Source organism: Paraburkholderia sp. BGA-UO-ETr-F12 (assembly GCF_059567945.1).
In genome coordinates this window covers 519,044-574,990 of record NZ_JCAQOZ010000056.1, presented here as the reverse complement: position 1 = coordinate 574,990, position 55,947 = coordinate 519,044, and the positions used below count along the sequence as shown (strand labels likewise).

Sequence of the window (55,947 nt, the reverse complement as noted above, 5' to 3'; positions counted from 1 at the left end):
AATTTCCGGCTCGGCCGCCGCGATACCCAGCCCTTCGCTGAACGCAACGCGCGCCGGCCGCCGCGGACTGCGTGCATGATCCAGAAACGAGGTCGCCGGTTCGCTCAGAGACAAGGGCGCACAATCAAGCTCTCCGCACATCGCATCGAGTAACAGTGCGACGTCCGCCACGTTACGCGCCATCGGTCCATGAACGCTCATGGTCTCGTACGGGTTGGCAGCCGGCCCGTACGACACGCGCCCCGGCGTGGGACGCATGCCCACCACGCCGCAAAACGCCGAGGGCGTGCGCAACGACCCCGCCAGATCGGAACCTTGCGCGACCCATGCGGTGCCCGACGCCAACGCGGCCGCCGCGCCGCCCGACGAACCGCCCGCCGAGCGCGACAGGTCCCACGGATTGCGAGTCACGCCGAACACACCGTTGTACGTATGACCGCCCGAGCCGAACTCCGGCGTGTTCGATTTCGCATAGACCACGCCGCCGCGCGCCTCAAGAAGTGTCACGCCGGCGTCGGATGTCTCCGGAACGCGGTCGCGATAGACGAGCGAACCGCGTGTGGTGCGCACCCCGGCGACATCGGTCAGATCCTTGATCGGCACCGGCAGCCCGCATAGCAGACCGCGCTCGGCGACCGGCTTTTTCAGCAGTGCATCGGCATGGGCATGCGCACGCTCGAAACACAGCGTGGGCAACGCGTTGACCCGCGGTTCGACGCGCGCCACCTGGGCGGCCAGCGTGTCGAGCAGATCGTGCGGACTGACGGCCTCCTCACGCAGCAGATCGACAATTTCGCACGCGCTTCGCTCAACAAGACTCAAATCGACGGACATGGCAGCTATCGGCTCCGAAGTAGGCATGCCCGTCAGTTTCGCATGCCGCGTGCGTTCGTATCGCCAGAACGCTCAACTCTTGAGCCGATACCCGGTCTTGAAGATCCACGCGACGATCGCGAGGAACACCGCCAGGAACAACGCGGTCATCCCCAGGCTGACACCGACATCCACATCGGCGAGGCCATAGAAGCTCCAGCGAAATCCGCTGACCAGATAGACGATCGGATTGAACAGCGTGACGACTTTCCAGAACGGCGGCAGCATATTGACCGCATAAAAGCTTCCGCCGAGGAACGTGAGCGGCGTGATGATCAGCAGCGGCACGAGTTGCAGTTTCTCGAAGCCATCCGCCCAGATGCCGATAATGAAACCGAGCAGGCTGAAGGTCACCGCGGTGAGCACCAGAAACAGAATCATCCAGAACGGATGCTGCACCTGCAGCGGCACGAACAGGCCGGCGGTGGCCAGAATGATCAGCCCGAGCAGAATCGATTTGGTGGCCGCCGCGCCCACATAGCTCACGACGATCTCCAGATACGACACCGGCGCCGACAGCAATTCGTAGATCGTGCCGGTAAAGCGTGGAAAGTAAATGCCGAACGACGCGTTCGAAATGCTCTGCGACAGCAGCGACAACATGATCAGACCCGGCACGATGAACGCGCCGTAACTGATACCGTCTACCTCCTTGATACGCGAACCGATGGCCGCGCCGAACACGACAAAGTAAAGCGAGGTTGAAATCACCGGCGCAATGATGCTCTGCATTAGCGTGCGCCAGGTGCGCGCCATCTCGAACTTGTAGATCGCGCGGATTGCGTAAATGTTCATGCGTTACCTCGTACCAGACTGACGAAGATGTCTTCGAGCGAGCTTTGTGTCGTATGCAGATCCTTGAAGCGGATGCCGGCATCGTCGAGCGCTTTGAGCAGTGCGATGATGTCGGTGCGGCCGCCGTCGCCTTCATACGTGTAGATCAACTCGTTGCCGCCCTTGGCAAGATCGAGCCCATATCCGCCCAGCGCCGAGGGTACTTCGGCGAGCGGACTCTCCAGTTGCAGCGTCAACTGCTTCTTGCCGAGCTTGCGCATCAACGCGGTCTTCTCTTCCACCAGCATGATCTCGCCCGCATTGATCACGCCGATGCGGTCAGCCATTTCCTCGGCCTCGTCGATATAGTGCGTGGTGAGAATGATCGTCACGCCGCTGGCCGTGAGCGAGCGCACCAGCTTCCACATATCGCGGCGCAACTCGACGTCGACCCCCGCGGTGGGTTCGTCGAGGAACAGCACGCGCGGTTCGTGCGAGAGCGCTTTCGCTATCAGCACGCGGCGCTTCATGCCGCCCGACAGCGTAATGATCTTGCTATTGCGCTTTTCCCACAGCGACAGATCACGCAAGACCTTTTCGATGTAAGCAGGGTTTTTCGGCTTGCCGAACAGGCCGCGGCTGAACGAGACGGTCGCCCAGACGGTTTCGAACGAGTCGGTGGTGAGTTCCTGTGGCACGAGCCCGATCAGCGAACGTGCGCCACGGTAGTCCTGCGCGATATCGCGGCCGTCCACCGTCACGCTGCCCTCGCTCGCATTGACGATGCCGCAGATGATGCTGATAAGGGTAGTTTTGCCCGCGCCGTTGGGGCCCAGCAAGGCGAAGATTTCTCCGCGGTTGATCGCCAGATTGATGTTTTTGAGTGCATGAAAACCCGTGGCATAGGTTTTCGACAGATTCGTGACCGAGACGATTGGCTGCATGGATTCGACGATGGCAGACACCGGTTTTTGATTGGAAGGGGGCGGTGCGAATAGGCGGCCGCACCCGCAATGTAATTGAAAGTGCGAAAGCGTGCAGCATAACCCCGATAATCCGGAAAACCGCCGGGCGCGGTCCCTCAGGGCTCGGCGCACGTGAAACTGGCGGCCAGATTCACGTTGCCCTTGCCGCTGTAGCGGGGAAACAGCGGGTAACGGCACAACGGGCGCGAGCGTCCGTTGGTGGCGGCCGAGATATCGGTGGCGGTCAGCGTTTCGGGCGATACGCCGCGCGTCACCCAGTTGTCGAGCGCGCCCAGCAGATCCACGGAGGGAATGAACACGCCGCTGCCATGCTGAAAACCCGGCACCATATAGAGCCGCATGAATGCATCGACCTGATCGACGCCGAAACGATCGACCAACGCTTCGTAGTAGGCGATCGTCTGGTTGGGGCTGATGACTTCGTCGGCGAGACCCTGCAGTGTGATGAGCTTGCCGCCGTGCGCGATGTAGCCTGCCAGATCGGGGTTCATCGCGCCGATGGTCTGCGACAGCGCGACAAGCTGGCCGCGATACTTGCCGGGGTGGGACGGGTCGAACCTCAGCGAATCGAACGCCTCGTCGCGCGTCACGAAATAGCGGATGTAGCCGTCGCCCTGCGCGAACAGGTAGCCGTTGGCGAAGAAAGTCGGCACCGGCAAACGCTCGGCTTGATGCGCGAGCCCGAGCAGGCCGGTCAGGCGCGTGCCCTGAAAGACGTTATAGCCGGTATAGCCGGTCACGCCCCACGCCAGCCTGTAGGGCAACGCCAGGCCGTCGCGCATCAGCAGCAAGGTGGAGAGTTGCGCGTCGGTAAGGCACTCGTCGTGCGAGGGTGTTCGTCCGGCGCAGCGCAACGAGCCGATGATTTCCGCTTCGTGTTGTCGGCACCCGGCAACATCGCTGACGATGCCGTCCGCCGCGCCGTCTAGCCGGTCGCACACCGCAACCGTGCGTTCATACACGTGCTCGAGCAACAGCGGCGGGATGAAGCCGCCGGGCGTCGCGTATTCCACCTGGCCGAGCTTCACGCCCATCAATCGCACGCCGGAAAAATTGAGCGCGGGGGAATTGGCGATCACGCCGTCGTAGTCGTCCGGGTAGCGCTGCATCACCGTGTAGCCTTCGCGGCCGCCCGTCGAGCCGCCGGCGAAATACATGCGCTGCGGCGGCCGGCCATACGCACGCACAATGAGCGCGAGCGCGGCGTCGTGCGTTTTCTTCAGATGCGCGTAGCCGAAATTCGTCACCGCTTCATCCACGAGGCCGAAGACCGCGAGTGACGAATTGCCCACATGCCCGGAGTCGTCGCCGAAGGTCGCATAGCCTTGCGCGAGCGGTGCGCGATCCGGTGAGAACGGCATCACGCCCGTGCCGCTCACCACCACGCCGTTATAGCCCCCGCCGCCAATCTGCAACGCGCGGCCGTTCCAGCGGCGCGGCAGATTCAGGTCGAAGCGGATATCGGGTGTGGTGGCCTTGAGCCCTTTGATACGGCCGGTAATACGGCAATATTCGCCGCCCTGCTGATTGCCGGGCGCGGTGGCCGCGACCATGGCCGCGCTTTCGATCAGCACGCCGGCTGTGGGTATGGCGATCAGCTCGGGGGGCAGCACGGCGCCCGCGAGTTCCGCGCAGCGCATGGCGAGCGGGGCGTCCTTGGCCGCGGCGAATGCCGCCGGGGCGTTCAAGCACAGCATCGCGCCGGCAGCTATGAGCAGCGTGCGCGAACCTCGCGTCAGATTCACATGGCGCACCAGGCCCGCACGCGCCCTCATCCGTAACGCGCGCGTCTGGCAGCCGTGCGCGACTGCTGCCCTTTCCAGTCGTTCCAGCCGCGCGCGATCATCAGCACTGCGCCGATGGCGACCAGATCGCCGCCGAGGCCGATCAGCGTGCCGCGAAAGCCGTGGAACGTATGCGGTGTCGCCGTATCGACGATCAGCGATACCAGCGTGCCGGAAACGAAACATACCAGCCCGGTGCGGCCGACCGTCACCACGGCCGGCAACCGCTGTGCAAGCCACGCAATGCTGCCCGCGCGCACGAACTGCGCGGCGAGCCAGGCGATAACGACAAAGTTGATCACGCGATCCACTGAAAGGTTCTGTTTAAGCACGCCGGGCAATGGCTGCGTCAGTATAAAGAGTTTGACGATCGCGAAGGCCAGCACGGCGACCACCGCGGCACGCGTGAGCCAGCGCGCCGCACGGGTGGCGTGAAAGCGCTCGCTGACGGGCTGCACCCGGCACAGAATACCAAGCACGAACATCAGTTGCCACGCAAACGGATTAAAAGCCCAGTCGGCCACGTCGTCAATGCTCAATAGCGCGGCCAGCGGCCGGGCGAGCGACCAGACCGCGAGGCTCAGACCCAGCGCCGCGAGCGGCGAGCGGCGCGCCAGCGGCACCGCGAGCGGCACGCACAGCGCAAAAATCACGTACATGGGCAGCACGCTCGACAGATACGGCTGGCGCCGCAGCACGGCAATATCGAACGCCGCGTGCAGCGGCTGAACCGCGAACGGCTGCCAGCCCGTGAGGTCGATCATCGGCTGGTTCAGATGCAATAGCGCGAGAACGGCACCGGACAGCAGGGTCAACACCGCGGTCAACAGATAGGCGCGGTAGATTTCCCAGCAGCGCCGGACAAAGCGCATTGCCGCCGCGCTTTCGCCGCGACCCGCGAGCACCGCCGTATACGCCGCTGCCGACGCATAGCCGCCGAGGAATACGAACACTTCCGCCGAATCGCACAACGCATAGGCGTGCAACATCAGATGCGACAGCGTGCTACCGGGAATGTGATCCAGCACGATGACGATCAGCACGACGCCACGGAAGAAGTCCACTTCGATCGAGCGTCCGCGACGAATGTCCATGCTGTTTCTCGCAAGATGGCGCGTGCGTGCCAGGCGCCGTGGAAGGCCGGTAGAAGTCGTTGTTCCCGTTAGGAACCCTATGACAATAAATCGTTCCCGCCGAGTCCGTGCGCGCCATCCACACGCGCTGACAACCACCCTTTAAACACATGCGAGGCGGCAGCAATCTGAAATTCGGCTGTCGGTACACCGTAATACAGTTTCGTCCCGTGTTGATTCACGGAAAACTTGCAGCAAGTTTTGCGGCTTTTACCAGGTTCGGTGCGAATGCGATCGGTAAAGGCAACAGAAGGCAGCCGAAAAAAAATCACACATTCCAGCGCGCGATTTTTTTCGCTTTTTTTCATCGTAGGATGAATTTATGCATTTCCGCTGGAAGACACCCCCATGAACAACAGGATCGCCGGCTTCGACGGATTGCGCGCGATTGCAGTCCTGATGGTCTTTTTTCAACACCGTCTGTTCGGTGAAATCGGTGAGATCGGCCACCTCGGCGTATGGATTTTTTTCGCGCTGAGCGGCTTTCTGATCATCGGCATTCTGTCCGCGCAACGCACACGTATCGAGAGAAACGACAGTGGCTTCGGCGCCGAACTGAAGCGTTTTTTATTCCGCCGCACGTTGCGTATCTTTCCGGTTTACTACCTGATGCTGGGCGTGATGTGCGTGCTGATGGCGCTGGGCATGGCAAGTCCTGAACTGGCGGGCGGCATGCCGTTTCATTTCGCTTATTTGTCGAACTTCTGGATCGGCTCCGTGCTGCATTACTGGCCGGGACGTTACTCGCACCTCTGGAGTCTCGCGATCGAAGAACAGTTTTATCTCGTGTTGGCGCCATTGTTACTGCTGGTTGCGACGCGGCGGCATCGGGCTGTGTGTCTCGCGATCATCGCGGTCGGGCTGGTCTCGCTGTTAGCGATGCGTGCGGCACAGTGGCAGGAAATCACCATCTACACGCATCCGCTAACCAACTTCTGGTTACTGGCTTTAGGCGGCATGGGCGGCCTGATGATCGCAGGAGAAGCGAGCCGCCTACGCGTCATGCTCGGACATGGCATGACGCTACTCGTACTGAGTGTGTGCCTTGTGGGGTTTTGCGCGACCGAGCCGAGGTGGAGCCAGTTGAACAGTCCGCTTGCCTTCACGATGGTGACCGCCGTGTATGGCGTCTGTATCGCGGCGCTTGTGGGTTCGATTGCGTGCTGCCGCAATGCAGTGGTGATCGGTCTGCTTGAAACCGGCTGGCTGGTCAATTTCGGGCGCATCAGCTACGGCTTTTATCTCTACCATAACCTGATTCCGGACCTGACTCGCAATCGTCACGCCACGGCGTTCTTCGGTGGCGTCGTACCGGTCTGGGCGCACGCCGCGGGCATTGTCGCGTCATTCCTGATTTCGCTGACGCTGGCCGTGCTGTCCTGGCGGCTGATCGAAGCACCGATTCTGCGCCTGAAAACACGGCACGCGCAGACTGACACGACGGACCCGGTCAGCGCACAAAGAGTGCCGGCGCTTGCCGCCTCGCCTGCCGCCTCAGTTGCAACCTCCGCTGCCGCTCGCAACGAGCGTGCACGGCGGAAGGATCAAGACGTCACGTCAGATGCGATTTGAATGCGGCAAAGCTTACAATATGCCTTCATGCGATTTGAACGCAGGCACGGTATCATGCGGCCTCACCTAGCCGGCTGCTTCGATCCTTGCGCGACACGCGGGCACTGAACAGGCCGAACAATAAAAACAAGCCACTGCCCGCGAACGCCGCTCCACCTGGTCCGCGCGGTTGGCTCGCGGACACCAACGATGTTTCATTTCAGTTTTGCCGACGGCGTGCTTGGCGCGAGCCTGCAGACGCTCAGTCTCTACGCGCTGCTTGGCATCATTGCGGCGCTGCTGCTGGGCGGCATGGTCAAGGGCGTAGTCAGTATCGGCGTACCGCTGGTGGCGATGCCGATCCTCAGCCAGTTCATGCCGATCAAAGAGGCCGTGCTGTTGCTGTCGATGCCAATCATCCTCGGCAATATTCCTCAGGCGCTGGAAGGCGGCGACATGCTGCCCACAGTCCGGCGCATTGCTGCGCCGTTGATCGGCACGGTGGTCGGCAATATTGTCGGCGTGAGCGTATTGATCTCGCTGGCGCCGCATCGCGCGCAAGCTGCCGCAGGCACTTTGCTGATCGTTGCGGCACTGCTACTGCTGTTGTCGCCGCGGCTGACATTATCGCCGGCGTGGGCGAAGCCGGCGGGCTTCGTGCTGGGATTCGGCGCGGCCGTGATGGAAAGTATCGCCTCGGTGCCGGGGCCTTTGCTGGCGATGTATCTGATCGCCACCGGCGCCACGGGGAAAGCTTTTACCAAGCAGATCGCAATTATCCTGGTGGTGTCGATCATCACGCTGGTTGCCGCGTTCAGTGGCGGCGCGCATGCCAGTTGGAGCGATCTGATCATTTCAGCGTGTGCGAGCGTGCCGGTAATCATCGGCATGCTACTGGTACGGCCGCTGCGAGACCGCTTGCCGCCGGCGGCGTTTCGGGTGCTGGTTCTGCTGTTCGTTCTGGCCGCCGCCGCGCAGATGGTCTGGAAATCCGGGGTTTTATAACGGTTCGGGTTCCGTGTGGCGGTCAGTTCAGGCCGTGGAACGCGCCTTGCTGATTATTGCTTACCGCAATCAACCGGAGAGCCCTCTTGGCAACCAAGGCAAATCCCCCGAATGAGCCGAATGAGCCGGACCGCAAGGCGGATGAAGATCCGGGCGGCCCGCCTACCGAGGTGTCCAAGCCGATTGGCGACGCCATCCCCACACCGGTCGAACCGGGTCTCGATAAGCCGTTACCGCAAAAAGGCGAAACACCACCACCGGCGCCCCACGCAGACGACGCGTGACGGGCAAATTGCTCAGGCAGCAGCCGGCTCGTGGACGATCTTCAGCGCACTCTTGTGCTCCTTGATCAACCGGTAAACCGTTTCGCCAGGAACGGTCTCCCGTTCGAGCAGCTCGTCGGCAATCGCGCGTAGGACAGGCTCATAGGCGTGCAGCAGCCCGTAGCACAACTCGTTCAATTCCTTGAGCAGCACGTTGGCGTGTTCGATGGCGCTCTTCATTTGCAGACCCGCGTATTGCGAGGGCAGCGCCGCGAGGCTGAACAGATCGCCGTCGCGATTGAAGCCGAACCTGGACACCATGTCGAGGCTGATGCGCGACGCTTCCTGCAGATCGGATGCGGCGCCACTCGATGCTTCGGAGAACGTGAGGATTTCGGCGTTGCGTCCGCCCAGCAAAACCTGAATCTCGTTGCGAATTTCAGTTTCGCGGTACAGGTGCTTGTCCTGCGCCTTCGTGATCAGCGCGACACCCAACGCGCCGCCACGCGGCAAGATCGTCACCTCTTCCAGCATACCGGTGCCGAGCAGCGCGGCAACCAGTCCGTGCCCCGCTTCGTGCACCGCGATCCGCGTGCGTTCGTCCTCGCTCAGCGCCCGTTCGGCGCCGCTCACGTCGCCGATGCGCGCGATCTTGATCGCCTCCATGAAATGCCTCGACGCGATTTCCGTTTCGCCCGCTTTGCGCGCGACGAGGCCTGCCTGATTCACCACCATCGCGACGGTTGCCGGAGAAAGCCCCGTGGTCAGGCGCGCAAGCTGGTCGTAGTCGATATCGGCGGCTTTCGATTTCAGTTTCTGCGCGTAGAAGCGGAAAATTTCCGCGCGCTCTTCGCGGTCGGGCAAACGGACCTGCACGGTACGGTCGAAGCGGCCCGGACGGCGCAACGCCTCATCCAGATTGTCGGGGTGATTGGTTGCTGCGACGACGATGACGCCTTCGTTGGAAGCAAAGCCGTCCATTTCCGCGAGCAACTGATTGATGATGCGATTGCTCTCCGCTTCGACGGGACCGCCGCCGGTATCCGTGCGTTTGGCGAGGCCGTCGGCTTCGTCGATGAAGATGACCGTGGGAGCGTTCTTGCGCGCGAGTTCGAACAGGTGTTTGACCTTCTGGATGCCGACGCCGTAGTACTTCGCACTGAAATAACTGCCCGTGATCGAAATGAAGTTCGCGCCGCATTCGCCGGCAAGCGCCTGCGCAAGCCGCGTCTTGCCGACGCCCGGGCCGCCGACCATCAGAATGCCGCACGGTGCGCGCACGCCCATCGACGTGAATTGCTTCGGATCGGACAGATAGCCGCGGATGTCCGCGAGTGCCGCCTTGGCCTCTCCCGCGCCGATCACGTCGTCGAAACACAGCGTGGGCGCCTTGGTGAGCAGCGAGGCGCCGCCCTTCATCTCGCGGCGCATGTACCACACCATGCCGCCGATCAGCAACAACGGCAGCAGCAGACCGATCGTATCGCGCAGCAGGCCGAATATCGGCACCCAACGCGCCGCGCCGGTCCGGATATCGGCGTCGGGCAGCCAGACGAGCTGATACGACGCCGCCTGATCGGCTTTGGGTTCGCCGAGCAGCAGTGCGTGCGAGAACGTGGCGTTATGGTCGGTGACGAAGTATTTCGCGCCCTCGCGCGTCGACACCAGAATCGCATTGGGGCTCACGCCGATCGCTGTTACGTTGGCGGCGCGAACGTCACGCAGCATTTGCGACGCGTCTTTCTCTTCGTGTGTCCACGCCGAGGGATCGTGACGCATCTGACTCGCAATGCCGGTGAGCGCCGGATTGGCCTGCCCGTCGCGCTGCTGGTAAGCCCACATGCTCAAGGCGAGCAATACGGCGACGAGTAACGCACCGAGCGCCATGGCGATCTTGCGTACGCGTCTTTTCTCAAGCGAATTCTTTCCCGGCTTCATGAGTCACTTCCAAAAACAGGCCAAGACAGGCCTTCAATACTGGTCAAAATCAGGTGGTAGAGGCTGATGGGGAAGATCCGCTGATGCGACACCATGCGTGTGCGGAAAGAAGGACACCAAAAGAAGGACACCAAAGCATTTGTCCCTTTTAGCAGCCAACCCGCCGGCCAGGAGACCGGCTGGCCACTCATTCCGGGTTGCAGAAAAGGCCTGTTTCTACCGTCTATCCGACCTTCGATAGCGTCGGATTCAGGGAGCAATCGGCGCGCTAAAGCGATGCCCGGTTGCTCCGGCGCACAGTTTATCAGCGCTATATTCCCTGCGTATTCTTCAGATCTGAAAGTAACCGCGCCCTATTTAAAAGCGGTCAGAATGACAGCAAAGCGTGGATTATTAGAGACATTCATCCAGACACGGCGGATGGCTATAAACGGGTTTCGCGTGTCGCGTAGAAGAAGTTAACCGAGCGGGCGCCCGGCGGGGATGACACATTAGTGGCAGTCCCCGACCGGTCGCTCGGCCAAGTCCGGCGGCGCCTACCTCACGCCGCCGGACGGACGTCGGGCAAGGCGCCCAACGTTTTCGCGGCTGGGAGGCGGACCTCTATGGGTCCATCCGCATTTCGCCGCACTCTCAGGTCCATCTTTTCTTATTGCCGGTGCCTGGTGGCACCGGTCGGCTCTCCTGCAACTACCCCCGATCCTCGCAACTCTTTCCTTCGACAGATTCAAACGGCTATTCGTCGCCGCGGCCTGTTCTGTTATCAATGGACTCATTAAACGGCAGACGAAAACCATTCGCCGCCAATCGTCCGACAATAACCCAGCTTTTTTGATACGCTTTACCATACGTCTCAGTTTTGGACGATGGCGTGTTAAATATCGGGTTACCGCCGCTCGATCCGGCAGGACCGCGCCCCCCAATTCGCACCGTCAATCCATGAATCAGCGCACCTTGCCGCCACATCTGGCCGCTGCCGCCGCAGCCGAATCGCGCTCTGCGATTTCCGCGAGCCGCTTCAGCACGCATGCACTCCCAATCGAGGAACAATTTCTCGGCTGGCGCGAGCGTGTGGGCCATGTGGTCGACGTGCCGCCGTCGAAGGAACAGATCGTGGCGGGATTTCGCGGTGAGATCGATCTGTACGCGGTCGGCGGCATGGTATTTACGGATTGCCGCACGCAGGCATTGCGGCTGGAACGCTCAGTCGCGCGCGTCTCCACGGACTCGCGGCGCGACTACGTCTTCCATCTGTGCGTGGAAGGCGAAATCGGCGAAGTAACGGGGGTTCGCAAGAAACGCAGTGCGCCGGGTTCGGTGCAGGGCATCGTCGCGTTCGACATGAACCAGCCGTTTCGGGCCGCGCGGCCCGAAAGCCGGCTCCTGAATCTGTTCGTGCCAGCCGCGATCGTGGACGAGGAACTGGGCGACGGTTCGGCCATTCACGGGCGGATCGTTCCGCAGGGCTCACCGCTGACCGGTCTCGTGCTGGACCATATGGCGGCGCTCGCCAGGGAAATCCCCACGCTCGACCCGCTCGCCGCAGCAGACGCCTTCCATACAGGCGCCCAGTTGATGATCGCCGCGTTCCGCAAGGAAGCAAGCCTGACGGGTGCGAGCCGGGCGGCGCTGCAGGCGGCCGTGATGGGACAGGTGCGGCGCTATGTCGACGCCAATCTGCATCAGAGCGAGCTCACGCCAACCAGCGTGGTCCAGGCGCTGCAACTGAAACGCGCCACCATCTATCGCTGGTTCGAGCACGACGGCGGCCTTGGCGCCTACATCCGCAATCGCCGTTTGCGGGAAGCGGCGGACGAACTGGTCCGTTTCCCACATCTTCAGGTGACGGATATCGCGTACGGACTCGGCTTCCAGAGCGCGTCCGATTTCACCCGCGCATTTCGCCGCGCCTTCGACATGAGCCCGCAGGACATGCGGGCGCGGGCGCTGATCCTGCAGCACCACGGCGCGGGCGAGCTTACGGCCTCGGCTGCGAAGCGCGGGCAACACTCGCGCGGGGCGTTTCTGCCTCGGGAAATGCCCGCAGCGCAGCAAGCGTGAGCAGGGTCGCGGCCATCAGATACCACGCGGGAACCATCGGATCGCCCGTCCGGTTGATCAGCCACGTCACGAGGAACGGCGAAAATCCGCCGAACAGCACGACCCCGAAGCTGTAAATCACCGCCAGTCCGGCCGCGCGCCGATGCGCCGGAAACGCTTCCATCATCAGCACGGACGCCGGGCCGGCGTTATTGACCGCAAGCGCGACGTACGCCGTGATGATGACGAGCGCAGCGACATCGCCCACGCCGTGAACCAGCGCCCGGAATGCCGGCCATGTGCCCGCCAGCGCGGCCACGAGTGCCGCGTATTGCAGCGTCTTGCGGCTCGCGAGGCGATCGGCCGCGTACGCGAGGAGCGGCGTCACGACGAGGATCACGAGCCCGCTGAGGCAGGCCGTCAGCAAGCTGATCGCAGCCGGCCGATGCAGCGTGCGAACCAGATAAGCCGGCATATAGAAGACGGTGAGGTAGATGCCCACCGAAGGCGCCGCCATCATCAGCAGGCCGCAAATGATCGGACGAGGATGGTCCGTGAGCATGCGCCACGGGCTGAGCCGCGCACGCGGCAGCGGCGCGGCCACCGGCATCCGGCGGCGCAAATACCAGCCGACCGGTCCGATCAGCCCGCCCAGCACGAACGGAATGCGCCACCCCCAGTCCTGCATCGCGGCAGGCGACAGCAGCGCTGTCATGCTCGCCCCGACCAGCGCGGCGGCGAACGCGGACGCGCCCTGACTCGCGCCGCGCCAGCTCACCATGAAACAGCGATGCCGGTAAGCGGCCGACTCCATCAGCGAAGCCGACGCAGGCCCAATCTCCCCGCCTGCCGCGAGCCCCTGCATCAGGCGCGCGAGCACCATCAATACCGGCGCCGCCGGACCGATCGACGCGTAGCCCGGCAGGCACGCGATCAACCAGGTGCCGACGGTCATGAGGGTTAGCGATAGCGTGAGACCGGCTTTGCGGCCACGGGTGTCGGCGACGTGGCCGATCATGATCGCGCCGAGCGGGCGCATCACGAAACCCGCACCGAAGGTGGCGAGCGAGAGCAGCAACGACGACGCGGGATTAACCGAAGGAAAAAAAAGATTGCCTATGATGACGGCGGAAAAGCTGTAGACGGTGAAGTCGTATGCGACGAAGCCGTTACCGACGACAATCGCCGTGACGATACGTCTGAGTTCGGCGCGGGACGGCGGAGTCCTTTCGCGGGCAGCGGTTTGCATGGATTGCGCTTGACGAGGAAAGCGTCGGGAGAGTCGGGAAATTGTTGGCGTGTCAATGGCGCTTTTTTACTTAACGGCGCGGCGAGACGCAACTTTACACGCCTGCCCCGATGTTTGCGCGCAACTGCGCAGGCGAATGGCGCAACCGTCCGGTGCAGTGTCGAACGCCGGGCAGTGCCTTCAGGCGCGCTGCTACACTTGCACACCGCCAACTTCCCGATGAATCCCGAGCCGCCGCATCGCGCGAAATCGCACTCTGCGTGAGCGCATGCGGCTCATTCTTCGGCAGATACACTCTACGTTTATGCTTCGATTCGAGAACCTCAGCAAACGCTATAGCGAACGCCTCCTCTTCCAGCACCTGCATTACGACAGCGCGGCAGGATGCGTGGCGCTCAACGATGAATCAGGCAGTGGCAAATCCACATTGCTAGGCATGCTCGCAGGCACGATCGAACCCGACGCGGGCGAGGTGTGGCTCGGCGGCCACTCGCTGCACAGCGCGCCGCATCAGGCGAAATCCGTGCTCACGTATGTGCCGGAAGACTGCATGACCTATCCCGACCAGACGGGTCGCGCGTATCTGAATCGCGTGGCGGCGGAGCGAAACACGGTGCTCGACGCTCACACGCTCGATCTCGCCCATCGCTTCGGGCTCGAACCGCATCTCGACAAGCGCTTCGAACAGATGTCGTTCGGCACGCGCAAGAAGATCTTTCTCTCGGGGGCGGTACTCGGCGACACGAAAGTCGTGATCGCGGATGAACCGGTAGGCGGACTCGACGCGTCGGCACGCGCGGTTCTGGTCGATCTGTTTAAAACGCTCGCTGAAACCCGCACCGTCTTTTTCTCGAGCTACGACCTCGCATTTACGCAAGCCTGCGAGGCGAGCACCCTCTGCTTTGCCGAGCTGGGTAAGGAATGAATAAGCGCGAGGCGGTTGCACCGGCATGGCAAGCAGATGGTGCTGCCTCCGATGAACGTGGGCTATTTCAATGAACCATCGTGACCGGCGTGGGGGTTCGCCTCGATAGAGACGCGAACATGGCCAGCCTTCTGAAGAAGCCCATCCGGCTTGCGTCGATCACCATCACGTCTGGGCGGCTGGTTGCCGCATAATCGGCGATGGCTTTCGTGCGGTGCCCGAATACCCGTTTCCAGTGGTACGGCACACCTGCTTCTTCCAGTATGGTGCGGGCGTCGATCAACGCTTTCAGCATGGCCTGCTTTTCCATCCGCACCAGTGAGCTTCGGGTGTGGAAGGCTGCCGCGCGCCCCTGATCCACCGGCTCGAGTACTTCCAGCAATTCGACTTCGGTCACGCCACGCTCCAGAAACATGAAGGCCGCGTAGCGCGCGGCTTCTATCGCGCCGCCATGGTCGAGAACAGGAATCAGCATTCGTATCATCGAGAACTCCGGCAGGTAGCTTGTACTTTTAGCTTAGCCAATGCGGTGTTAATGTCGTGTAAAAAAATGGCATGTAGAAATCTTCATGCTAAAGCACGCCGCAGTGGAATGTGTCCGCATGCAGGCACATTCCACTGCGGCGTACCGCGTTCTCACGATGTCTGTATCGCTGCGGGATTCAGTTCGATATGCAGAATGACCAGCCACCGCTTCGGACAATCCTCGGCAATCTGCAACTCCTGCTTGCGCTCGCCAACCGTCTTCACGAAACCCTTCTCACGTGCGAAACCGAACGCGCGCCGCGCGTCGGATTGCAACCATAGGGTGAGCAGCCCGCATGTCACGCAACTGAAAAGCCAGATCGTTTCATGGGGCAGCGCGGCGTCGAGTTGCTGCGCGACGTACGTAAAAATAGTCGTGAGAACCTGATTGGTGACGAAGGCGATGGCGACGACCTTGCACATTCCCCTGAATATCATGGCGGGTCTTGATGGCGTCATGGATTCTCAAACCCCGAGCATGCGGCGTGCTTCGGCTTCGGCCAAGGCCAGTGCCGCGGCGCAATCGCGCATCGGCCGGCCGCAGCCACGCCCGGTAACCTGCTGGATCTGCCTGTCTTGCCGCGTGGTCGTTACGCGCAGTGCGCCTTTGAACATGTGGCCCGGCGCGGGGAATACGCACGCCTCGACGGTCACGTTACCCTTTGTTTGCTTGAATGCCATACATCCTCTTTCAATTCGCGGACTCATTCTTACGGCGGTATGCCAGATTTGAACTATACGGACGACACCGTAAAGACCGGGAAACGATTGCCGCCGGCGCCATAAAAATCCTGTGAAATTCATCGCACGCCGACCAGCCGGTAGCCGACGCCGGCCTCCGTGACAAAGTGCTCAGGATGCGCCGGGTCGCGTTCGAGCTTGTGGCGCAGATGCGCCATGTAAATGCGCAGGTAATGGTGATTGTCGAGTCGCAACGGCCCCCACACCTCGCCGAGCAGTTGCTCATGCGTCAATACGCGCCCAGGATGGCGCACCAGCACGGACAGAAGGCGATATTCGGTGGGGCTGAGATGGACTACGTGGCTGCCGCGCACCACCCTTCGTTCACCGAGATCGATCGTGACCAGACCAAACTGAACCTGAGGCGTGCCGGCCCTGTCGCCGTTGGCCTGCCTGCGCAAATGGGCGCGAATCCGCGCGCTGAGCTCCGGCAGGCCGAACGGCTTGGTGAGGTAGTCGTCGGCGCCGGCATCGAGTGCGGCTACCTTGTCTTCCTCGCGGCTTCGCGCCGACAGCACGATCACCGGCATCGCCGACCAGCCGCGCAACTCACGAATCACCTCGATGCCGTCCATGTCCGGCAAATTCAGATCGACGATGACGAGATCCGCTAGCCGCGTCGCCGCCTGTGCGAGGCCCTGCGCGCCGGTCTGCGCTTCGAAGACACTCATGCCATTCGCTTCGAGGCTGCTGCGAACAAAGCGGCGGATGGCTTTGTCGGCGTCGATCACAACGACTGTTACGGTGGGATCGCTCATGAATGTGCCACGTCGGCAGCAGCCCGTTGAGGTAGCGGCCAACGTCCAGGCGGGGTCTCCGTAATGATTGAACAGCAAAGAAAGAGCAACAGTAATCAACCGGTTCAATGCATCGGCTTGAGATCGTCCAAAGCGAGATTGAGCTTCAGCACGTTCACGCGTGCCTCGCCAAAGAGGCCGAACTGCCGCCCCGACGTGTTACGCGCAACCAGATCGTTCACCTGGCCGACCGTCAGGCCGCGAGCCTTCGCCACGCGCGCCGCCTGATAGGCGGCCGCCGCCGGACTGATCTCCGGATCGAGCCCGCTGCCCGAGGACGTCACCAGATCCACCGGCACCGGTTGCGACATGTCGTTGCCGGCCGCTTTCAACGCGTCGAGGCGGCCTTTTATTTCGTCGGCGAGCGCGGGGTTGGTCGGGCCGAGGTTCGAGCCACCCGAGTTCTGCGCGTTATAGGGCTGGGGCGTGGTGGCCGACAGGCGTCCCCAGAAATAGGCCGGCGCGTCGAACTGCTGACCGATCAGCGCGGAGCCGACCGTCTTGCCGTTCTTCTCGAGCAGACTGCCGTTCGCTTGCGCCGCGAAGGCCGTATGACCGATTGCGGTCACGACGATCGGATAGATCACCCCGGTGATCACGGTCATCAGGATGAAAAGAACGAGCAGCGGACGAAGCAGCGTTTTCATGATCTTCACTCTATTGGGTCAGACCCAGCCGAACACGTTCAGCACCATATCGATCAGCTTGATGAACGGGAACGGCAGCAGTATTCCGCCCAGCCCGTAGATCAGCAGGTTGCGGCGCAGCAGCGACGCCGCGCCCAGCGCCCGGTATTTCACGCCCTTGAGCGCCAGCGGGATCAGCGCAACGATAATCAGCGCATTGAAAATCACCGCCGACAGAATGGCCGACGAGGGCGAGCTCAGATGCATCACGTCGAGCACACGCAGTTGTGGATAGGTTGTCGCAAACGCCGCCGGGATGATCGCGAAGTACTTGGCGACGTCGTTCGCAATCGAGAACGTGGTGAGCGAGCCGCGCGTCATCAGCATCTGCTTGCCGATCTCGACGATCTCGATCAGCTTGGTCGGATTCGAATCGAGGTCGACCATGTTGCCGGCTTCTTTCGCGGCCTGCGTACCGGTGTTCATCGCCACCGCCACGTCCGCCTGCGCGAGCGCCGGGGCGTCGTTGGTACCGTCGCCGGTCATCGCCACGAGGCGGCCTTCGGCCTGGTGCGTGCGGATCGTGGCGAGCTTCGCTTCCGGCGTGGCTTCGGCGAGGAAATCGTCGACCCCTGCTTCGGCTGCAATCGCGGCGGCCGTGAGACGGTTGTCGCCCGTCACCATGACGGTCTTGATACCCATCTTGCGTAGCTCAGCGAAGCGTTCCTTGATGCCGCCCTTGACGATATCCTTCAACTCGATCACACCGAGGCACCGCGCGGCACTCTCGCCACGATCATGTTGCGCGACCACCAGCGGCGTGCTGCCACGCCGCGCGATCTCCGACACGGCCGCGCTCAGCTCCGCGGGAAACCGGCCGCCGTGCGCCTCGACGTAGTGTTTGATCGCATCGGACGCCCCCTTGCGAATCTCCCGTTCGGGCAGATCGACACCGCTCATGCGCGACTGGGCGCTAAAGGCGAGGAAGGTCGCCTGCAACGCATGCATATCGCGTTCGCGAATATTGAAGCGCTGCTTGGCCAGCACGACGATGCTGCGCCCCTCCGGTGTTTCGTCGGCGAGCGAGGACAGTTGCGCCGCGTCGGCAAGCTGTTCCTCCGTGACACCCGGAGCCGGCGTAAAGGCCGAGGCCTGCCGATTGCCGAGCGTGATCGTACCGGTCTTGTCGAGCAGCAGCACGTCGACGTCGCCCGCCGCTTCCACGGCACGGCCCGAGGTGGCGATCACGTTCGCCTGCATCATGCGGCTCATGCCGGCCACGCCGATCGCGGACAACAGCCCGCCGATGGTGGTCGGAATCAGGCATACCAGCAACGCGACCAGCGCCGTGATCGTGACCACGTGCCCTGCTTTCGCGGCCTCGACTGAAAACATCGAGAACGGCAGCAGCGTGGCGGTGGCGAACAGCAGCACGAGCGTCAGCGCGACCAGCAGAATCGTCAGCGCGATTTCGTTGGGCGTTTTCTGACGCTTCGCACCTTCCACCATCGCGATCATGCGGTCGAGGAAGGCCTCGCCCGGATTCACGGTGACCCGCATGACAATCCAGTCCGACAGCACGCGCGTGCCGCCCGTCACCGACGAGAAATCGCCGCCCGACTCGCGGATCACCGGTGCGGATTCGCCCGTGATCGCCGATTCGTCGACCGACGCGACACCTTCGAGGACCTCGCCGTCAGCCGGAATCACATCGCCGGTTTCGACCAGCACGACATCGCCTTTACGCAGTTCGGTCGCGGTCGTGATGCGGATCGGCGACTTGGGATGCGCCTCCTGCAGCTTCTTCGCCATCACGTTGTGCTTCGCGCCGCGCAGCGAAGCCGCTTGCGCTTTGGAGCGGCCCTCGGCGAGCGCCTCGGCGAAGTTGGCGAACAGCACGGTAAACCACAGCCAGAGCGCGATCGCGAGAATGAAACCGGCGGGCGCCTCGGCCTGTCCCCCGAGCGCGGCGATCCACAAAACGGTGGTCAGAGTGCTGCCGACGTACACGCAGAACATCACCGGATTACGCAATTGATGACGTGGCGCGAGTTTCCTGAACGAATCGACGAGCGCCGGCCGGGCAATCGCCGGGTCGAACATCGAGCGCGCGGCATTGCGCGCCTGGCCGATGTTGCCCGGCTGATGAACCGGCGGTTGGAGTCCGTTGGTCATGCTGTCCTCTCAGTCAATGTCCCGCGACCATGATCAGATGTTCAACCACAGGGCCGAGCGCCAGCGCCGGCACGTACGTGAGGGCGCCGACCAGCACCACCGTGCCGAGCAGCAGCACCACGAACAGCGGGCCGTGCGTCGGCAGCGTGCCGGCGGTGGCGGAGATGCGTTTCTTGGCGGCCAGCGACCCGGCGATCGCCAGCACCGGCACAATCGAGCCGAAGCGGCCGAACCACATGACAAAGGCCAGCGTGCTGTTGTAGAACGGCGTATTGACCGAGAGGCCGGCGAACGCGCTGCCGTTGTTATTGGCGGCCGAACTGTAGGCGTAAAGAATCTCGGAGAAGCCATGCGGCCCGGGATTGGCAATGCCCGCCACGCCGGCTGCCGTCAGCACGGCGATCGATGCACCGACCAGCACGAGCAGCGGCGTGAGCAGCACGGCAATCGACACCATCTTCATCTCGTACGACTCGATCTTCTTGCCGATGTATTCCGGCGTTCGTCCGATCATCAGACCGGCCACGAACACCGCAAGCAACGCGAACACGAGCATGCCGTAGAGACCCGAGCCGACGCCCCCGAAGATCACCTCGCCGAGCTCGATCAACAGGAGCGGAACGAAGCCGCCCATCGGCGTCAGCGAATCGTGCATGTTATTCACGGCGCCGCACGACGCGGCGGTGGTCGCCACGGTAAAGATGCCGGACTGAGCGATGCCGAAGCGGGTTTCCTTGCCTTCCATGTTGCCCCCGGGCTGCGTGGCCGACGCGGTTTGATCGACATGCAACGACGCATACAGTGGGTTGCCGTTCTGCTCCGACGAAATCTCACCCCAGCAGGCAAGCGCGAAAGCGATCGTCATTGCCGCCAGCACGGCATAGCCCTGACGCGGGTCGCCCACCATCCGGCCGAACACCACGCACAGCGCAGCCGGAATAACCAGCATCGCGATCATCTGCACGAAGTTGGAAAACGGCGTCGGGTTCTCGTACGGATGGGCGGAATTGGCGTTGAAAAAACCGCCGCCGTTGGTCCCGAGCATCTTGATCGCTTCCTGCGACGCGACCGGCCCCATCGCGAGGGTCTGCTTGTCGGCCTTGTTGTCCACCATCACCGGGTTGCCCTTCGCGTCCTTGACGGGATTGCCCTGGGCGTCGGTCTTCGGTGTTTGATACGTTGTCACCTGCAGCGTCGGCACGTCTTCGTACGACTTGAAGTTCTGAATCACGCCCTGGCTGATCAGGACAAGCGCAATCGCCGTAGCGAGCGGCGCGAGGATATACAACGTGATACGCGTCAGATCGACCCAGAAATTGCCGATCGTCGCCGTCGTATGGCGCGCGAAACCGCGAATCAACGCGACCACGACAGCAATGCCGGTGGCGGCCGAAAGGAAGTTTTGCACCGTCAGCGCGGCCATTTGCGTCAGATAGCTGACGGTCGATTCAGGCGTGTAGTCCTGCCAGTTCGTGTTGGTCACGAAGCTGACTGCGGTGTTGAAGGCGGCGTCGGGTGTCATCGGTCCGAAGCCTTGCGGGTTTGCAGGCAGCCATTGCTGCAGACGCAGAAATCCGTACACCGCGGCCACACCGAGGGTATTGAACGCCAGCACGGCCAGCGCATAGCGCTTCCACGACATTTCGGCGCTGGGGTCGACCCCGGCGAGCTTGTAGAACGCGGTTTCGATCGGCCGCCCGAGCCGGCGCACGACCACCGAGGAACCGTCCACCACGCCGGTCATATAACGGCCGAGCGGTATGGCGAGCGCAATCAGCACGACGATGAAAACGCCGGGCTGAACCAGGTTGTTGAGGTTCATTCGAGAGCCTCCGCGCGCAGCAGTGCATACACGAGGTAAGCGAACAGAATCAGCGTCGAGGCCGCGGCGAGCCAGGTCATCCAGGTAGTCATGGACGGCCACCAGGTGCGCGGTGCAGCTTGTCGCAGCCCATTATGAAGGCCGCAACGAGACCGCCGAACGCAACGATTGCGATGAGATAAAGCAGATCCATGGCCCAGTCTCCACAAGGGACTCCTGTACCGTGAAATCTAGGAAAATCCGCGTAAACACAGCGTTAAGACTTGGCCGCGTTTCGTAAATATGACGGGAGCGGAAGGCAGAGAGCGCCGCGCCGGTGTAGCGGCAGACCACGCACCCTATGCCGCCTGAGCCGCCTTATCGTGCGCGGCCTGTTCGAGCCAGAGCCGGCTATCGGGAAACCAGAATGCGTCCGGGCGCGGTGGCGAGACGAGTTTCACCGGAAGGGCGGGATTGAAGATCTTCGACCAGGCTGACAGGTAAGACGGCGTCTTCACGAGAAACCCGCAATTGGCGAGCAGCAGGCTGGAAAGCAGCGCCTCGCGGCCGATCTCGAGTCCGGGATAGCCGCTGAAGTGAACGGGTGTGCTGCCGCATGCCAGGTGTTTTGCCGGTGCGACCGTGACTGGCTTGCCGAACGGCCACGCGATAAAGAAATCGATAAACGCCTGTTCGTCACTCGATATGAAAATATGGTCGAGGTGCGGATTTTCCGCGAGCGCCGATTCCACCTGCCGGCAGAAGCTTCCCCATGAAACCGGCACGGCCTCCAGGGTCTTGTCGGTTCCTCTGAAATGCGCGCCAAGGGTCGACGCGCCGATCCCGAGCTTGAGGCAGATTGCGTCGACTTCTTCGAGGATATGCGCGGCCGGCCGATAGTGGGCGAAGAACAGTTCGCTTGCGCTCCTGAGTTGAAGCAGGCATTCGTAACGCTGACGAAAGCCCAGATGGACCAGGTCGCGAACCGTCGACGTCCTCACTTTATGGGCGACCGCGACACCCGAGGTGGGACGCACGGGTTCAAAGAAAACCGAGAACCAGTCCAGTTTCCCCTCGGCGTCGCCATACAGCCCACCGCGCGCGCTAATGCACGGGGTGAGGCATTTCTCGTCGCAATACATCAGAATAAACAGGACCATCTGCATCACGGAGAAAAACCCGGAGTTCTCCTGAATCTCGATGGAAAAAACGCCCCTGTTCAAACGTTGCCTGGCGTGAAGTGAGAGCCGGCGCGGCATGGCCACGGAATGCTTGAACCCCTCGCTGCGTCGGATCTGTTTCGCCCGATCGACCACCTTTCTCAACATGCCGACTCCTAATTAATTAGGTATTCTTTGAAATTGCACGGACCTGTTTGACTGCGAAGGAACGGACGACCCAGCATAGCATTTCAGGAAGTCAGCTCACGTAAGGTTCGCCCCGTCTTGGTGAGCTAGCGCACAAAGAATCGGTAAGGTTTTCCCTGGATCGGCATACCGCGCCGCCAACTCAACCAGGCAGTTCGTCGGTGTATTCGTACGCCACGGTTCCTTGCGGATGCCTGAACCACCCCGGGTCGCGATAGTCGTTGCGCCCCAACCCCTCCCGCACTTTCACGACGCTGAACATGCCGCCCATTTCCAGCGCGCCGAACGGCCCCGTGCCGGCCATCATCGGCAACGTGTTATCGGGTAGCGGCATTTCCATGCCCCCCATTGAACCGCCCGTGCTGCCCATCGCCATGTAATCGGGCACCAGCTTGTTGATACGTTTCGCGAGGTCCTGCTGCGGCACGCCGATCAGGTTCGGCACCTGGTGCCCCATCGCATTCATCGTGTGATGGGATTTGTGGCAATGAAACGCCCAGTCGCCGGGCCGATTCGCGGTGAACTCGATCGCACGCATCTGGCCGACCGCGACATCCGCGGTCACCTCCGGCCAGCGCGCCGAGGGTTGAATCCATCCGCCGTCCGTTCCCACCACTTCGAACTGGTAGCCGTGCAGGTGGATCGGGTGATTGGTCATCGTCAGATTGCCGACGCGAATGCGCACGCGATCGCCCGCGCGCACCGGTAACGCATCGATACCCGGAAACACGCGGGCATTCCACGTCCACATGTTGAAGTCGGTCATCTCGTTCACGCGCGGCGTGAAGCTGCCTGGGTCGATGTCGTAGGCGGACATGATGAACACGAAGTCGCGATCCACCCACATGACGCCCGGGTCCTTCGGATGAACGATGAAGCTGCCCATCATGCCCATCGCCATCTGCACCATCTCGTCGGCGTGCGGGTGATACATGAACGTGCCGTGCTTCTCGAGCTGAAACTCGTAAACAAAGGTCTTGCCCGGCGGAATATGCGGCTGCGTGAGACCGCCGACGCCGTCCATGCCGCACGGCAGGAGCATGCCATGCCAGTGAACCGTGGTGTACTCCGGCAGCCTGTTGGTCACGAAGATGCGAACCTTGTCGCCTTCAACGGCCTCGATGGTCGGCCCCGGCGCCTGACCGTTATAGCCCCACAGATGAGCACTCATGCCCGGCGCGAGTTCGCGCACCACCGGCTCGGCAATCAGATGAAACTCCTTCCAGCCGTTCTTCATGCGCCACGGCAGCGACCAGCCGTTCAATGTGGCTACGGGCGTGTACGGCCGCCCACCCGGAGGCGCGAGCGGCGGCTGCATCGCGGCCGTGGTCATCGTGGGCGCTTCGGGCAGTGACGCGGCGCCGGCTTTGCTGACCAGTGCCGCTCCCAACAATGCGGCGCCGGAGCCGCTGAGAAAATTTCGACGAGACACCATGTCATTGCCCTTCAGAATCGGTGGATGACGCTTGCGGCGCCATGGATGCGAATGGCGCCGCGGCCATTGCGAGAGGCGGCAGACGGCCGCCGAGCGCCTGTTGCAGATCGGTCTGCGCGAGCCAGTAGTCCCTGAGCGCGTCGATCGCGCTGTTCACGGCGCCGATCTGGTCGCGCGAATCGGCGAGCAGTTCGAATACGCTCGCGAGCATGCCGTTATAGCGAAGCAGCAGTTCGTCCGACATGGTTTTGCGGATCGGCACCACTTCGTCGCGATAGTGCTTCGCTACGTCGTAGTTCGTCACATAGGCCGAATACGATTCCCGCACCTCGGAGCGCGCGTTGATCGCGGTCTCGGCGACGCGGTTCGCGGACCGTAGATAGATCGCTTCGGCGCGCGCCACTTTCGAGGCGCCCCAGTCGAAGAGCGGAATCTCGACGCCGATCTCGTAGCCCTGCTCGCGGCCATCGGAGCTCGTGAAGTTGTTCTGATACCCGACATCGAGCGCATTGATGAATCGCGTTGCCCGGCTCAGGCCTAGAGAACGTGCCACGCTTTGCGTCTGCAGCTTCGCGGCCTGAATGTCCAGGCGGTTCTCCATCGCGAAGCGCTCGAGATCCGGCAACTCGGGCCGGGTTGCGGGCAGGTCGGGCAGACGCTCGGGGAGGTCATACTCGGCCTGCGAACCCCATAGGCCCATCGTACGAGTGAGTTTTTCCCGCGCGGATACGGACTGTTGCCGCGCCTTCGCCAGTTGGACAACGGCTTGCGCGTAGAAGGCCTGCTCACGCGCGTAGTCGAGCTTGCTGAAATTGCCGGCCTGCTGCATGCGCAGCGCGAGCTCGGCACCGGCTTGCGCCGAGTCCTTCACCTGCTCCGCGTAGCCAGCCGATTGCTTCGTCGCGACCGCACCGATATAGGCGCGGCGCGCGTCGGCGGCGACCTTGAGCATGGCATCCGCCGCGAGCAGCCGGGTCTGCTCGAAACGGCCGCTTTCAATGCGCGTCGCCAACGGCAGCGTTAGCACGCTCAACAGGCCGAGCGTGAATGTGCGGCTGATGCTCAGATCGCTGCCCCCGTGTGTACGGCTGAAGGTGAAGCCGGGATTCGGCAATCGTCCCGCCTGTACCAGGTCCGCCTCGGCAATGCCGAGGTCGCTGTACGCGGCTTGCAATCCGCGGTTGTTCAGCAGTGCGATCTGGACGGCGTCGTCCATGCTGAGTGGCCTGGACAACAGTTCTTGCGTGCGCCGGGCTACAGCGCTGCGGTTTTCGTCCGTTCTCACCAGCACGGCGTCTTTTCCAAGCCGCTGCGATGCCGTGGTGGAAACAGTGTCGAAGCCGCCGTCCTTCGAAAACGTCGTGCAGCCGGTGAGAACCACCAGCACGGTGACGGCGGCGATGACGCGGCTGTCTGGAAACGGAGTGCGCTTCATTTCGCCGGCTCCTCGTGATGGGCGCCGTGCTGGTCATCGTTGTCGCCATCGTTGGCATCATCATCAGCGTCACTATCCGAATGCATTTGACCGTGGTTCATTCCGGCCCCGCCGGATGGACTCGCCACCGCGCGATTTAGCAATTGCCAGCCGGGTGTTTTCTGCTCCCGATAAGGTCGATAGTCCGCAAAGACTGACGGTACATTCACAGCAGGAACCGATGCCGCGGGATCCGCCGGATCGGGACGTGTGGGCATGGCGTGCACGAGCGCCGGCAATACTGCCGTCGCGCCGAGCAGCGCCGCAATAAACGTTCGCATTGATTTTCTCGTCGTATGCCACCCGGACGGCCGACGTGCAACGTGCGGCCATCAAGGCGAAATTGAACATCGCAGCTTCACGCTGCGAAAGAACTAGACGACAGAGATTCGGGGAGGTCGCTCGATGCCGTCGGTCAGAAACGACGCGACGCGGGCTGCAGGAGGAAGAGGTACGGCGAAAGGAATAACGGCGGCGGATATCGCCGCTTGCGGATCAGCCGGCAAACCACCGCCGAAACAGCAGGACGCGCAAGCCGCGCAGGTGTGAGCATGATGCGCATCGCCCTGATGACTGTGGTTCTGGGCCTGCACGCTAGCGTCATCATGGCCGCCAGCGGCCGTCATCATTTCGGCTCCGCCATGCTGATGGATCATCTCACTGGCATTCTGATAACGCATGGCCCCACCTTCCCCACCGATCTGCGAGGACTCGCATTTCATGGAGACGACCGCGAACGACTGAACCGGAAGGCTCAGCGCGAGCAGCACGACGAGGAAAAGTTTGCGCCAGTAAGACATGGGTACGGAGTCTAGCACGCTGATTAAGAAGACTGTAAGGCAGGAAGCTGGTCGGCCCGGGCCATTTTTTTTCACCCCGAGGGCTCACGGTCGCTGACAACATGAACAAGGATAAATACGCTTGACCTTCCCGCGGTGGGAAGGTCCAAGCTCAGGTTCTGACTTCACACTGGAGGTGGGAAATGGAATTCGCAATCCCGGATATGACGTGCGGCGGCTGCGCCAATGCGATTGCCCGTGCAGTGACTGGTCTCGACCCCGCGGCGAAGCTCGACGTCGATGTCGCCGTTAAAATCGTGAAGGTCGCGTCGAGCCTGCCGCCGCAACGCGTCATCGCGGCAATCGAGGCGGCGGGCTTTCATGCTTCGCTCAGGACCTGAACAGAGCGCATTGGGCCATGTCTGGCGCGTTGCGCGCGCCCCCCTGTTCGCAGCATCATTCATGGCCGTCTGATATCTCCTTGTCCCAAACGGAACACCCAATATGAAAAACATGAAAAATCTTCGCGCATTCCGTGCCCTTTGCGTCGTGAGCGGCATGGCGTTCGCCGTCGCGGCAACACCCGTCCACGCACAACAGGCGGCGTCGATGCCGGGCATGGACATGTCCCACCCGGCGGACACCGGGTCGAGTGCGTCGACCCATGCTTTCAAGGACGCCGACGAGAAAATGATGCAGGCCATGGATGCCCCGACCTACACGGGCAACGCCGACAAGGACTTCGTCGCGCATATGATTCCGCACCATCAGGGCGCGGTCGAAATGGCCCAGGTAGAGTTGAAATACGGCAAGGATCCCGAGCTGAAACGCCTCGCCCACAACATCATCAAGGCGCAACACGAGGAGATCGCGTTTATGCAGCGCTGGCAGGCGAAGCACGGCGACAAGTGACAACGGGCACGATTGCCGCCTCAACACTTTGACGTTTTGAAGTTTCAATGCCCTGCTTGACCCTCACGCAACGTCAGGTTTTAGTCTCCATGCAGGCATGAAGAAAGGAGCAATTTCGATGCTGCTGAAAGTAGGTGAACTAGCCAGGCGATCCGGCATTACGGTACGCACGCTTCATCACTACGACGCAATCGGCTTGCTCACGCCTTCTGCCCGCTCCGATTCGGGCTACCGGCTCTACAACCGCGACGACATCGCCAGGCTGCACCAGATTCAGGCGATGCGGCGGCTGGGCCTGTCGCTGGCCGACATCGGAGCCTTGCTGGCCAGACCGGACTCCTCCCTCGCTTCGATTGTCGAGCAGCAGATCGCAGCGCTGACTCGACAGATCGATCGGGCAACCGACCTGCGCGACAGGCTTCATCGTTTGCGCGGGCAGTTGATGACGGGAGAAGAACCCGATCTTGCCGACTGGCTAACCACGTTGGAGTTGATGACCATGCAAGATAAATATCTTACGCAGGAAGAGCAGAACCAGCTTCGTTCGAACAAGAGCGCCGGGGCGGCCGACTGGCCGGCATTGATTCAGGCGGTGCACGCGCTGATGGATCGCAACGCGCCTGTCGAAAGCAACGAGGCCCAGGCGTTGGCGCAGCGCTGGACCTCGCTGGTGGCCGATTACACCGGCGGCGACCCGGGTCTGCTGTCGAAGCTCGACACCATGCATCGCAATGAACCGTCGCTGCAGGTGAAAAGCGGTATTACGACTGAGCTGATGGCGTATATGACGCGCGCTATCAGGCACTCGAAGTTCGCGCTATATGCAAAATACCTGTCACCGCAGGAACTGCAACGCATGCGTAACAGAGACGAGCGTTACGTCTCCGAATGGCCGGGTCTCGTCGCGGAAATCCGGCGCGCCATGGAAAGCGGCAAAACCGCTCACGAGCCATCGGTTCAAAAGCTAGCGCTGCGCTGGATGGACCTGCTTAACGATTATGTCGGCCCGGACCCGGAAACTCACCGGAAACTGCACGCTGCCTACGAGAACGAACCCGCGATCCTGTCGGGCACGGGAATCGATCAGGCCATGCTCGCCTATCTTCGCGATGCGCTGGAGATCGCGCAGCCGCATTGAGGTGGTGTGGTGTAGCGCCACCGATTGTGGGATGGCCTGCAACGTAGGGCGCGTGATTGGTTCGGTTTTCCCATTCGGTGTGAGGTAGTTAAGCACGGGGTGCCTGTCGCTGGGACGATCCATTCCCTTGGTAGCAGACACACCGTTCGCACCGAGCCAACCGGGTCGCTCAGAGCGCCCCCTGCGCGGCCAGCCCCGCCGGCTCGCCGAACTGCAGGGCCGCAAGCTGGGCATAAAGCGGCGAGCTCAGCAGAAGCTCGGCGTGCCGCCCCTGCGCGACGATGCGGCCTTGTTCCAGTACGACAATGCGGTCAGCCTGCTGCACGGTCGCGAGACGGTGCGCGATGACCAGCGTGGTGCGGTTCTGCGCGGCATTGTCGAGAGCCTTCTGGACCAGCCGCTCGCTGGCGGCATCGAGCGCGCTGGTTGCTTCGTCGAGCAGCAGGATGGGCGGATTCTTCAGGATCGCGCGTGCGATCGCAATGCGTTGGCGCTGTCCACCCGACAGTCGCACGCCACGCTCGCCGAGAAAAGTATCGTAGCCTTGCGGCAATTCTTCGATGAAACCGGCCGCGGCGGCCATATCGGCAGCCCGCTGCACTTGCGCCAGGGTGGCATCCGGCGCGCCGTAGCGGATGTTGTCGAGCACGCTCCCCGAAAAGATCACCGATTCCTGCAGCACCACGCCGATTTCTTTGCGCAATTCGACGAGCGGCACGTCACGCGTCGCGACGCCGTTGATCAGAATGCTGCCGGACTGCGGATCGTAAAAGCGCAACAGCAGTTGAAACAACGTCGTCTTGCCGGCCCCGGACGGCCCGACCAGGGCGACATGCTCACCCGGACGAACATCGAGAGACAGTGCGGAAAGCGCGGCAATGCCAGGACGCGACGGGTACGAGAAACTGACGTTGTCGAAGCGGATGCCCTCGCCGCGCGCCGGCAGTGCAACCGTGGTCCCGGCCTCCTGCACCGGCGAGCGCGCCGCCAGCAGTTGCAGCAGACGCTCGGTGGCGCCGGCGGCGCGCTGCAGATCGCCCCATACCTCGGCGACCGCTCCCACGGCGCCGGCCGTGAACACCGCGTAGAGAATGAACTGGGACAACTGGCCCGCCGTCATGCGCCCGGCCAGCACGGCCTGCGCCCCGAGCCACAGCACGAACACGATGGCGGTGAACACCAGCACGATCACCACGGCGGTCAGCCACGCGCGTGCGCGAATGCGCGTGAGCGCGGTCTCAAAGGCTGCCTCCACCGCGCCGGCAAAACGCCGTGTCTCGAAGGGCTCCTGCGTATAGGACTGCACGGTCGGCATCGCATTGAGGACCTCGCCCGCCAGCGCGCTCGTGTTCGCGATCTTGTCCTGGCTCGCGCGCGAAAGCCGCCGCACGCGCCGGCCGAAGATCACGATGGGCGCGACCACCACGATCAGCGTCGCGATGATGTAACCGGACAGCACCGGGCTCGTCACCGCCAGCATGGTCAGGCCGCCGGTCAGCAGAAAGAAGTTGCGCAGCCCCATCGACAGGCTGGTGCCCACCACCGTCTGGATCAAGGTGGTGTCCGCGGTGAGTCGTGACAGCACCTCGCCGGTCTGCGTGGTCTCGAAGAACTGCGGACTCATCCCCAGCACGTGGTTATAGACCGCACGCCGCAAGTCCGCCGTAACCCGCTCGCCCAGCCATGACACGAGATAAAAACGTGCCGCGGTGGCGCCGGCAAGTACCAGCGAAACGACGAAGAGCGCGAAGAAATAGCGATCGATGTGCGCCCGCTCGCCGCTCGCGAAACCGCGATCGATCAGGTATTTGAAAGCTACCGGCAACACTAGCGTGGCGCCCGCCGAGGTCACCAGCGCAAGAAACGCGAGCGCCCAGCGGCCGGCATAGGGCCGCAGGAAGGGAAACAACGCGAACAAAGGGCCGATACGCCGCGAGGCTGGCGAAGGCGGTGAAGACGGCACAGCATCTGGCATGAAGATTCCCAAGCGAATCGGAGGTCACCCAGATTGTGCCAGTCCCGCGGGTTTGAAGGCGGCTCTAACCTGCTTGCCGCGACTATCCATCTGTATCAAGATCGAGTCGAGTCATCCGCACGAGGCCATGGTCATGACAGACGACACCGATCCCGACAAACTGGAAGGCCCCGGAGGTATGACCCTGCGCCAGATTCACCAGCAGGTGCAGAAAAGCGTTGAACGGGACCGCGAAGAGCAGGCCTCGCACCACGCTAGCGCGCCGCAGCGCAGCCGGTGGCAACGTTGGGTGCGCTACGTGTGGGGCCGCAGCGGGCGCCGCTAGAGCGCGGCAGCCCGCTCAAGGTATCGGACCCCGCAAGCGATCGATCTGCTCATTGAGCCGGGCAACGGAGTTGGCGAGAAACTCGGCCCGGGCATCAAGACGGGACAGCAGCAACGTCACAAGCAGAATCGCGAACGTAAACGGAATGACGGCCGCCGCGAGCCATTCAGGCTTGACGCCGTTCGCCGCACCGCAAACCGACCCAACCGGGAAATTCGCCGCGGCCATCCCGGTGTAATGCATGCCGGCGATCGCCGCGCCCATGACACAGGCCGCCGCAACGCGCTTGCGCATCACATGGTGCTGGTCGCCGTGGCGCAGCGTGTGTGCGACCCACAGCGCCGCGGTGGAAGCTGCGATGGCAATGACAATCGACGCAATGAAAATAGTCGGCTCGTAACTGATAGCGGGGTTCATCAGCATCGCGGCCATGCCCATGTAATGCATGCCGGCGATTCCAAAGCCCATCAAGACCCCGCCTGCGAGCAGATGGGACAGCTTCAGACGTTCCTGCGTGACGACATGCAACGCAAAACCGGAGATGAGTACGGCGATGACAAGCGAATAACAGGTGATAGCAAAGTCGTAGCCAATCGGAATGCTGAGAGAAAACGACAGCATCCCGATGAAGTGCATTGACCAGATGCCGATGCCCATCACCAACGCGCCGGCCGCCAGCCATATGCGGCGGGCGCGAGCGTAAGTCAGCAGGGAAAGCCGGTCGGCAAGATCAATGGCGGTGAAGGAAGCTAGCGTCGCGACGATGAGAGAAACGACGACTAACCCCAGATTGTAGTGACTTTGCATGGGTCGGCGGCTCCTTGATGAAAGCTCGATTACCGGTTATCGACAGCCTCGCGCGGCTTGCCCGCCGACGAATAACTGCTCTCTATGAATCGCACTGGCCTATGCGATATGAATTTATTCTGAATCCCTTTGCGCCACCGGGTGATCCCGGCAGTTCGCGTATTCTAAACGCGCCTCGTACGCTCACGTGAGCACAATCGCGCGAGATGCATTTCTATTTCTCACGCCAATATTCGTTGAGCGGCACTAGCTCCCTCTTTTCGCGCTGCTGCGGCTTCCTCTCTTTCCCGATCCGTCGCGGTGCGGTACGCACGGATCTTCATGAGCCACGGCATGCCAACGCGCACCGTGGCCCCAAACCGCTTTATTGCTTCGTCAGTTGACCGTAGCCGACCAGCGAGTTGTCAGCCGCCTTGAACAGATAGACGATGCTCCGTTTGTACAACGTCGTGCTGCCGGAAACGGGCAGGAACGTGATCGCCGAACTGCCGGTGTAGGTCGTGCCCGGGCGCAACGAGCAGCCGGCCGTCGTGCCCGTCAGGCTCACCGTGTACAGGTTCTTGCTGGAACCCGGCGTGGTCAGCGTCAGCGTGCCGGTGACACCGCAGCCTTGAAGCGTGCCGGTGAAGGCGCCGGCATTGTCGACCGTGATCGTCGTCTGACCTTGTGCCCACGTGCCCGCGACGCTCGACTGGGTGACCGCGAGCGCATTCGCCGGGTCGTAGTTCAACGCGAGATTCACGACCTGGCTATTGGCCGTATAGCTGCCCGTGAAGGTCTGGTTCGCGGCGAACGTACCGCTTCCGAGGCTAGCCGTGTAGCTGAGGCTGCTGAACGTCTCGAAGCCGTTGAGCAACGACCAGCTCGACGCCGTCGTGGAGATCGTGCCGAAGAAGGTCCCCGTCACGAAAGAGAACAGGCCGTTGATATAGGAAAGATTGCCGGCCGGGTCCAGGAAAGCCGTCATGTTGGACGCGCCCGATTGTGTCCAGATGCCTTCGGAACCGTTGCCGGTAGCGGCCGTCGAACCGGCCTGCGGCGCGCTCAGGCTCGGCGGTGCCTCACCGGTCAATGCCGGCGCCGATGCCGGCGCCGGTGCCGAGGCGGGCGTGGCGGCCGGCGTCGACGCCGGAGCGGCAGCTGGCGTGCTGGCCGATTGAGCGCTCGGCGTACCGCTATCGCCGCCGCCTCCGCCGCCGCACGCGGCAAGCATCAATGACCCCAGCATTGAAACGAGTAGAAGTGATTTTGATGTTGATTTCATTTTCATTTTATTAGTTCAGAGTGCGGATTCTCAATCCCGCAAAATGATCGGTTAGATCTCGAATTACCCTGCGCAAAATCGCGCAAACCTGTATACGGCAGTAAAAGAAAAGTCTTTAACGATTATTGAAGAACCGCCTTTCGATAACACAGACTTGACGGAAAGCATTTTTTGCGATTAACGCTGCCATTGCTACGATGCTTATTATTCGCAATGCATAGAACGTGCTCGCTTCAAATACGAATATGTGCATGAATATCAATGACATGGAACCGGTTAATGACTGGCGATAGCGGGTGCACCAAACCAGCACATGCGAAAGAGTCGAAACGAAACGGGTGCGCTGGTAAAGTGCCGTCATCCCGTTGTTCCGCTAACCCATTCACACCTCGCGACGCCGCAATGCCGTTCAAGCCAAAACATCGAGGCGTCCGCGCCTCGCTCGCGCACCGCGCGCCGGCTCTGCCAGCCCTCGCGGGCGTCCTTACCCTGAGTTTGTGCTTGCAGGGATGCACGCTGCGTGGCGCGCCGTCGTATGAAATCTTCGGCGCCTATTTCCCGCTCTGGCTAATGAGCGCGGTAGCCGGATTCGTCGGCGCGGTGATCGCCCATCGGATCTTCGTCTCCACGGGGTGGGCGCAGATCGTCCCGTATCAGCTCTCGGTGTGCCTGGCAATCGGACTGACGGTCGCCGTGCTCTTCTGGCTTTCGGGAACAGGACAGCTCTTATGAAAATCGCCGGCTTGCGCAAAGCTTCCGTCAAAGGCCGCGTGATCGCGGGCGTGATTGTCGTGCTCGGCATCGCGGCGGCCTGGTACGGCTATGACCGGACCACCCGCTTCCCCTCCACCGACGACGCCACGATCGACGCCGACGTCGTCCACGTCGCCTCGCCCGTCGGCGGCAGGATCATCCGGCTGCCGGTGCAGGAGAACCAGCGGGTCGCCAAGGGCGACGTGCTCTTCGAACTCGATCCCGTGCCTTACCGGCTGGCGGTCGCGCAAGCCCAGGCCGATCTCGAAGTGGCTCGCGCGGCGCTCGATACGCGGCGCAGGTCGCTGGTCGGCGAGCGCGCGAATGCGGCCATTGCCGGCGACCAGACCGGCAAGGCCGCACACAACTACGAACTGGCCTCGCGCACCGTGCAGCGACTCACGCCGCTGGTGGCGAAGGGCTACGTGCCGGTCCAGCAACTGGATCAGGCGCAGGTCGCGCAACACGATGCGGCGCTGTCGCTCAAACAGGCGCAGGAGCAGAAGCAGGCCACCGCGCAGACGATCGGCGACGAGGCCGGCGCCGTCGCCACCGTGCATGCGCGCGAAGCCGCGCTCGCACTCGCGCAACGCGGCCTCGAAGACACCGTCGTGCGTGCGCCGCAGAATGGCTTCGTCACGGGGCTATCGGTGCTGGCGGGCGAGACCGTCGCACCGCATCAAGCGATCTTCACGCTGGTCCACGCGGACGAATGGTTCGCTGTCGCCAACTTCCGCGAAGGCGCGCTCGCGCGCATCCAGCCGGGGGATTGCGCGACCGTGTACTCCATGATCGACCGCAGCCAGGCGATTCGCGGCGAGGTGGTCGGGATCAGCGCGGGCGTGGCCGATTCGGACCGGATCAATCTGCCGCGCACCTTGCCGATCGTCCAACAGTCGGTGAACTGGGTGCGGGTCGCCCAGCGCTTTCCCGTGCGGGTGCGGCTCGATGAACCGGCCGCCCGGCTGGTGCGGATCGGTGCGAGTGCGATAGTCGAGGTCCGGCATGGCGCCGCCTGCCGGTGACATCGCCCGACCGGGCCTCGCCGATATCCTGAAGCTGCTCGCGCCCTATCCCGGGCGCGCGGCAATGGCAACCCGCATCGCGCTGATCTGCGCGTTGACGGCGTTTGTGACGAGCGCATACGGCACGCCGGAAGCCGCGATCTCCGCCTACGTCGTGTTCTTTCTGAACCGGCCCGACCGGGTCTTGAGCGTGGTGCTGGGCTCGGCCCTGCTCGTGCTGGTCACGCTGATCATCGCGGTCGTCACGGTAGTGGCCATGTTTGTGCTCGACGATCCCATGTGGCGTGTCGCGTGCATCGCGGCACTCTCGTTCGGTCTCCTGTTCATCACCTCGGCAAGCAAGCTGCGGCCGGTGGGCGCGATCATCGCGATGATCGTCGGTTTTGCACTGGACGAACTCGGCAGCGTTCCGTTCGGCGAAGTGGCGACGCGCGCCCTGCTCTACACATGGTTGATGGTGGCGATTCCGATCGGCGTATCGATCGGCGTCAACCTGGTAATGTCGCCGTCGCCGCGCAAGCTCGCCGACCGCGCGCTGGCGGAGCGTCTGCGACTCGCGGCGCAGAGCCTCGCCGAACCCGAGGCGACGGCTCATGCGCTCGGCGCATGCCTGCGCGAAGGCGATGCGGAGATCGGCACGTGGCTCAAACTTTCGGTCGTCGACGGTTCATCGGTACGTGCCGACGTCGCGCCGCTGCGGCAAGCCGTGTCGTCGACGCTAGCGATCCTGGTCGCAGCGGATCTCGCGGCGAGCGAACCGTCGGCGCGGCTGCCGGCATCGTTCGTCACGCCGATCGCCGCCACGCTGGAGAACATGGCCCGCATGCTCGAGGCGGGCGGCTATCCGGTCGACATTGAACTCAGCCTGCCTGGCAGGGCCGAACTGACGCCGCTTGCGAAGATCGTCGTCGAAGATCTGCAGGCTGCGATCGCCCGCTTCGCGGTGGTCGAAGCACGCACCGATGCCGCAAGTGAAGACAAGGCCGAAACCGCAGTCGAGGCCGAAGCACAACCCCAAAGTCAACGCGAAGCCGGCACCACGCCGCCTCCCGCTGGCAAGCGCGGCGGGTTCTTCCTGCCGGATGCATTCAGCAATCCCGATCACGTCCGCTACGCGCTGAAAACTACCGTAGCGGCCATGTTCTGCTATTTGCTTTATTCACAGATCAACTGGCCCGGCATCCATACCTGCTTCATCACGGTCTACATGGTGTCGCTCGGCACCACCGCCGAGACCGTCGAGAAGATGACGCTGCGGATTGCCGGTTGCCTCGTGGGCGCCGTCCTCGGTATCGCGGCCATCGTATTCGTGACACCGGTGCTGACGTCCGTCGCCGGCCTGATGACGCTCGTGCTGATTGGCGCATGGCTGTCGGCGTGGATCGCTTTCGGTTCGCCGCGGATTGCGTATGCCGGTTTCCAGATCGCCCTGGTGTTCTTCATGTGCGTGTTGCAGGGCGCGGCGCCGGGCTACGATCTGACGCTTGCGCGAGATCGCACGATCGGGATCCTGATCGGCAATGTGGTCGTCTATCTGGTTTTCACGCGCGTGTGGCCGGTCACCGTGGCCGCGCGTGTCGACGCCGGGCTCGCCACGCTGCGCCAGCAGTGGGCGCGGCTCGCCGCACTACCCGATGGCGTCATGCGCCGGGCCCAGGCCGCAAGCGCCATGGCTCAGTGCGGCGCGCTTGAGCAGGACCTCGCGCTGATGCATTACGAGCCGTCGTGGGTCCGCCCCGACGCGCAGTGGATCGCTGAACGCCGCGCCGCACTGGCCAGGCTCGATGCACTGGAAGGGCCGATGTTCCTGCTCGCCGAGCGTCGCCGGGGCGATGCCGTAGTGGAGCGCTGGCTCGCGCAGGTCGTGGATGAGCCGGAACGCGACCCGGCGTTGCCCGTCGCCTCCAGTGCGGCCTTGCCCGAAACAACAGCCGATGACGACACACGTATCGCTTTGCATCGTCTCGGCGATGCACGCCTCACTCAACTCGAACACGCTGCGTCGAACGACGCAGCGAAGGGACTCGCCACTCATGCGCCGGCTTAACCCTTCATTCGCACTGGCGATCCTGGCCGCTGCGGGTTTGACCGGATGCGCCACGTCGTCGCTGGACATGGCGCCTGATAGCCCCGACCGTCCGTGGCAACCGCAGACGGACGCGGCCGGCGCCATCGTGCCTGGGCCAAAGGCGCCTGCCGGGTCGGCTGCTTCGACTGGCGCGGTTGCGTCCGCTGCCGCATCGGCCAGCTCCCCTCGCGGCTACGAACTCCCGGCGAATCCCGCGCTCGCCGCCGTACCGCCGCCACCGGCGCTGGAGCAGGCACATGCTTACGATCTACCCGAACTGATCGATCTCGCGGAATCGGCAAACCCGCTGACCCGCATTGCGTGGAACGACGCGCGCAATGTCGCGCTCGCGGCCGGCATCGCGAAGAGCGCTTACCTTCCGCAACTCTCGCTCGCGGCGATGGGCCAATACGCCGGACTCCATAATTCGACCACTTCCGTACTCGGCGATTCGTCGTCGAGCGCGACCGGGCACGGCATGACTTCAGTGGTCGCGCTGCAATGGCTGCTGTTCGATTTCGGCGGCCGCGCCGCGCGCGTCGAAGCCGCTTCGCAGGCATCGGTGATGGCGAACATCGCCTTCACCGCGGTTCATCAGCAGATCATTTTCGACGTCAGCGTCGCGTTCTATACGTACCAGGCCGCACGCGCCCGCATCGCCACCACACAGCAGGGCCTCGGCAATGCCGAAGCGATCCTGGCCGCGGCACAGTCGCGCTACAGGCATGGCATCGGCACGGTCATCGAGGTGGCGCAGGCCAGCCAGAATCGCGCACAGGCGAGGCTCGCGCTCGTCCAGGCCCAGGGCGCCGAAAGCAACAGCTATCTCGCGCTGATTGGCGCGATGGGGATTTCCCCGCTCTCCAAGCCCAGGATCGCGGAGATGCCGGCGCATGCGCTTCCGGCCGTGACGAGCGATTCGATCGACCAGATCGTGTCGAACGCCATCGCGAGACGCCCGGACGTGTTGAGCGCGTACGCAGCCGAACGGGTCAATCTCGCGAAGGTGAAAGCCGCCGAATCGGACTTCATGCCGAAGGTATTCCTCTCCGCGAACGGCGCGTACAACACCGGCAGTTCGTCGATTTCAGCGGTTCCCGCCATCGGCCAGCAATTGCCGACGGTGAACCTGAGCGGCGGCCGCTACGGCGGCAGCGTGATCGTCGGTGTGGCGATTCCGCTGTACGACGGCGGCTTGCGATCGGCGGTGCTCGCGCAGGCACGCAACGACGCCGACAGCGCGTCGACCCGTCTGATTCGAAGCCGTGAAGAAGCGGTTCGGCAAATCGTCGCCGCGCAGAATACGCTGCAGACGAGCCTTGCCGCGCAGGACGCTGCAAAAGAACTGCTCGCCGCGGCGCAAACGACTTACAACGCCGCGTTCGACGCTTATCGGCAAGGAGTCGGTTCGATCACTGACGCGCTGCTCGCACAGAATCAATTACTCGCAGCGAAAAACGCGGACGCGGATAGTTACAGCAGTGCATTGGCGGCGGCAGCGGCGCTCGCGCTGGCGACCGGGTCGATCGAGTCGATTCCGATGCGCGACAACTGGTGAGTCGCGAGCCACGGCAAAACAGATCTTGTAACCGGCCCGTGTGCGAGGACGTTTTGACCAGCCGGTGTACCTCGAATCCGACAAGAGACAGGGTTCGCCGCTCCGGCCAACGTAGCAAACGCGCAAACGCGATTGACCTTACATCGGGCCGACATTCCAGGCACGCGGCAGCATCGACAATCCGTCAACGACGGCGCACGCTTTTTGCTACATGGAGATACCTGTCGCAAGGCCACGGACAGGCGGGCGGGCACCTGCCCGGCCGACCCGCAGCGGAGGCGCTATGCGAGCAGTTTGCGACGAGGCACGTACGGTACGTACGGTACGTATTGCAATTCTTGCTGGAATGATTTCACTGCTTGCCGCATGCGGCGGTGGAAACAGTTCGAGTAGCGGCGGCAGCGCGGCTACGCCACCGGGCGGCGTCAGTCTGCAAGTCGTCTCGTTCGGCGACAGCCTGTCGGACGTCGGCACTTATGCGCCGATTGCCAGTGCGGTCGGCGGCGGACGTTTCACGACGAATCCGGGGCAAGTGTGGGGTCAGGACGTCGCGCAATATTACGGCGGTTCGCTAAGCGCCGCGTTTACGATCGACGTCGGCCATCAGTTGAGCGCGCAAGGCGGTTTCGGCTACGCGGAGGGTGGCTCGACGGTGGCCACGCCGGCGAACACGTACGATTTTCTTTCCGACGTGATCGGCAATGTCGAAATGCCGGTCAATCAGCAGGTTTCGAGCTATCTGAACGCGCACGGAAGCTTCAATTCCAATCAGTTGGTGCTGGTCTGGGCCGGCGCAAACGACGTGCTTCGCGCCGGCTCGCTGCCGGCCGCGGCGCCGACCGTGAAGACCGCGGCATCCACGCTTGCACAACTGGTTGGGCAGATCGTTCAGAACGGCGCCACGCATGTGGTGGTGGTCAATGTGCCCAACATCGGCCTGTCGCCTAAAGGCATCGCTTCCTCCGACGGCGGAGTCAATCTGACCCAGTTATCGCAACTTTTCAACGCGGACCTGAACACGGCCTTGCAGGCCAACGGCCTGCAAGGCAAGGTCATCCAGATCGACGCTTATACATGGGTCGGCCAGATCATCGCGAACTATCAGGCCAACGGCTTCACGGTGACGAACACCGCCCAGGCCTGCGACCCCAAGAAAACGCCGGACGATACGGCGTTACTGTGTTCACCGGCGACCTACGTGACACCCAATGCCGACCAGACCTATATGTTCGCGGACGACCTTCATCCGACTACCCATCTGCATGCGCTGTTCGCCCAATACGTAGAGCAGCAGATCGCCAAAAGCGGGTTAGGTCACTGACGCGACTTCGCGCAACGGCGAGCGACCGGGAGGCGAGCGGCGCAACGCCCACGCATCGCTCGCGGCCACAATCGCGCCCTGCAAGGCGGCACCGTGACCGAAAGCGGCAATCGCCACTTCTGGCGGATACGGCACGGCTCGCGCCAGCAGCGAACGCATACCGTCAGGAATCCCTGGGATACGCGCCATTCCGCCACCGATCACGATCCGCGACGGGTCCAGCATCAGCGTCAGATTGACGACGTGCCTCGCGAGACATGCAAATGCGTCGTCGATCAGCGCCGCCACGTGAGGCAACGAGTCCTGCAACGCGAACGCCTCGTGCGTACTGACGTTTCGTCCTAGCAGAACGCTCACGCGATCAGCAATCGCACGGCCGGACACGAAGTCTTCCAGCGACGCGCCGCCATCGGCGAACAGCACTTCGTCCACGACGCCACGCAACTGGTAGCCGATCTCGCCCGACGCGCCATTCGCGCCACGCAGCACTTTTCCATCGATCACCGCAGCCGCTGCCAATCCCGTCCCCAGGTTCAGATACAGGCCGCAATCGACGCCGACGAGCGCACCACAGCGCGCCTCCGCCAGTGCAGCGGCTTTGACGTCGGTTTCGACGGTGACGCACTGGGCGCCGAAGCCTGCGCGCAGCACATCGTGGAGCGCAAGCTGGTCCCAACCGGGATTGTTCGGCGCGAGCCGGATGCCGTCGGGTTCGATGATGCCGGGGGTGACCGCGGCCACCGCCAGAAACTGCCGTTCCACGCCGGCAAGCGTCTTCGCAATCAGCGCCCTCGCTGCTTCGAACATGCGCCGCATGACGGCCTCCGCGCCCTGCTCCGCCAGAGTCGGAATTTCCGTTTCATGAAGACGCTGCCCTGCTGGCGTGGTGGTCGCCATGGCAATCTTGGTGCCACCGAAATCGATGGCCAGCAGGAATCCGTTTGGATCAACATCAACATCAACATTAGCGCCGGTGCGCTGGATTTCAGTCAGGTCTTTAACGTGCATGCGCTTCGCTATTCACGGTTGCAATGTTGTCCGCCTGGCGTTCGAGATACACCTCACGGATAAGCTTCGGACCAAACGGCCATTGTCGCGCGACACGCGCCCAGATCAGGAACGCGATCAACCCAAGGACGAGCCAGCCGGTCGACATCAACTGGGATTGACGGTCGGTTGCATAGAAAACATAGAGCCAACCCAGCAGCGCAACGAGGCTCGGCACCGGATAGAGCCACTGCCGATACGGACGATGCAAGTTCGGCTGACGGCGACGCAGCACGGTCAACGCCGCGATCTGCGCCACCGACTGCAGTAGCACCGCGACGGCGACCAGCATGTTGATCACGGCGGTCAGATCGAAAAACGTTCCGGCCGCGGTGACCACACCCATCACCAGCAAAGCAATGTGCGGGAAGTTGTGCCTGGGATGCAGCTTGCCGAATGCGGCCAGAAACACTCCGTCGCGAGCCGCATAGAACGGCACGCGTGAGCCGCCGAGCAGCCCTGCAAAAACTGAAGCAAGCGCCGCCACCAGGATCAGAACGGTGACAATCGCCGCTGCGGCATGCCCCCAGTTGCGCGACACGACGAGCGACGCGACCGAGGTCGACTTGGCCACTTCCTGCCATGGCACCGTGCCGATCACGCCGACATTCATGGCGAGATAAAGGACCATCATGGCGATGATCGAAATGATGATCGAGCGCGGCATGACGTGGCCGGGATTCTTCAGTTCATCGCCCATGTACGCCGTCGTGTTGTAGCCGGCGTAGTCGTAGATGGCGATGATCAGGCCCGCACCGAGGCCAGTGAAGAACTTGCCGGGATCGCCCGCGTCGGCCGGCAGCGTCGTTGCAAGGCTCAGATGGAAGTTCGAGTACGCAGCGGCAATGGTCAGCCCGACCGCCAGCATCATGATGATCCACAGCACCATGCTCAACGCGCGAATCGATTCGATCCGCCGATACAGCGCGAGGACCACCAGTGCGGTCGCCACGACGCCGATCGCGTGCGTCTGCCACGCCGAAAGATTCGGCAGGAAGAACCCCAGGTACTGAACAAAGCCGATGATGCCCGTGCTCATGATGAGCGGAATGGACAGCATCGCGGTCCAGACGAACAGAAAGGGCATCAGCTTGCCGGTGCGGTACTGGAATGCTTCGCGTACGTACAGATAGGTGCCGCCCGCGCCAGGCATCGCCGCGCCAAGTTCCGCCCAGACGAGACCGTCCGCCATGGCCAGCAACGCGCCCAAAATCCAGCCGATGACGGCAAGCGGCCCATTCATCACGGCCACGATCGCCGGGATGGTCAGGAATGGGCCGACGCCGCAGATCTGAATCATGTTCACCGCGGTCGCCGAAAACAGGCCGACGGAACGGTGGAAATGCGGCGCATCGGCCGCCGGCCGCTCCGCCGCCCCAGCCAGCGCGGTTGAGGACGGCTCCTGCCAGGCAGAATCGCTCATGTACGTCTCCTTACGGCCTGCGCCGCGTTGATAGTCAGATGCTCCGGGGGTCCATCCGTTTTTTTGCGAATGATAGGAAACTTTCTTTACTAATGCAATCGCATCAAAAATGTTTTCAACCCGTATCGACGGCGCGCGGCTTGCCCAGCCGGACAGTCGTTGATAGGATCGGCCATCCCGAAACCAGACGCCCCATGCACGCGCATCGAAAGAACAGCCGGCCGACAGTCACCGTCACGCGAGGTCCCGCGTTCGTCCGCCAGGGCAACGAATGGGCCATCTATCAGCATCTGTTGTCGCTGGCGCCCGCCTCCAGTCCGCAATTGGCGGAGAGCACCGGGCTGTCCAAGGTCACGGTCACGGCCGCGCTCGGCAATCTCGAGCGGCTGGGGCTCGTCGAGCAGACGGGCGTGCGCGGCGGCAGCGCGGGACGCTCGCCGCGTCTTTACGCGCCGCGCGCGCGAGCGGGTTTCGTGGTCGCGATCGACGTCGGCGCCAAATGGATCCGAGGCGCGCTCGCCGATCTGACCGGGACGGTGGTGGCCCGGCTCGACAAACGCACCCCTGCCCGCGTGGAACGGCTGGTCGCCCGAATCGTCGAACTGGTCGGCGCGATGCTCGAAGAACAGCACATTGCGAAGAGCGAGGTTCTCGCGACCATACTTGGCTCGCCAGGCGTGCTGGATGCGGAAAGCGACCGGCTGCGTCTCGCGCCGAACCTGCCGGATCTGGAGCGCGTGGGGTTGATTCCATCGCTGCGGGAAGCGCTTGGCGCCGACCTGCTGGTTGAGAACGACATCAACCTGGCAACACTGGGCGAACAGCAGCATGGCCTGGGGCGCGGCGTCGACAACTTCGTTTTTATGTGGGTCGGCACGGGCGTCGGGCTGGGGATCATCGCCGATGGCAGGCTGCATCGCGGCGCCCACGGTTTTGCCGGCGAGATCGCCGTGCTGCCCGCGGCGCCGGTAGTGGGCTCGAAGTCCGACGGAATCTATCGTCCAATGTTCGAGGTGTCCGCCGCGGCGAAGGGAATCGTCGCGCATGCGCAGCGGCTCGGCCTTGAGGTGGCCAATGCGGAAGGCGTATTCGTGGCGGCCCACGCCGGCGATCCGCGCGCACTCGACTGCGTGGCCGAAGAAGCACGGCAACTCTCGTGGGGACTCGCGTCGATTATTCCGATTCTCGATCCGAAGCTGGTAGTGCTCGGCGGTGGGATCGGGCGAAGCGGCGCCCTGCTGCTACCGACAATCCGCGCTCATCTCGCCGACTGGCTGCCGATTCCCGTGCCTGAATTCGCGGTGTCCGCAACCGCGACCGATGCGGTGTTGCTGGGAGCGATTGTGTTAGGCGTCGAACGCGGACGGCTCAAAGCTTTTGAGCGGCTGGGGTACGCGACTTCGTAGGGAACTGAATAGTTTCTTCGCGCGTTCGAGACGACGCGTCTTGCATCTGATGAAATGGCAGGATTCCTACGCAGTGACAATCATGTGACAGCAACAGTGCGGGTCGACGCAAATCCGCAACCCGGCGTTCAGCACGTCAATAATCGGTAAACAGAAAACGTCGGGTAAAAAGCGGCACGGTGAGCTACCGCACACAAGCGGACCCCAGCGAGGTGTAGTTTGGCAGGGAGACATTTGAATCGAGAAACAACGTGGCTTCCACCGACATGCAGGATCGGATCAACCGGGCGGTGTGGAGCAGCCGCAGCGGGCGCAATGGGTTCGCCGTCGCCAGCGGATGGACCGATCCGGGTGAGGCGGCAGCTTTCGCCTGGGTGGCGCAGTATGCGCGACACCAGCCGGTTCTCGATGTAGGCGTCGGCGGGGGCCGAACCGTAGCCTTGCTGACGGCGATCAGCCACGACTACACCGCCGTCGACTACACGCCCGAAATGGTCACGATCTGCCGCCGCAACCATCCGGGCATCCGCGTGCAACAGATGGACGCCCGCGACATGTCGGCCTTTCCGGACGAGAGCTTTGGACTGGTCGTATTCAGTTACAACGGCATCGATGCGGTGGACTACCCGGGCCGCCGCGCCGTTCTGCGGGAGTTCAGCCGCTTGCTGAAGCCAGGCGGCCTGGCACTCTTTTCTGCCCACAACCTGCGCGGACCGAGCTACCGTCAAAATCCGCTGCATCTTTTACGCTTGCCAAACCTGTCGATCAATCCGGTTTCAGTCTGTATCGATGTCGCCAGGATCGCCTATTCGCTGGCAATCGGCACCCTCAATTACTTGCGCTATTCGCCTCTCAATCATGAGTTCGACGGCTACGCGATCCGGGTTTGTGCCGCGCACGAATTCGGCATTGTCATCATGTACACCGATATGGACACGCAGCTTCGCCAACTTGCCGAAGTGGGTCTGCACACAGAGGCGGTGTTCGGAAACTCGACGGGACGGCGCATACGGGAAGGTGACGATCTGAGGGATGAGTCATGGTTCCACTTTGTCGCGCGCAAGTCTGCCGCGTGATAAATGGCGGTCCGATCACCATCAACCGCTTTTCCACTCCGGCTGCTGCAGCGTCATCCCATGTTGCCCCTTGTACGCAGCGACGGATGGCGGCGCCCATCCCGCGAGCATCGGTGGCGCAAGCTGGTAAATCTCGATGCCGAGCGGCCGGCACACTTCCAGCGGATCGCGCGCGTCCGGTCCCCACATCGGCACCGAGAGATCGCCACCCGGACAGGTCGACAGCGCACACAGCAAGTCGATCTCGGCGAAAAATTCGAGGTAATCCCCCTTCTTTGCCGGGCATGCTTTCATGAAATATTTGTCTTCCTGATTCAGGCCGGTGCACTGGAATACATTCAGTACGTCGTGCACGTCGTATTCGGTCAATCCGTACGGAGCGATCGCGCGTGTGAGGTTGGAGTGGCAGTGGAAATGAAAATCCTCGCCGGTCAGCATCCGGTTCACATAGGGATCGCATCGCGTGCCAAGCAGATCGTGAACCCGCCCGCCGTGCTCGTCGACGCCGTAATCGGCCAGACTGTCATCGGTAATCGTCACCATCGGACGCAGGAACGGCAGCGTCGACCACAGACGGTCGAACGTGCTGACGTGCGCCTGCTGTAACTGGCGCGTACGCGAGGCCCACATCCGCTCGCGCGGATTGTGCAGGTTCCACATGTTCAGATCGGCCACCTGCGGACCCTCGATCGTCACGATGCGAAACACTTGACCCGCCTGCACGGTCCACGCCCGGCCCGAACGAATCGGCACGACGATCGATTCAATCAGCGTGCGGGTGCCGTGCTGCGAGGCGACGCGTTGATAGAACGACTTATCGACGTCAAGCGCCGAACCCTTGGTGGATTGATAGGCAGCAGGGTAGTTCAGCATGCTGAATGCTCCTTCATAAGGCTGGCGAACAGCCGCGCCCGGGCACACGGTAGCGGGCGGCATCCGGGCGTGTCGTGAATGATCGTGAATGAATCTGTCATCCTGCTCGTGTTTCAGACACTACACCTTAGTTGCTACCTGTGCTTGTGCCTCGGTTCGAGCGCGCCAGGTCCCACGTCAGATTCGGGGACGTTGACGACGCGTATCCGGCAGGGCCTTCCTGAGTCCGACGAACACAAGTTAGAGACGGTAAGATGATGCGCACGGAGGCACCACATGGATGCTCACGAGCCTGTCACGCGGCCGGCACAACCTGTTCGCCGCCCGGTGCTGGTCTGGGACGCGCCGGTGCGGCTGTTTCACTGGCTGGTGGTCGTGCTGGTCGCGGCGGCTTATGTCACCTTGAAGCTGAACTGGATCGACTGGCACGTCCGGGTCGGCGAGACGCTGCTTGCCCTCGTCATTGCCCGGCTGTTGTGGGGCTGCTTTGGCAGTGAGACCGCGCGCTTTCGCAGTTTCGTGGCGTCGCCCACGGCTGCACTTCGTCATTTGCGCCGCCTGTTTCGCCGCGAGCCGGATGTGCAGGTGGGTCACAATGCGGCCGGCGGCTGGATGGTCCTGCTGCTGCTCGCGCTGCTGCTCATCGAAACGCTGAGCGGGCTCTACGTCAACAACGACATCGCCGACGAAGGGCCACTGAGCGAACTGGTGCCCGTGTGGCTCGCCAATGCTATTTCGACACTGCACGGGCTTGTTTGGGACATGCTGCTCGCCGCAGTGGCGCTGCACGTGGTCGTGATCGCTCTCTATGCGATAGCGAAAGGACACAACCTGCTGCGTCCGATGCTAACCGGCTACAAGCTCCTGCCCTCCTCGATCGACGCGCCGCGGCACACGCCAGCTCTGCTGGCGCTGCTGCCGCTCGGCGTAGCCGCTGCCGTGGTGATGCTGCTCGCGGCGTATCTCTGAGCGTGCTGCGAATCCGGTCTCAGGGTGCCGCGTTGGTGGTGGCGTTGGTGGTGGCGTTAGTGGGTCGCGTCAGTTGCTCTTCGGCGGCACGACCTGGCCACGGATTTCACCGCCCGGGTGGTTCTTGGTGTGAACGTTGATGTACATATCACCGGCTTCGAACATCTTGGCTTCATCCGGGGACAGCGTGGCCTGGCCGCTGAGCGGGCTCGTCATCTCCATGGTGCCTTTCTGGGAAATCCAGACCTTCACGTCGGCGTTCTTACCGGCTGGGGCGGGTCCATGAAAATGCGCCATGGTGGCCTGACTCGACAATCCGCTAAAGCTGACGTTCCAGGTCACGACCCGCGTGCCGGGATCGTATGTGAGGCTCGCGCTGCCGCTGCCAGGCGTCTGCACGGGAGGAACCTGCTGGGCGCCCGTCAACGGCACGTCGAATGAAACCGGCGCCGCTTGGGCCAGGCTCAGCGTGCCCGCCAGAGCCAGACCACCGAACACCATGAGAACGCGCTGCGAGATGGATCGTGACATTTGGTTTTCTCCTTTTTGGGGTTTGCCCTCGCTGGGCGGCAGCCATTATCGAAGCATGCGGACGACCTCGACGACGCCGCCGCCAGCCAAAGCTGTGACACAAGGATAGACGCAAGCCGCCGGTAACTCCAGGTGGAGCCCGATATCCGATTTGCCGCAGGAAAGGCGCGGTCGCCCCTCCTCCTGATTGCCGGATCAAACCAATCGCGCGCGCCACGGCCGCAAGCTCAAACGGACGCCGCCGTCGGTTCCGACATCGTCACATAGTTCTTTACGCTGGAACGCTCCTGCATCCGGACATACCAGGCTTGAAGCGCCTCACACTCCGCCGGCACCGCCAGCTTCACAAGCCCCGCGAAAATCAAACCACCTATCACCGTAATGTCGGCCATCGAGAAGGCCTCACCGGCAACGAACGGCTGCCTCGCCAGAACAGCATTGAAGTAATGCATACCCCTCAGGGCTTTGTCGCGCTGACGGAACCCCCACTCGGCGTTCTGATAAATCTCGACGTCCGGTCCAAGCCCCGGCGTGGCGTGGTGGAAATAAACACTGACGGCGTCGAGCAACTCCAGTTCAGCGCGCTTGCTCATCATATGAATCACACCCTTCTCGCGTGGTGTGCTGCCGGTCAGCGTGGGTGCGCCATCAAGCGCGTCAAGGTATTCGGTAATGGCCGTGCACTCGGCAATCAAGGTCCCGTCGTCGAGTTCGAGCACCGGCAGCGTACCTGAGTAGTTCCTGGCGAGGAACTCCGCCTTCTTGTGCTCGCCCTTCCAAAGATTGACCGTCACAAATTGAACGCGCGACTGCAGGTTCTTCTCGGCCAAAGCGATGCGGACGCGAGCCGGATAAGGGCCGGTGGGCCAGTCGTAAATCTTCATCGCAGCCGGTTTGTTCAGGTCAAGATTGACGATGTCGGAACTCATTGTTTACCTCTTTACAGTTTGCCTTCATAGGAACAGATGACGTGGAAACGTGTATCGTTACGAGTCTACCTGCCACTTGGTAGGTTTACTTTAGAAGCTATAATGCTCCCCGTCAACAGTCATTTTTTCAATTACGAGGGCGGCAGCAGTGAGGAACGACGCAAGCTCAAACTCCAGGGAAAACATCCTGGCGGCCGCCAAAAAGGTCGCGCAGGCGCATGGTTACGGCGGCTTGAATTTTCGCGATCTCGCGGAAGAGGTCGGCATCCGGGCCGCGAGCATCTACCATCATTTCCCCAGCAAGGCCGAGCTCGGCGCTGCGGTAGCGAGGCGTTATTGGGAAGACTCAGCGGCTGCTCTGGATGCACTATTGGCCCAATCTTCGGACCCACTTCGCTGTCTGCGTCAGTACCCCGACACGTTTCGCACGGCGCTCGCGAACGACAACCGCATGTGCCTTTGCAGCTTCATGGCCGCCGAATATGACGATCTGCCTGAAGCGGTGCAAAAAGAGGTGCAGACTTTCACCGATGTGAATGTTGCGTGGCTGAGCAAGGTGCTGTCCGCAGCAGCCGTGGTCAATTCCAGGGAGTGCGAACGGCGGGCTCGCGCCATCTTCGCCGCCATCGCCGGCGCTCAGCTCATTGCGAGAAGCCGCTCGGATATCTCGCTCTATGACGCGTTAATTGACAGCTATCGCGTGGCGGGACTCCTGCCGGCATAGCGGTCCAATCTTCGCCCGCCTCTCGCTGGACAGGAGCGCGTCGCGTCAATTCTTACTTCAGGAGCGGTGCCTTTTTGTGTGAACGAAAAATATACAGTTAACCTGTACAGATTAACTGTATACCTGCTATGGTTGCGGCATGAACAAGCCATCATCGCCGCCCCAACCTATCGACCTGGCCGCTCTTGCTGGCGAACTACGCATTTCCGTGAGCAGATTGGTGCGCCGCGCGCGAGAGCATTCGCAGACCGGCGACTTTACGTCGGCCCAGACGTCGGTACTCTTCCATCTGGATCGTGATGGCCCCGCTACCGTTTCCGCTTTGGCGCGGGCGGAGGGCGTGAAACCACAGTCCATGCGGATCACGGTTGCCGGCCTCGAGACGTTAGGCGTTATCAAAGGCAAAGCCGACCCAGCCGACGGACGCCAAACACTTATCGACCTGACCCCCAGGTTCAGGCGAGCGCTCCAGGCGAATCGCGCAGCGAAAGAGGATTGGCTGCTCCGCGCGCTCCAGGCGCAACTGTCCGCGCAGGAACAGGCAACGCTCGCCGCCGCGGTGGGACTGCTGCAACGGTTGGCCGACTTCTGAACCCGCTCGGGTACTTCATGAAAACCGTCCCACACATCGATCTACTCAGCATCAGGAGCATCTGAAATGGATTGGCTGCATGTGGTCTGTTATTTTTTTGGCGGTGCCTTTCTGTCGAATGCGGTGCCTCATTTCGTCAGTGGCGTGATGGGCGAACCGTTCCAGAGTCCGTTCGCGAAACCACCGGGAAAAGGACTGTCGTCATCGACGGTCAATGTGCTATGGGGTTTCTTCAATATCGTCGTCGGCTATCTTCTCGTTTGCCGCGTGGGCGATTTTGAGCTCAAGGTGACGACCGACGCGCTGCCGTTCGGCATGGGCATCCTGGCGATGGGGCTGCTCGGTGCCCGGCTGTTCGGCGAACTGCACGGCGGCAATAATCCCGAACGTACATGAGCGCCTCGGCAACCGGTATCTTCTTTAGCGAGCCGGCGTCCGCCTTGAGTTACTCCTCCTTCCCGATGATTCCATCGGGAAGGACCAACACTGCTACCGGGCCTTGATCTCCGCGTAAGCCAGCATGGCATCACCCACTACGTTTTCTCCCTGCTCGTTGAGTGCCGCACCGGCTCCCCGGATATCCCGCACGTCCTTGTTCTGACCCAGCTTTATCTTCCCGACGAGGCGCGTGATCTCGATCTCCACGCCGACGATCGCCTTCAGCATCGCGTCGATGTAGTCGGCGGGGCTATCCGTCATCTTCCATGGCTTGGGCTGAGACGCCTCATGAGTGCGTGTCAGCCGGCCGACCACCCCACGAACGTATCGCTCGTCGTCGTGGATGCTAATGCGGCCGTAGGCATGTACCACGCGGTAATTCCATGTAGGCACCTGCTTGTGAAACTCGTGCTTGCTCGGATACCACGACGGCGAGATATAGGCGTCCCCGGCGCGAAACACAACCAGCACTTCGTCGCCATCGGCCACGTCCTGCCAGACAGGATTGGCACGGGCGACATGGGCATGCAGAACGCCGCACGTGCCCTCTGCGGCTTTCAGTTCAAAGGGAATGTGATTGGCGTCCATTCCGCTCCTGCCATGCGTGAACAGAATGCCAAAAGGATTCTCCTTGATCAGGGTATGCAGGACTTCAGTGCGAGGTTCGTCGAAATGGGCGGGTATGTACATGTCAGATCCGTTAAAGGCCATGACAAAATTTTCGCGCTAAACTGGTTCGTTTCGTAGAGCCAGTTTCGGCAAATATCACTGAACCAGAATGCAATGACCAGGCAACCCAGAACGGTCGAACTTCCGTCGATCGGCACGCTGGATCGAACGGCCGGCCAGCTAGGGCGTCAACTCGCCCAACTGCTGCGCGACGCGATACGTCGCGGCGATCTGCAAGCAGGCGAAATGCTGCCGTCCACGCGCATACTCGCCGCGTCCTTGCAGGTCGCACGCGGCACCGTTATCGAAGCATTCGATCAGTTGATCGCGGAAGGTTTCCTGACGGCAAGCCCGAGAGCAGGCACAAGCGTGGCGCACTCGTTGACGCCGCCTGCCGACGTCCAGGCGCGCCCGTCCCCGGTCGAGCCCGCTTCGCTTCCGGGACGTGCCCACCTGCTCGCGCAGGTTGCGCGTCAATTTTCAGCCGTACCGGCTGCCCCCTTCGCCGTGTCGGTGCCGGTTGGCCGTGCCCTGCCGGACGATATCTGGCGGCGGCTCGGCAACCGTGTGCGCGCCCGGGGTCCCGGCGCACCCGCGGGTTATGGCGATCCGCAGGGCGCACACGCGCTGCGTGAAGCCGTCGCCGACTACGTCAGACGGTCCCGCTCGGTCCGCTGCGAAGCCGGCCAGGTCATCATCACGAGCGGTACGCAGCAAGGCCTTTATCTGTCCTGCCAGGTGCTGCTCGACGCCGACGACTCAGCGTGGGTGGAAGACCCGGCGTACCGGGGCATCACGGCCATCCTCGAAAGCACCGGCCGTCCCGGGCGCATGATCCGGGTACCCGTCGATGCGGAAGGGCTCGACGTCGACGCCGGCATTGAACTCGGTGCGCACGCCCGCGCTGCATTCGTCACGTCGTCACATCAATACCCGTTAGGCATGCCGATGAGCATGGCAAGACGCAACGCGCTACTGGCATGGGCTCGCACACACAATGCCTGGATCGTCGAGGACGACTACGACAGCGAACTGCGTTATGCCGGCCATCCGTTTCCGTCGCTGCAGGGACTCGATCCGAGCCGTGTGATCTATCTCGGCACCTTCAGCAAGATTCTGTTTCCATCGTTGCGTCTGGGTTATGCCGTGGTTCCCGACTACCTTGTCGACGCGTTCTGCGGCGCGCGCGTGCTGATGGACCGCAATCCGCCGAACGCCGATCAGCACGTACTGGCGGCCTTCATTGCGGAAGGCAATCTGGACCGTCACATCCGGCGAATTCGCAGTGTCTATGCCGAGCGCCGCGTGCAAATCATCGAGACCGTCGAGCGGCTGCTGCCGAAGGAACTCGCCTGGTTGCAGCCCAGCGATCAAGGCATGCACATGGTGCTCTGGCTGCGTGAGGGCGTCGACGACACCGCTGTGGCGTCGTTAGCGGCGCAAAGCGGCGTTGCCGTACGGGCAGTGTCTCCCATGTATTCGGCTGGCAACGCCCGGCCGGGTTTGATACTGGGCCTCGGCGCGTTCACCGACAGCGAGATTGAAATAGCCGCTCGACATCTCGCCAGCTGTGTTGACGCGGCGGCGACAGGCGTCACGCGCAATGCAGCGAAACGGCCGAAGAAAAAAGCGACGCAAGATCGTTCTCACTAGCAACCCGGTCCGCAAGATGTCCCGTGGCGCCCGCGCACGCTATCCCACCGGACTACAATTGTTTATATGGCTTCCATCATGCATTGACCGCGCGCGGCAGCGTCGGCCGATGCATCGACAAAGCGGTCAGCCGGATTCACGACGGATCGGCAATTCATGCAGACCTGATTGCCGCCGGCCACGAGTGGTGCCCTGACAAAGGAGGGGCAATGGATTCGCAACCCCGCTCCCGCGTGGTCGTCAGACGCGCCGCCATCACGCTGACGGTCTTCGTGGCCGGATTGATCGTTGCCGGGCGCATCACCCGTGTCGTAGTCGACTGGTTGTGGTTTGCTTCAATCGGCTATGCCGACGTTTTCTGGACGGTTTTCTCCGCCAAGCTACTTCTGTTTGGCGCGGTGTGCGCAGCGTCGGCCGGCATCATAGCCGCGTCGGGCTTCGTCGCGCATCGTTACGCGCGACGCCCAGGCAGTTGGCAAGTGGAAGCGGCCCGTCTGTCAGGTCCGCCGGAGTTCATCAGCGAACTCGCGGACCAGCTCGCACCGCGGATTCGCTGGCGCGCCAGCATTGCCGGTAGCGCGATTGTCCTGGGGATGATCGTCGCGGCCAGCAACATCTCCAACTGGGATCTGGTGCTGCGCTTCCTGCATCAGGTGCCCTATGGCGAGCGCGATCCTGTCTTTGGACGGGACATCGGCTTCTATCTGTTCTCACTGCCCGCCTATCTGGTACTCAAGAACTGGTTGCTGCAACTGGTCTTCCTGAGTGCGATCGTTGCGGGCCTGGTCTATGGGCTGCGCGGCGACATCACGTTCGAGCGGCCACCGCGCGGACTCTCTGCCCCAGCCACCATTCATGCTTCAGCGCTGCTCGGCGCGTTCTTCGTCGTGAAAGCGTGGTCCTGCACACTCGAGCGTTTCTTGCTGCTGTACGGCGATAACGGTGTCGTGGTCGGCGCAAGCTATACCGACGTCCACGTCGTACTTCCGGTCTTGTGGGTACTCACCGGCTTCGCCCTCGTTGCCGCCGTCGCTTCGTGGGTCAATATGCGCCGGCGGGACTATCGCATTCCCGCCGCCTCGGTAGTACTGGTATTCGGCACCTCGTTCGTGTTCGCCGTGGTCTACCCGGCGCTGTTCGAGCGCTTCTATGTCAAGCCGAGCGAGCTGCAACTGGAAATGCCCTACATCAAGCACAATATCGCGCTAACGCGAATGGCTTACGGCCTCTCGCAGATCGAAGTAAAGCCATTTCCGGCCGGGCAGGAACTGAATCTCGCCTCGCTCGAAGCCAACCGCGCGACCATCGACAACATCCGCCTATGGGATGTGCAGCCGCTGATGGATACCTACGCGCAATTGCAGGAGATCCGGACTTACTACAAATTCCTCTCCGTCGATATCGACCGCTACCGGCTCGACTCCGGCTACCGGCAGGTGATGCTGTCAGCCCGCGAACTGGCGCCGTCGATGCTTTCTGTAAATGCCCAGACGTGGGTGAACCTGCACCTCCTGTTCACTCACGGCAACGGTGTCGTGATGTCGCCAGTCACCGAAAAATCGCCGGAAGGTCTGCCCTCTTTCTATCTGCAGGATATTCCGCCGGTCGCTCACGGCGGACCGGTGATTCGCGAGCCGCGGCTGTATTTCGGCGAAGGGAGTGAAGGCTATGTCATCGTGAAAGGCAGTGTTCCCGAATTCGACTACCCAAAGGGCAAAGATAATGTCTACACCACGTACAGTGGGCGCGATGGGATTGCGATCGGCAGCATCGCGCGCCGCAGTCTGTTCGCGTGGCACTTCGGAGATCTGAACATTCTGCTGACCGGCTACATCACGCATGCCAGCCGCATCCTGCTGCACCGTAACATTCAGGACCGGGTGCGTACGATTGCTCCGTTCCTGCGTCTCGATCACGATCCCTATCTCGTCACAAGCAACGGGCGTCTCTTCTGGATGCAGGACGCCTATACGACGAGCAACTGGTTCCCCTACGCTCAGGCGGATTTCGACAACGGCGCCAATACCATCCGTAACGCGGTCAAGGTGGTAATCGACGCGTACAACGGCACGGTCGATTTCTATGTCAGCGATCCGGCCGATCCGATCCTGCGGACTTATCAGCGCATCTTCCCGGGTCTGTTCAAGCCTCTCGCGGCGATGCCGCAAGACCTGCAGCAACATATCCGCTACCCCGAAGATCTGTTCCAGGTTCAGGCGCAGCTATATCGGGCTTACCACATGGATGCGCCGGAGGTTTTCTACAACCGCGAGGACCTCTGGCAGTTCCCCCGGGAACTGGTCGGCATTGACGGGGGAAATAGTCCCGGCACACCGATGACGCCCTACTACATGATCATGCGCTTGCCTCACGAATCGCGCGAGGAGTTCGTCCTGATGCTGCCGATGGTGCCCAGCCAGCGCGACAACATGATCGCGTGGCTCGCCGCACGTTGCGATCCACCCAACTACGGCAAGCTCATCGTCTACTCGTTTCCGAAGGACAAGCTCGTCTACGGGCCGTTCCAGATCGAGGCTCGCATTCAGCAAAACACCGAGATTTCCCAGCAGATATCGCTGTGGAACCAGATGGGTTCGCGTGTCATTCGCGGCCATCTGCTCATCGTGCCGATTGAGAACTCACTCCTCTACGTCTCGCCGCTCTATCTGCGCGCGGAGTCGGGTCAGTTACCCGAGTTGAAGCGCGTGATCGCCGCGTATGGGGACCGGGTGGTGATGAAAGAGACCTTGGGTGAAGCGCTGGCGGCGCTCTTCGAAGAAAGCGCGCCGCTTGCATCGCCGCCTCAGGGCACGGCGGACGCGCGTGCCCGCGAAGCGCTTGCACACTATGACCGCGCCATCGCACGATTGAAGGCGGGTGACTGGAGCGGTTTCGGCGCGGAACTGGATGCGTTGCGGCCACTGCTCGAGGCGCTGGGCGGCGGCCGTTCGGACGGGCAACAATGATTTGCCGCGGCATCGCGCCGCCCGGTATCCGTGCCCCCGGCACGACAGCCTGAAGCAGCGTCCGAGCCGAGGGATGCGCGCGTCAAGCTTGGAGAACCCGGTTGAGCCCGTCGCAAATGTTATGTTATAACATGTCGAATTAACCGGGTCGCGTTGTCGCGTTGACATACGCGCCTTGCCTTTCATCATTTCAAGGCCTCTCCCCATGCACAAGCTTCCTGTCACCGTGCTGTCCGGTTTTCTCGGCGCAGGCAAAACCACGCTTCTTAACCATGTCCTGAATAACCGTGAAGGCAAGCGGGTGGCCGTGATCGTGAACGACATGTCAGAAGTCAACATCGACGCCCAGTTGATCCGCGACGGCGGCAGCCAGCTTTCACATATCGACGAAAAGCTTGTCGAAATGAGCAATGGCTGCATTTGCTGCACCCTGCGGGAGGATTTGCTGATCGAAATCCAGCGTCTCGCACGGGAACGGCGTTTCGACTACTTGCTGATCGAGTCGACAGGAATTTCCGAGCCTTTACCGGTTGCCGAAACCTTTACTTTCCGCGACGAAGCAGGCCACAGTCTTTCCGATGTCGCGCGCCTCGACACCATGGTCACCGTCGTCGACGCCTACAATTTCGTGCGCGATTACGGTTCGCACGATTTTCTGGCCGATCGGGGCGAAACCATGGGCGAAGAAGACCGGCGAACGGTCGTCGACCTGCTGACCGAGCAGATCGAGTTCTGCGACGTGATCGTGCTGAACAAAACCGATCTCGTAACAGCGGATCAGATCGATCAACTCAAGGGCGTGCTGCGCGTGCTCAACTCGCGGGCGTCGATTGTGCAAAGCCATTTCGGCCAGGTTCCGATCGACCGGATTCTCGATACGGGGCTATTCGACTTCGAGGCCGCGTCGCAAGCGCCCGGATGGCTCAAGGAAATGCGCGGCGAGCATATTCCCGAAAGCGAGCAATACGGCATTACCAGCTTCGTCTATCGCGCTCGCCGCCCGTTCCATCCGAAGCGCTTCTTCGACTGGATTCAATGCGAATGGCCCGGCGTGGTGCGGTCGAAAGGATACTTCTGGCTCGCCTCGCGCAATCATGCTGTCGGCGAATGGTCGCAGGCCGGCGCGATCTCTCGGCATGGGCGCGCGGGGACGTGGTGGGCGGCCGTGCCGAAACAGTCGTGGCCACAGGACCCCGAGGCGCAGGCGATGATTCGCAGCCGGTGGGACGGGCGCTTTGGCGATCGCCAACAGGAGTTGGTCCTG

At 62.3% G+C, this 55,947-nt stretch carries 53 protein-coding genes and 1 pseudogene (2 of these 54 only partly in view); 24 read left to right on the top strand and 30 right to left on the bottom strand.

The features are described from left to right. The 6 genes and pseudogenes from AC57B6_RS26600 to AC57B6_RS26575 form a co-directional block, all read right to left on the bottom strand. Positions 1–834 (bottom strand): annotated as a pseudogene (locus AC57B6_RS26600) (amidase); its annotated part reaches 75 nt to the left of the window's first position; the annotation flags it as partial. Between the two features lie 72 nt (positions 835–906). Beyond that, positions 907–1,668 carry an ABC transporter permease gene (locus AC57B6_RS26595; protein WP_028193891.1) on the bottom strand — a complete coding sequence of 254 codons (762 nt, stop codon included), beginning with the start codon at positions 1,666–1,668 and terminating at the stop codon, positions 907–909. Beyond that, the gene (locus AC57B6_RS26590; protein ID WP_496422452.1) at positions 1,665–2,591 is read right to left on the bottom strand and encodes an ABC transporter ATP-binding protein; all 927 of its coding nucleotides are present in this window, start codon (positions 2,589–2,591) and stop codon (positions 1,665–1,667) included. The genes AC57B6_RS26595 and AC57B6_RS26590 overlap by 4 nt, the downstream gene beginning before the upstream one ends. A gap of 137 nt (positions 2,592–2,728) precedes the next feature. After that, a complete protein-coding gene (locus AC57B6_RS26585; protein WP_496422421.1) occupies positions 2,729–4,408 on the bottom strand; it encodes a tannase/feruloyl esterase family alpha/beta hydrolase in 1,680 nt (559 codons plus the stop codon). Further along, entirely contained in the window at positions 4,405–5,511 is a 1,107-nt protein-coding gene (locus AC57B6_RS26580) for an OpgC domain-containing protein (protein WP_178370276.1), read from the bottom strand. Before AC57B6_RS26580 ends, AC57B6_RS26585 begins: the two co-directional genes overlap by 4 nt. 77 nt (positions 5,512–5,588) lie before the next feature. Continuing rightward, a complete protein-coding gene (locus AC57B6_RS26575; RefSeq protein WP_496422420.1) occupies positions 5,589–5,858 on the bottom strand; it encodes a hypothetical protein in 270 nt (89 codons plus the stop codon). A 40-nt stretch (positions 5,859–5,898) separates the two neighbouring features. On the opposite strand from AC57B6_RS26575, the gene AC57B6_RS26570 reads away from it, so the two are divergent. The 3 genes from AC57B6_RS26570 to AC57B6_RS26560 all read left to right on the top strand — a co-directional run bounded on the left by AC57B6_RS26570 (position 5,899) and on the right by AC57B6_RS26560 (position 8,390). Next, a complete protein-coding gene (locus tag AC57B6_RS26570; protein ID WP_496422419.1) occupies positions 5,899–7,122 on the top strand; it encodes an acyltransferase family protein in 1,224 nt (407 codons plus the stop codon). A gap of 189 nt (positions 7,123–7,311) precedes the next feature. After that, positions 7,312–8,106, top strand: a complete 795-nt coding sequence (locus AC57B6_RS26565) for a sulfite exporter TauE/SafE family protein (RefSeq protein ID WP_030098915.1) — start codon at positions 7,312–7,314, stop codon at positions 8,104–8,106. An 86-nt stretch (positions 8,107–8,192) separates the two neighbouring features. After that, positions 8,193–8,390, top strand: coding sequence for a hypothetical protein (locus AC57B6_RS26560; RefSeq protein ID WP_035519152.1), 198 nt, complete (start codon positions 8,193–8,195; stop codon positions 8,388–8,390). Between the two features lie 12 nt (positions 8,391–8,402). Here AC57B6_RS26560 and AC57B6_RS26555 read toward each other — a convergent pair whose 3' ends face one another. Next, positions 8,403–10,307, bottom strand: coding sequence for an AAA family ATPase (locus AC57B6_RS26555; RefSeq protein WP_496422418.1), 1,905 nt, complete (start codon positions 10,305–10,307; stop codon positions 8,403–8,405). A gap of 939 nt (positions 10,308–11,246) precedes the next feature. Between AC57B6_RS26555 and AC57B6_RS26550 the strand changes: the two genes are divergently transcribed. Further along, positions 11,247–12,368, top strand: a complete 1,122-nt coding sequence (locus tag AC57B6_RS26550) for an AraC family transcriptional regulator (protein WP_051743165.1) — start codon at positions 11,247–11,249, stop codon at positions 12,366–12,368. On the opposite strand, the gene AC57B6_RS26545 is transcribed toward AC57B6_RS26550, so the two are convergent. Then, positions 12,286–13,596, bottom strand: a complete 1,311-nt coding sequence (locus AC57B6_RS26545) for an MFS transporter (RefSeq protein WP_496422417.1) — start codon at positions 13,594–13,596, stop codon at positions 12,286–12,288. The genes AC57B6_RS26550 and AC57B6_RS26545 overlap by 83 nt on opposite strands. Before the next feature lie 304 nt (positions 13,597–13,900). Here AC57B6_RS26545 and AC57B6_RS26540 point away from each other — a divergent pair, with 304 nt between their 5' ends. Further along, positions 13,901–14,521, top strand: coding sequence for an ABC transporter ATP-binding protein (locus tag AC57B6_RS26540; protein ID WP_216752131.1), 621 nt, complete (start codon positions 13,901–13,903; stop codon positions 14,519–14,521). A 67-nt stretch (positions 14,522–14,588) separates the two neighbouring features. On the opposite strand, the gene AC57B6_RS26535 is transcribed toward AC57B6_RS26540, so the two are convergent. The 13 genes from AC57B6_RS26535 to AC57B6_RS26475 form a co-directional block, all read right to left on the bottom strand. Then, complete coding sequence (locus AC57B6_RS26535; protein ID WP_454807744.1) at positions 14,589–15,005, bottom strand: universal stress protein; 417 nt, start codon at positions 15,003–15,005, stop codon at positions 14,589–14,591. Positions 15,006–15,157: 152 nt separating this feature from the next. After that, complete coding sequence (locus AC57B6_RS26530) at positions 15,158–15,484, bottom strand: hypothetical protein (RefSeq protein WP_035519153.1); 327 nt, start codon at positions 15,482–15,484, stop codon at positions 15,158–15,160. A 27-nt stretch (positions 15,485–15,511) separates the two neighbouring features. Continuing rightward, positions 15,512–15,727 (bottom strand): hypothetical protein, encoded by a 216-nt coding sequence (locus tag AC57B6_RS26525; RefSeq protein ID WP_030098922.1) that lies wholly within the window; start codon positions 15,725–15,727, stop codon positions 15,512–15,514. 119 nt (positions 15,728–15,846) lie between these two features. Next, positions 15,847–16,545, bottom strand: a complete 699-nt coding sequence (locus tag AC57B6_RS26520; protein ID WP_028193902.1) for a response regulator — start codon at positions 16,543–16,545, stop codon at positions 15,847–15,849. A 104-nt stretch (positions 16,546–16,649) separates the two neighbouring features. After that, positions 16,650–17,231 carry a potassium-transporting ATPase subunit KdpC gene (gene kdpC, locus AC57B6_RS26515; protein WP_028193903.1) on the bottom strand — a complete coding sequence of 194 codons (582 nt, stop codon included), beginning with the start codon at positions 17,229–17,231 and terminating at the stop codon, positions 16,650–16,652. A gap of 18 nt (positions 17,232–17,249) precedes the next feature. Then, positions 17,250–19,385 (bottom strand): potassium-transporting ATPase subunit KdpB, encoded by a 2,136-nt coding sequence (kdpB, locus tag AC57B6_RS26510; RefSeq protein ID WP_496422416.1) that lies wholly within the window; start codon positions 19,383–19,385, stop codon positions 17,250–17,252. A gap of 13 nt (positions 19,386–19,398) precedes the next feature. Further along, positions 19,399–21,207 carry a potassium-transporting ATPase subunit KdpA gene (gene kdpA, locus AC57B6_RS26505; RefSeq protein WP_496422415.1) on the bottom strand — a complete coding sequence of 603 codons (1,809 nt, stop codon included), beginning with the start codon at positions 21,205–21,207 and terminating at the stop codon, positions 19,399–19,401. Then, entirely contained in the window at positions 21,204–21,299 is a 96-nt protein-coding gene (gene kdpF / locus AC57B6_RS26500; RefSeq protein ID WP_028193906.1) for a K(+)-transporting ATPase subunit F, read from the bottom strand. The genes kdpA and kdpF overlap by 4 nt, the downstream gene beginning before the upstream one ends. 246 nt (positions 21,300–21,545) lie before the next feature. Next, complete coding sequence (locus tag AC57B6_RS26495) at positions 21,546–22,514, bottom strand: O-fucosyltransferase family protein (protein WP_496422414.1); 969 nt, start codon at positions 22,512–22,514, stop codon at positions 21,546–21,548. A 181-nt stretch (positions 22,515–22,695) separates the two neighbouring features. Further along, the gene (locus AC57B6_RS26490) at positions 22,696–23,988 is read right to left on the bottom strand and encodes a multicopper oxidase domain-containing protein (protein ID WP_496422413.1); all 1,293 of its coding nucleotides are present in this window, start codon (positions 23,986–23,988) and stop codon (positions 22,696–22,698) included. Between the two features lies 1 nt (position 23,989). Then, complete coding sequence (locus tag AC57B6_RS26485) at positions 23,990–25,423, bottom strand: TolC family protein (RefSeq protein ID WP_454807754.1); 1,434 nt, start codon at positions 25,421–25,423, stop codon at positions 23,990–23,992. After that, positions 25,420–25,743, bottom strand: a complete 324-nt coding sequence (locus AC57B6_RS26480) for a hypothetical protein (protein ID WP_030098929.1) — start codon at positions 25,741–25,743, stop codon at positions 25,420–25,422. Before AC57B6_RS26480 ends, AC57B6_RS26485 begins: the two co-directional genes overlap by 4 nt. Before the next feature lie 93 nt (positions 25,744–25,836). Beyond that, complete coding sequence (locus AC57B6_RS26475; protein WP_183796677.1) at positions 25,837–26,262, bottom strand: hypothetical protein; 426 nt, start codon at positions 26,260–26,262, stop codon at positions 25,837–25,839. Positions 26,263–26,444: 182 nt separating this feature from the next. Between AC57B6_RS26475 and AC57B6_RS26470 the strand changes: the two genes are divergently transcribed. From AC57B6_RS26470 to AC57B6_RS26460, 3 genes are all read left to right on the top strand, one after another. Next, positions 26,445–26,642 carry a heavy-metal-associated domain-containing protein gene (locus AC57B6_RS26470; RefSeq protein WP_030098931.1) on the top strand — a complete coding sequence of 66 codons (198 nt, stop codon included), beginning with the start codon at positions 26,445–26,447 and terminating at the stop codon, positions 26,640–26,642. Between the two features lie 112 nt (positions 26,643–26,754). Next, positions 26,755–27,153 carry a CopM family metallochaperone gene (gene copM / locus AC57B6_RS26465; protein ID WP_028193913.1) on the top strand — a complete coding sequence of 133 codons (399 nt, stop codon included), beginning with the start codon at positions 26,755–26,757 and terminating at the stop codon, positions 27,151–27,153. Positions 27,154–27,271: 118 nt separating this feature from the next. Further along, a complete protein-coding gene (locus tag AC57B6_RS26460; RefSeq protein ID WP_028193914.1) occupies positions 27,272–28,291 on the top strand; it encodes a MerR family transcriptional regulator in 1,020 nt (339 codons plus the stop codon). A gap of 169 nt (positions 28,292–28,460) precedes the next feature. On the opposite strand, the gene AC57B6_RS26455 is transcribed toward AC57B6_RS26460, so the two are convergent. Beyond that, positions 28,461–30,266, bottom strand: coding sequence for an ABC transporter transmembrane domain-containing protein (locus tag AC57B6_RS26455; protein ID WP_178370291.1), 1,806 nt, complete (start codon positions 30,264–30,266; stop codon positions 28,461–28,463). 133 nt (positions 30,267–30,399) lie between these two features. Here AC57B6_RS26455 and AC57B6_RS26450 point away from each other — a divergent pair, with 133 nt between their 5' ends. Continuing rightward, positions 30,400–30,591, top strand: a complete 192-nt coding sequence (locus tag AC57B6_RS26450) for a hypothetical protein (RefSeq protein ID WP_474631480.1) — start codon at positions 30,400–30,402, stop codon at positions 30,589–30,591. A gap of 15 nt (positions 30,592–30,606) precedes the next feature. Here the strand turns inward: AC57B6_RS26450 and AC57B6_RS26445 are convergent, their stop codons facing one another. Beyond that, entirely contained in the window at positions 30,607–31,398 is a 792-nt protein-coding gene (locus AC57B6_RS26445; protein ID WP_496422412.1) for an MHYT domain-containing protein, read from the bottom strand. A 364-nt stretch (positions 31,399–31,762) separates the two neighbouring features. Continuing rightward, positions 31,763–32,365, bottom strand: a complete 603-nt coding sequence (locus tag AC57B6_RS26440; RefSeq protein WP_353956459.1) for a hypothetical protein — start codon at positions 32,363–32,365, stop codon at positions 31,763–31,765. Here AC57B6_RS26440 and AC57B6_RS26435 point away from each other — a divergent pair. The 6 genes from AC57B6_RS26435 to AC57B6_RS26410 all read left to right on the top strand — a co-directional run bounded on the left by AC57B6_RS26435 (position 32,364) and on the right by AC57B6_RS26410 (position 39,387). Then, entirely contained in the window at positions 32,364–32,558 is a 195-nt protein-coding gene (locus AC57B6_RS26435; RefSeq protein ID WP_496422411.1) for a hypothetical protein, read from the top strand. The genes AC57B6_RS26440 and AC57B6_RS26435 overlap by 2 nt on opposite strands. A 506-nt stretch (positions 32,559–33,064) precedes the next feature. Continuing rightward, positions 33,065–33,394 (top strand): hypothetical protein, encoded by a 330-nt coding sequence (locus AC57B6_RS26430; protein ID WP_081832886.1) that lies wholly within the window; start codon positions 33,065–33,067, stop codon positions 33,392–33,394. Beyond that, on the top strand, positions 33,391–34,440 hold the full coding sequence (mdtN, locus tag AC57B6_RS26425; RefSeq protein WP_030098937.1) for a multidrug transporter subunit MdtN: 1,050 nt from the start codon (positions 33,391–33,393) through the stop codon (positions 34,438–34,440). Before AC57B6_RS26430 ends, mdtN begins: the two co-directional genes overlap by 4 nt. Then, entirely contained in the window at positions 34,421–36,487 is a 2,067-nt protein-coding gene (locus AC57B6_RS26420; protein ID WP_496422410.1) for an FUSC family protein, read from the top strand. Before mdtN ends, AC57B6_RS26420 begins: the two co-directional genes overlap by 20 nt. Beyond that, a complete protein-coding gene (locus AC57B6_RS26415; protein WP_496422409.1) occupies positions 36,474–38,066 on the top strand; it encodes a TolC family protein in 1,593 nt (530 codons plus the stop codon). The genes AC57B6_RS26420 and AC57B6_RS26415 overlap by 14 nt, the downstream gene beginning before the upstream one ends. Positions 38,067–38,349: 283 nt before the next feature. Then, entirely contained in the window at positions 38,350–39,387 is a 1,038-nt protein-coding gene (locus AC57B6_RS26410) for an SGNH/GDSL hydrolase family protein (protein WP_496422408.1), read from the top strand. On the opposite strand, the gene AC57B6_RS26405 is transcribed toward AC57B6_RS26410, so the two are convergent. Beyond that, positions 39,376–40,395 carry an ROK family protein gene (locus tag AC57B6_RS26405; protein ID WP_496422407.1) on the bottom strand — a complete coding sequence of 340 codons (1,020 nt, stop codon included), beginning with the start codon at positions 40,393–40,395 and terminating at the stop codon, positions 39,376–39,378. The genes AC57B6_RS26410 and AC57B6_RS26405 overlap by 12 nt on opposite strands. Beyond that, on the bottom strand, positions 40,385–41,857 hold the full coding sequence (locus AC57B6_RS26400) for an APC family permease (RefSeq protein ID WP_496422406.1): 1,473 nt from the start codon (positions 41,855–41,857) through the stop codon (positions 40,385–40,387). The genes AC57B6_RS26405 and AC57B6_RS26400 overlap by 11 nt, the downstream gene beginning before the upstream one ends. A gap of 194 nt (positions 41,858–42,051) precedes the next feature. Here AC57B6_RS26400 and AC57B6_RS26395 point away from each other — a divergent pair, with 194 nt between their 5' ends. Both AC57B6_RS26395 and AC57B6_RS26390 read left to right on the top strand, forming a co-directional pair. Further along, a complete protein-coding gene (locus AC57B6_RS26395) occupies positions 42,052–43,263 on the top strand; it encodes an ROK family transcriptional regulator (RefSeq protein WP_167440588.1) in 1,212 nt (403 codons plus the stop codon). A gap of 266 nt (positions 43,264–43,529) precedes the next feature. Further along, entirely contained in the window at positions 43,530–44,339 is an 810-nt protein-coding gene (locus tag AC57B6_RS26390) for a class I SAM-dependent methyltransferase (protein ID WP_496422451.1), read from the top strand. A gap of 21 nt (positions 44,340–44,360) precedes the next feature. Here the strand turns inward: AC57B6_RS26390 and AC57B6_RS26385 are convergent, their stop codons facing one another. Beyond that, positions 44,361–45,212, bottom strand: coding sequence for an urea carboxylase-associated family protein (locus tag AC57B6_RS26385; protein WP_030098945.1), 852 nt, complete (start codon positions 45,210–45,212; stop codon positions 44,361–44,363). Positions 45,213–45,488: 276 nt separating this feature from the next. On the opposite strand from AC57B6_RS26385, the gene AC57B6_RS26380 reads away from it, so the two are divergent. Next, positions 45,489–46,181, top strand: a complete 693-nt coding sequence (locus AC57B6_RS26380) for a cytochrome b/b6 domain-containing protein (RefSeq protein WP_496422405.1) — start codon at positions 45,489–45,491, stop codon at positions 46,179–46,181. 69 nt (positions 46,182–46,250) lie between these two features. On the opposite strand, the gene AC57B6_RS26375 is transcribed toward AC57B6_RS26380, so the two are convergent. Next, on the bottom strand, positions 46,251–46,712 hold the full coding sequence (locus tag AC57B6_RS26375) for a CHRD domain-containing protein (RefSeq protein ID WP_444514587.1): 462 nt from the start codon (positions 46,710–46,712) through the stop codon (positions 46,251–46,253). Positions 46,713–46,939: 227 nt separating this feature from the next. Next, positions 46,940–47,641 (bottom strand): glutathione S-transferase, encoded by a 702-nt coding sequence (locus AC57B6_RS26370; protein ID WP_200898864.1) that lies wholly within the window; start codon positions 47,639–47,641, stop codon positions 46,940–46,942. Positions 47,642–47,789: 148 nt separating this feature from the next. Between AC57B6_RS26370 and AC57B6_RS26365 the strand changes: the two genes are divergently transcribed. The 3 genes from AC57B6_RS26365 (at position 47,790) to AC57B6_RS26355 (ending at position 49,353) form a co-directional block, all read left to right on the top strand. Further along, positions 47,790–48,365, top strand: a complete 576-nt coding sequence (locus AC57B6_RS26365; RefSeq protein WP_028193928.1) for a TetR/AcrR family transcriptional regulator — start codon at positions 47,790–47,792, stop codon at positions 48,363–48,365. A 139-nt stretch (positions 48,366–48,504) separates the two neighbouring features. Next, positions 48,505–48,957 (top strand): MarR family winged helix-turn-helix transcriptional regulator, encoded by a 453-nt coding sequence (locus tag AC57B6_RS26360; RefSeq protein ID WP_178370299.1) that lies wholly within the window; start codon positions 48,505–48,507, stop codon positions 48,955–48,957. Between the two features lie 66 nt (positions 48,958–49,023). After that, on the top strand, positions 49,024–49,353 hold the full coding sequence (locus AC57B6_RS26355) for a hypothetical protein (protein WP_444514585.1): 330 nt from the start codon (positions 49,024–49,026) through the stop codon (positions 49,351–49,353). 93 nt (positions 49,354–49,446) lie between these two features. On the opposite strand, the gene AC57B6_RS26350 is transcribed toward AC57B6_RS26355, so the two are convergent. Continuing rightward, entirely contained in the window at positions 49,447–50,085 is a 639-nt protein-coding gene (locus AC57B6_RS26350) for an FMN-binding negative transcriptional regulator (protein WP_106352951.1), read from the bottom strand. Between the two features lie 93 nt (positions 50,086–50,178). On the opposite strand from AC57B6_RS26350, the gene pdxR reads away from it, so the two are divergent. The 3 genes from pdxR to zigA form a co-directional block, all read left to right on the top strand. Next, positions 50,179–51,717 carry a MocR-like pyridoxine biosynthesis transcription factor PdxR gene (gene pdxR / locus AC57B6_RS26345; RefSeq protein ID WP_496422404.1) on the top strand — a complete coding sequence of 513 codons (1,539 nt, stop codon included), beginning with the start codon at positions 50,179–50,181 and terminating at the stop codon, positions 51,715–51,717. A 209-nt stretch (positions 51,718–51,926) separates the two neighbouring features. Then, positions 51,927–54,683, top strand: a complete 2,757-nt coding sequence (locus tag AC57B6_RS26340) for a UPF0182 family membrane protein (RefSeq protein ID WP_496422403.1) — start codon at positions 51,927–51,929, stop codon at positions 54,681–54,683. Between the two features lie 205 nt (positions 54,684–54,888). Further along, positions 54,889–55,947: the 5' portion of a zinc metallochaperone GTPase ZigA gene (zigA, locus tag AC57B6_RS26335; RefSeq protein ID WP_028193934.1), read on the top strand. It continues 141 nt past the right edge of the window; the window shows 1,059 of its 1,200 coding nt (coding positions 1–1,059); its start codon is at positions 54,889–54,891; the stop codon falls past the right edge of the window.

What these genes read in the sequence shown, in the direction of transcription:
- AC57B6_RS26530 (WP_035519153.1), bottom strand. Translation starts at nt 15,484, where the DNA reads ATGATATTCAGGGGAATGTGCAAGGTCGTCGCCATCGCCTTCGTCACC.
- AC57B6_RS26430 (WP_081832886.1), top strand. Translation starts at nt 33,065, where the DNA reads ATGCCGTTCAAGCCAAAACATCGAGGCGTCCGCGCCTCGCTCGCGCAC.
- AC57B6_RS26485 (WP_454807754.1), bottom strand. Translation starts at nt 25,423, where the DNA reads ATGAAGCGCACTCCGTTTCCAGACAGCCGCGTCATCGCCGCCGTCACC.
- AC57B6_RS26545 (WP_496422417.1), bottom strand. Translation starts at nt 13,596, where the DNA reads ATGCAAACCGCTGCCCGCGAAAGGACTCCGCCGTCCCGCGCCGAACTC.
- AC57B6_RS26400 (WP_496422406.1), bottom strand. Translation starts at nt 41,857, where the DNA reads ATGAGCGATTCTGCCTGGCAGGAGCCGTCCTCAACCGCGCTGGCTGGG.
- AC57B6_RS26420 (WP_496422410.1), top strand. Translation starts at nt 34,421, where the DNA reads ATGGCGCCGCCTGCCGGTGACATCGCCCGACCGGGCCTCGCCGATATC.
- AC57B6_RS26495 (WP_496422414.1), bottom strand. Translation starts at nt 22,514, where the DNA reads ATGTTGAGAAAGGTGGTCGATCGGGCGAAACAGATCCGACGCAGCGAG.
- AC57B6_RS26360 (WP_178370299.1), top strand. Translation starts at nt 48,505, where the DNA reads ATGAACAAGCCATCATCGCCGCCCCAACCTATCGACCTGGCCGCTCTT.
- AC57B6_RS26350 (WP_106352951.1), bottom strand. Translation starts at nt 50,085, where the DNA reads ATGTACATACCCGCCCATTTCGACGAACCTCGCACTGAAGTCCTGCAT.
- AC57B6_RS26570 (WP_496422419.1), top strand. Translation starts at nt 5,899, where the DNA reads ATGAACAACAGGATCGCCGGCTTCGACGGATTGCGCGCGATTGCAGTC.
- AC57B6_RS26470 (WP_030098931.1), top strand. Translation starts at nt 26,445, where the DNA reads ATGGAATTCGCAATCCCGGATATGACGTGCGGCGGCTGCGCCAATGCG.
- kdpA (WP_496422415.1), bottom strand. Translation starts at nt 21,207, where the DNA reads ATGAACCTCAACAACCTGGTTCAGCCCGGCGTTTTCATCGTCGTGCTG.
- AC57B6_RS26555 (WP_496422418.1), bottom strand. Translation starts at nt 10,307, where the DNA reads ATGAAGCCGGGAAAGAATTCGCTTGAGAAAAGACGCGTACGCAAGATC.
- AC57B6_RS26410 (WP_496422408.1), top strand. Translation starts at nt 38,350, where the DNA reads ATGCGAGCAGTTTGCGACGAGGCACGTACGGTACGTACGGTACGTATT.
- AC57B6_RS26460 (WP_028193914.1), top strand. Translation starts at nt 27,272, where the DNA reads ATGCTGCTGAAAGTAGGTGAACTAGCCAGGCGATCCGGCATTACGGTA.
- AC57B6_RS26390 (WP_496422451.1), top strand. Translation starts at nt 43,530, where the DNA reads ATGCAGGATCGGATCAACCGGGCGGTGTGGAGCAGCCGCAGCGGGCGC.
- copM (WP_028193913.1), top strand. Translation starts at nt 26,755, where the DNA reads ATGAAAAATCTTCGCGCATTCCGTGCCCTTTGCGTCGTGAGCGGCATG.
- AC57B6_RS26340 (WP_496422403.1), top strand. Translation starts at nt 51,927, where the DNA reads ATGGATTCGCAACCCCGCTCCCGCGTGGTCGTCAGACGCGCCGCCATC.
- AC57B6_RS26405 (WP_496422407.1), bottom strand. Translation starts at nt 40,395, where the DNA reads ATGCACGTTAAAGACCTGACTGAAATCCAGCGCACCGGCGCTAATGTT.
- AC57B6_RS26590 (WP_496422452.1), bottom strand. Translation starts at nt 2,591, where the DNA reads ATGCAGCCAATCGTCTCGGTCACGAATCTGTCGAAAACCTATGCCACG.
- AC57B6_RS26370 (WP_200898864.1), bottom strand. Translation starts at nt 47,641, where the DNA reads ATGAGTTCCGACATCGTCAATCTTGACCTGAACAAACCGGCTGCGATG.
- AC57B6_RS26475 (WP_183796677.1), bottom strand. Translation starts at nt 26,262, where the DNA reads ATGTCTTACTGGCGCAAACTTTTCCTCGTCGTGCTGCTCGCGCTGAGC.
- AC57B6_RS26490 (WP_496422413.1), bottom strand. Translation starts at nt 23,988, where the DNA reads ATGGTGTCTCGTCGAAATTTTCTCAGCGGCTCCGGCGCCGCATTGTTG.
- AC57B6_RS26575 (WP_496422420.1), bottom strand. Translation starts at nt 5,858, where the DNA reads ATGAAAAAAAGCGAAAAAAATCGCGCGCTGGAATGTGTGATTTTTTTT.
- AC57B6_RS26540 (WP_216752131.1), top strand. Translation starts at nt 13,901, where the DNA reads ATGCTTCGATTCGAGAACCTCAGCAAACGCTATAGCGAACGCCTCCTC.
- kdpF (WP_028193906.1), bottom strand. Translation starts at nt 21,299, where the DNA reads ATGACTACCTGGATGACCTGGCTCGCCGCGGCCTCGACGCTGATTCTG.
- AC57B6_RS26595 (WP_028193891.1), bottom strand. Translation starts at nt 1,668, where the DNA reads ATGAACATTTACGCAATCCGCGCGATCTACAAGTTCGAGATGGCGCGC.
- AC57B6_RS26395 (WP_167440588.1), top strand. Translation starts at nt 42,052, where the DNA reads ATGCACGCGCATCGAAAGAACAGCCGGCCGACAGTCACCGTCACGCGA.
- AC57B6_RS26585 (WP_496422421.1), bottom strand. Translation starts at nt 4,408, where the DNA reads ATGAGGGCGCGTGCGGGCCTGGTGCGCCATGTGAATCTGACGCGAGGT.
- pdxR (WP_496422404.1), top strand. Translation starts at nt 50,179, where the DNA reads ATGACCAGGCAACCCAGAACGGTCGAACTTCCGTCGATCGGCACGCTG.
- AC57B6_RS26440 (WP_353956459.1), bottom strand. Translation starts at nt 32,365, where the DNA reads ATGACGGCTTTCCTGGACCCGGCCGGCAATCTTTCCTATATCAACGGC.
- kdpB (WP_496422416.1), bottom strand. Translation starts at nt 19,385, where the DNA reads ATGACCAACGGACTCCAACCGCCGGTTCATCAGCCGGGCAACATCGGC.
- AC57B6_RS26450 (WP_474631480.1), top strand. Translation starts at nt 30,400, where the DNA reads ATGACAGACGACACCGATCCCGACAAACTGGAAGGCCCCGGAGGTATG.
- AC57B6_RS26435 (WP_496422411.1), top strand. Translation starts at nt 32,364, where the DNA reads ATGTTGGACGCGCCCGATTGTGTCCAGATGCCTTCGGAACCGTTGCCG.
- mdtN (WP_030098937.1), top strand. Translation starts at nt 33,391, where the DNA reads ATGAAAATCGCCGGCTTGCGCAAAGCTTCCGTCAAAGGCCGCGTGATC.
- AC57B6_RS26565 (WP_030098915.1), top strand. Translation starts at nt 7,312, where the DNA reads ATGTTTCATTTCAGTTTTGCCGACGGCGTGCTTGGCGCGAGCCTGCAG.
- AC57B6_RS26480 (WP_030098929.1), bottom strand. Translation starts at nt 25,743, where the DNA reads ATGCGAACGTTTATTGCGGCGCTGCTCGGCGCGACGGCAGTATTGCCG.
- AC57B6_RS26375 (WP_444514587.1), bottom strand. Translation starts at nt 46,712, where the DNA reads ATGTCACGATCCATCTCGCAGCGCGTTCTCATGGTGTTCGGTGGTCTG.
- kdpC (WP_028193903.1), bottom strand. Translation starts at nt 17,231, where the DNA reads ATGAAAACGCTGCTTCGTCCGCTGCTCGTTCTTTTCATCCTGATGACC.
- AC57B6_RS26380 (WP_496422405.1), top strand. Translation starts at nt 45,489, where the DNA reads ATGGATGCTCACGAGCCTGTCACGCGGCCGGCACAACCTGTTCGCCGC.
- AC57B6_RS26445 (WP_496422412.1), bottom strand. Translation starts at nt 31,398, where the DNA reads ATGCAAAGTCACTACAATCTGGGGTTAGTCGTCGTTTCTCTCATCGTC.
- AC57B6_RS26355 (WP_444514585.1), top strand. Translation starts at nt 49,024, where the DNA reads ATGGATTGGCTGCATGTGGTCTGTTATTTTTTTGGCGGTGCCTTTCTG.
- AC57B6_RS26455 (WP_178370291.1), bottom strand. Translation starts at nt 30,266, where the DNA reads ATGCCAGATGCTGTGCCGTCTTCACCGCCTTCGCCAGCCTCGCGGCGT.
- AC57B6_RS26385 (WP_030098945.1), bottom strand. Translation starts at nt 45,212, where the DNA reads ATGCTGAACTACCCTGCTGCCTATCAATCCACCAAGGGTTCGGCGCTT.
- AC57B6_RS26580 (WP_178370276.1), bottom strand. Translation starts at nt 5,511, where the DNA reads ATGGACATTCGTCGCGGACGCTCGATCGAAGTGGACTTCTTCCGTGGC.
- AC57B6_RS26520 (WP_028193902.1), bottom strand. Translation starts at nt 16,545, where the DNA reads ATGAGCGATCCCACCGTAACAGTCGTTGTGATCGACGCCGACAAAGCC.
- AC57B6_RS26415 (WP_496422409.1), top strand. Translation starts at nt 36,474, where the DNA reads ATGCGCCGGCTTAACCCTTCATTCGCACTGGCGATCCTGGCCGCTGCG.
- AC57B6_RS26535 (WP_454807744.1), bottom strand. Translation starts at nt 15,005, where the DNA reads ATGATACGAATGCTGATTCCTGTTCTCGACCATGGCGGCGCGATAGAA.
- AC57B6_RS26525 (WP_030098922.1), bottom strand. Translation starts at nt 15,727, where the DNA reads ATGGCATTCAAGCAAACAAAGGGTAACGTGACCGTCGAGGCGTGCGTA.
- AC57B6_RS26550 (WP_051743165.1), top strand. Translation starts at nt 11,247, where the DNA reads ATGAATCAGCGCACCTTGCCGCCACATCTGGCCGCTGCCGCCGCAGCC.